The organism is Rhodoluna sp. (assembly GCF_036721215.1).
Lineage (GTDB): Bacteria > Actinomycetota > Actinomycetes > Actinomycetales > Microbacteriaceae > Rhodoluna.
Window position 1 is genome coordinate 115,048 of record NZ_DAIMLM010000002.1, and the last position, 57,671, is coordinate 172,718.

The 57,671-nt window shown below is 50.2% G+C and carries 54 protein-coding genes, 3 tRNA genes and 1 other RNA gene (2 of these 58 only partly in view); 43 read left to right on the forward strand and 15 right to left on the reverse strand.

Annotated features, from left to right (window positions below):
* The 3 genes in view from AC9UCN_RS03855 to holA are tightly spaced (at most 9 nt apart) and all read left to right on the forward strand, a layout consistent with a single transcriptional unit that may run on beyond the window.
* Positions 1 to 401 carry the 3' portion of a helix-hairpin-helix domain-containing protein gene (locus tag AC9UCN_RS03855; protein WP_509523895.1) on the forward strand. It extends 199 nt beyond the left edge of the window, so 401 of the gene's 600 nt are visible here — the last part of the coding sequence; the start codon falls outside the window, past its left edge; the stop codon is at positions 399 to 401.
* Complete coding sequence (locus tag AC9UCN_RS03860; RefSeq protein ID WP_509523897.1) at positions 398 to 2,683, forward strand: ComEC/Rec2 family competence protein; 2,286 nt, start codon at positions 398 to 400, stop codon at positions 2,681 to 2,683. The genes AC9UCN_RS03855 and AC9UCN_RS03860 overlap by 4 nt, the downstream gene beginning before the upstream one ends.
* A gap of 9 nt (positions 2,684 to 2,692) precedes the next feature.
* On the forward strand, positions 2,693 to 3,685 hold the full coding sequence (holA, locus tag AC9UCN_RS03865; RefSeq protein ID WP_509523900.1) for a DNA polymerase III subunit delta: 993 nt from the start codon (positions 2,693 to 2,695) through the stop codon (positions 3,683 to 3,685).
* 26 nt (positions 3,686 to 3,711) lie between these two features.
* Here the strand turns inward: holA and rpsT are convergent, their stop codons facing one another.
* Positions 3,712 to 3,975, reverse strand: coding sequence for a 30S ribosomal protein S20 (gene rpsT / locus AC9UCN_RS03870; protein ID WP_509523903.1), 264 nt, complete (start codon positions 3,973 to 3,975; stop codon positions 3,712 to 3,714).
* Positions 3,976 to 4,130: 155 nt separating this feature from the next.
* Here rpsT and lepA point away from each other — a divergent pair, with 155 nt between their 5' ends.
* The 23 genes from lepA to AC9UCN_RS03985 all read left to right on the forward strand — a co-directional run bounded on the left by lepA (position 4,131) and on the right by AC9UCN_RS03985 (position 26,708).
* A complete protein-coding gene (gene lepA, locus AC9UCN_RS03875; RefSeq protein ID WP_509523905.1) occupies positions 4,131 to 5,990 on the forward strand; it encodes a translation elongation factor 4 in 1,860 nt (619 codons plus the stop codon).
* Entirely contained in the window at positions 5,991 to 7,223 is a 1,233-nt protein-coding gene (gene hemW / locus AC9UCN_RS03880; RefSeq protein WP_509523908.1) for a radical SAM family heme chaperone HemW, read from the forward strand.
* Positions 7,224 to 7,294: 71 nt separating this feature from the next.
* A complete protein-coding gene (hrcA, locus tag AC9UCN_RS03885; RefSeq protein WP_509523911.1) occupies positions 7,295 to 8,317 on the forward strand; it encodes a heat-inducible transcriptional repressor HrcA in 1,023 nt (340 codons plus the stop codon).
* Positions 8,318 to 8,320: 3 nt separating this feature from the next.
* Positions 8,321 to 9,388, forward strand: a complete 1,068-nt coding sequence (gene dnaJ / locus AC9UCN_RS03890) for a molecular chaperone DnaJ (RefSeq protein ID WP_509523913.1) — start codon at positions 8,321 to 8,323, stop codon at positions 9,386 to 9,388.
* Complete coding sequence (locus AC9UCN_RS03895; protein ID WP_509523915.1) at positions 9,381 to 10,121, forward strand: 16S rRNA (uracil(1498)-N(3))-methyltransferase; 741 nt, start codon at positions 9,381 to 9,383, stop codon at positions 10,119 to 10,121. The genes dnaJ and AC9UCN_RS03895 overlap by 8 nt, the downstream gene beginning before the upstream one ends.
* A gap of 26 nt (positions 10,122 to 10,147) precedes the next feature.
* On the forward strand, positions 10,148 to 10,486 hold the full coding sequence (locus tag AC9UCN_RS03900) for an HIT domain-containing protein (protein WP_509523918.1): 339 nt from the start codon (positions 10,148 to 10,150) through the stop codon (positions 10,484 to 10,486).
* A complete protein-coding gene (locus AC9UCN_RS03905; protein WP_509523921.1) occupies positions 10,483 to 11,439 on the forward strand; it encodes a PhoH family protein in 957 nt (318 codons plus the stop codon). The genes AC9UCN_RS03900 and AC9UCN_RS03905 overlap by 4 nt, the downstream gene beginning before the upstream one ends.
* A complete protein-coding gene (gene ybeY, locus AC9UCN_RS03910; protein ID WP_509523923.1) occupies positions 11,440 to 11,913 on the forward strand; it encodes an rRNA maturation RNase YbeY in 474 nt (157 codons plus the stop codon).
* Entirely contained in the window at positions 11,900 to 12,718 is an 819-nt protein-coding gene (locus AC9UCN_RS03915; RefSeq protein WP_509523925.1) for a hemolysin family protein, read from the forward strand. Before ybeY ends, AC9UCN_RS03915 begins: the two co-directional genes overlap by 14 nt.
* Positions 12,711 to 13,604 carry a GTPase Era gene (gene era, locus AC9UCN_RS03920; protein ID WP_509523927.1) on the forward strand — a complete coding sequence of 298 codons (894 nt, stop codon included), beginning with the start codon at positions 12,711 to 12,713 and terminating at the stop codon, positions 13,602 to 13,604. Before AC9UCN_RS03915 ends, era begins: the two co-directional genes overlap by 8 nt.
* A 123-nt stretch (positions 13,605 to 13,727) precedes the next feature.
* Positions 13,728 to 15,464 (forward strand): 2-isopropylmalate synthase, encoded by a 1,737-nt coding sequence (gene leuA, locus AC9UCN_RS03925; protein WP_509523930.1) that lies wholly within the window; start codon positions 13,728 to 13,730, stop codon positions 15,462 to 15,464.
* A gap of 39 nt (positions 15,465 to 15,503) precedes the next feature.
* Positions 15,504 to 16,229 (forward strand): DNA repair protein RecO, encoded by a 726-nt coding sequence (recO, locus tag AC9UCN_RS03930; RefSeq protein ID WP_509523932.1) that lies wholly within the window; start codon positions 15,504 to 15,506, stop codon positions 16,227 to 16,229.
* Entirely contained in the window at positions 16,229 to 16,993 is a 765-nt protein-coding gene (locus tag AC9UCN_RS03935) for an isoprenyl transferase (RefSeq protein WP_509523934.1), read from the forward strand. The genes recO and AC9UCN_RS03935 overlap by 1 nt, the downstream gene beginning before the upstream one ends.
* 62 nt (positions 16,994 to 17,055) lie before the next feature.
* Positions 17,056 to 18,432, forward strand: coding sequence for a glycine--tRNA ligase (locus AC9UCN_RS03940; protein WP_509523936.1), 1,377 nt, complete (start codon positions 17,056 to 17,058; stop codon positions 18,430 to 18,432).
* A gap of 6 nt (positions 18,433 to 18,438) precedes the next feature.
* Positions 18,439 to 19,614 (forward strand): tRNA dihydrouridine synthase DusB, encoded by a 1,176-nt coding sequence (gene dusB / locus AC9UCN_RS03945; RefSeq protein ID WP_509523939.1) that lies wholly within the window; start codon positions 18,439 to 18,441, stop codon positions 19,612 to 19,614.
* Positions 19,615 to 20,871 (forward strand): deoxyguanosinetriphosphate triphosphohydrolase, encoded by a 1,257-nt coding sequence (locus AC9UCN_RS03950; RefSeq protein ID WP_509523942.1) that lies wholly within the window; start codon positions 19,615 to 19,617, stop codon positions 20,869 to 20,871.
* A gap of 9 nt (positions 20,872 to 20,880) precedes the next feature.
* Positions 20,881 to 22,731: a DNA primase gene (dnaG, locus tag AC9UCN_RS03955; RefSeq protein WP_509523944.1), complete on the forward strand. Its 1,851-nt coding sequence runs from the start codon at positions 20,881 to 20,883 to the stop codon at positions 22,729 to 22,731.
* Complete coding sequence (locus AC9UCN_RS03960) at positions 22,724 to 23,641, forward strand: D-isomer specific 2-hydroxyacid dehydrogenase family protein (RefSeq protein ID WP_509523946.1); 918 nt, start codon at positions 22,724 to 22,726, stop codon at positions 23,639 to 23,641. Before dnaG ends, AC9UCN_RS03960 begins: the two co-directional genes overlap by 8 nt.
* Positions 23,642 to 23,688: 47 nt before the next feature.
* A tRNA-Asn gene (locus AC9UCN_RS03965) sits at positions 23,689 to 23,764 on the forward strand.
* Positions 23,765 to 23,805: 41 nt separating this feature from the next.
* Complete coding sequence (locus AC9UCN_RS03970) at positions 23,806 to 25,065, forward strand: sensor histidine kinase (RefSeq protein WP_509523949.1); 1,260 nt, start codon at positions 23,806 to 23,808, stop codon at positions 25,063 to 25,065.
* An 11-nt stretch (positions 25,066 to 25,076) separates the two neighbouring features.
* Complete coding sequence (locus AC9UCN_RS03975; protein ID WP_509523952.1) at positions 25,077 to 25,739, forward strand: response regulator; 663 nt, start codon at positions 25,077 to 25,079, stop codon at positions 25,737 to 25,739.
* Entirely contained in the window at positions 25,729 to 26,406 is a 678-nt protein-coding gene (locus AC9UCN_RS03980) for an AzlC family ABC transporter permease (protein WP_509523954.1), read from the forward strand. Before AC9UCN_RS03975 ends, AC9UCN_RS03980 begins: the two co-directional genes overlap by 11 nt.
* Positions 26,403 to 26,708, forward strand: a complete 306-nt coding sequence (locus tag AC9UCN_RS03985; RefSeq protein ID WP_509523957.1) for an AzlD domain-containing protein — start codon at positions 26,403 to 26,405, stop codon at positions 26,706 to 26,708. The genes AC9UCN_RS03980 and AC9UCN_RS03985 overlap by 4 nt, the downstream gene beginning before the upstream one ends.
* Here the strand turns inward: AC9UCN_RS03985 and def are convergent.
* Entirely contained in the window at positions 26,705 to 27,268 is a 564-nt protein-coding gene (gene def / locus AC9UCN_RS03990) for a peptide deformylase (protein WP_509523960.1), read from the reverse strand. The two genes, AC9UCN_RS03985 and def, sit on opposite strands and share 4 nt — an antisense overlap.
* Positions 27,269 to 27,348: 80 nt before the next feature.
* Here def and AC9UCN_RS03995 point away from each other — a divergent pair, with 80 nt between their 5' ends.
* A complete protein-coding gene (locus AC9UCN_RS03995; protein WP_509523962.1) occupies positions 27,349 to 28,248 on the forward strand; it encodes a multidrug DMT transporter permease in 900 nt (299 codons plus the stop codon).
* Between the two features lie 39 nt (positions 28,249 to 28,287).
* Positions 28,288 to 29,769 (forward strand): glycosyltransferase, encoded by a 1,482-nt coding sequence (locus AC9UCN_RS04000; protein ID WP_509523965.1) that lies wholly within the window; start codon positions 28,288 to 28,290, stop codon positions 29,767 to 29,769.
* Positions 29,770 to 29,784: 15 nt separating this feature from the next.
* Here AC9UCN_RS04000 and AC9UCN_RS04005 read toward each other — a convergent pair whose 3' ends face one another.
* Complete coding sequence (locus AC9UCN_RS04005) at positions 29,785 to 30,603, reverse strand: UbiA family prenyltransferase (protein ID WP_509523968.1); 819 nt, start codon at positions 30,601 to 30,603, stop codon at positions 29,785 to 29,787.
* A gap of 174 nt (positions 30,604 to 30,777) precedes the next feature.
* Between AC9UCN_RS04005 and AC9UCN_RS04010 the strand changes: the two genes are divergently transcribed.
* From AC9UCN_RS04010 to AC9UCN_RS04025, 4 genes are all read left to right on the forward strand, one after another.
* Entirely contained in the window at positions 30,778 to 31,986 is a 1,209-nt protein-coding gene (locus tag AC9UCN_RS04010) for a MurT ligase domain-containing protein (RefSeq protein WP_509523971.1), read from the forward strand.
* On the forward strand, positions 31,983 to 32,558 hold the full coding sequence (locus AC9UCN_RS04015; RefSeq protein ID WP_509523974.1) for a hypothetical protein: 576 nt from the start codon (positions 31,983 to 31,985) through the stop codon (positions 32,556 to 32,558). Before AC9UCN_RS04010 ends, AC9UCN_RS04015 begins: the two co-directional genes overlap by 4 nt.
* A gap of 32 nt (positions 32,559 to 32,590) precedes the next feature.
* Positions 32,591 to 32,664, forward strand: a tRNA-Ile gene (locus tag AC9UCN_RS04020).
* Positions 32,665 to 32,810: 146 nt separating this feature from the next.
* Positions 32,811 to 34,325 carry a M23 family metallopeptidase gene (locus AC9UCN_RS04025; protein WP_509523977.1) on the forward strand — a complete coding sequence of 505 codons (1,515 nt, stop codon included), beginning with the start codon at positions 32,811 to 32,813 and terminating at the stop codon, positions 34,323 to 34,325.
* A gap of 254 nt (positions 34,326 to 34,579) precedes the next feature.
* On the opposite strand, the gene AC9UCN_RS04030 is transcribed toward AC9UCN_RS04025, so the two are convergent.
* Complete coding sequence (locus AC9UCN_RS04030) at positions 34,580 to 35,224, reverse strand: thymidine kinase (protein ID WP_509523980.1); 645 nt, start codon at positions 35,222 to 35,224, stop codon at positions 34,580 to 34,582.
* A 113-nt stretch (positions 35,225 to 35,337) separates the two neighbouring features.
* Between AC9UCN_RS04030 and AC9UCN_RS04035 the strand changes: the two genes are divergently transcribed.
* Positions 35,338 to 35,871 carry a DUF3145 family protein gene (locus AC9UCN_RS04035; protein WP_509523983.1) on the forward strand — a complete coding sequence of 178 codons (534 nt, stop codon included), beginning with the start codon at positions 35,338 to 35,340 and terminating at the stop codon, positions 35,869 to 35,871.
* On the opposite strand, the gene fabF is transcribed toward AC9UCN_RS04035, so the two are convergent.
* Genes fabF through aceE form a run of 6 tightly spaced genes read right to left on the reverse strand, consistent with a single transcriptional unit; the run spans position 35,785 to position 43,089 of the window.
* Complete coding sequence (fabF, locus tag AC9UCN_RS04040) at positions 35,785 to 37,023, reverse strand: beta-ketoacyl-ACP synthase II (protein ID WP_509523985.1); 1,239 nt, start codon at positions 37,021 to 37,023, stop codon at positions 35,785 to 35,787. The genes AC9UCN_RS04035 and fabF overlap by 87 nt on opposite strands.
* A gap of 5 nt (positions 37,024 to 37,028) precedes the next feature.
* A complete protein-coding gene (locus AC9UCN_RS04045) occupies positions 37,029 to 37,277 on the reverse strand; it encodes an acyl carrier protein (protein ID WP_509523987.1) in 249 nt (82 codons plus the stop codon).
* A 38-nt stretch (positions 37,278 to 37,315) separates the two neighbouring features.
* Positions 37,316 to 38,314, reverse strand: coding sequence for a beta-ketoacyl-ACP synthase III (locus AC9UCN_RS04050; protein ID WP_509523990.1), 999 nt, complete (start codon positions 38,312 to 38,314; stop codon positions 37,316 to 37,318).
* Positions 38,315 to 38,316: 2 nt separating this feature from the next.
* Positions 38,317 to 39,240, reverse strand: coding sequence for an ACP S-malonyltransferase (locus tag AC9UCN_RS04055; protein ID WP_509523993.1), 924 nt, complete (start codon positions 39,238 to 39,240; stop codon positions 38,317 to 38,319).
* Entirely contained in the window at positions 39,237 to 40,421 is a 1,185-nt protein-coding gene (locus AC9UCN_RS04060) for a PucR family transcriptional regulator (protein WP_509523995.1), read from the reverse strand. The genes AC9UCN_RS04055 and AC9UCN_RS04060 overlap by 4 nt, the downstream gene beginning before the upstream one ends.
* Positions 40,408 to 43,089, reverse strand: coding sequence for a pyruvate dehydrogenase (acetyl-transferring), homodimeric type (aceE, locus tag AC9UCN_RS04065; protein ID WP_509524548.1), 2,682 nt, complete (start codon positions 43,087 to 43,089; stop codon positions 40,408 to 40,410). Before aceE ends, AC9UCN_RS04060 begins: the two co-directional genes overlap by 14 nt.
* A 206-nt stretch (positions 43,090 to 43,295) precedes the next feature.
* On the opposite strand from aceE, the gene AC9UCN_RS04070 reads away from it, so the two are divergent.
* From AC9UCN_RS04070 to rnpB, 7 genes are all read left to right on the forward strand, one after another.
* Positions 43,296 to 43,754, forward strand: a complete 459-nt coding sequence (locus tag AC9UCN_RS04070; protein ID WP_509523997.1) for a peroxiredoxin — start codon at positions 43,296 to 43,298, stop codon at positions 43,752 to 43,754.
* Between the two features lie 35 nt (positions 43,755 to 43,789).
* A tRNA-Val gene (locus tag AC9UCN_RS04075) sits at positions 43,790 to 43,862 on the forward strand.
* A gap of 40 nt (positions 43,863 to 43,902) precedes the next feature.
* Positions 43,903 to 45,954, forward strand: a complete 2,052-nt coding sequence (locus AC9UCN_RS04080) for a cytosine permease (protein WP_509523999.1) — start codon at positions 43,903 to 43,905, stop codon at positions 45,952 to 45,954.
* A 4-nt stretch (positions 45,955 to 45,958) separates the two neighbouring features.
* Positions 45,959 to 46,777: a Nif3-like dinuclear metal center hexameric protein gene (locus tag AC9UCN_RS04085; protein ID WP_509524002.1), complete on the forward strand. Its 819-nt coding sequence runs from the start codon at positions 45,959 to 45,961 to the stop codon at positions 46,775 to 46,777.
* Positions 46,774 to 47,490 carry a zinc ribbon domain-containing protein gene (locus tag AC9UCN_RS04090; protein ID WP_509524005.1) on the forward strand — a complete coding sequence of 239 codons (717 nt, stop codon included), beginning with the start codon at positions 46,774 to 46,776 and terminating at the stop codon, positions 47,488 to 47,490. Before AC9UCN_RS04085 ends, AC9UCN_RS04090 begins: the two co-directional genes overlap by 4 nt.
* Complete coding sequence (locus AC9UCN_RS04095) at positions 47,454 to 48,611, forward strand: bifunctional RNase H/acid phosphatase (protein ID WP_509524007.1); 1,158 nt, start codon at positions 47,454 to 47,456, stop codon at positions 48,609 to 48,611. The genes AC9UCN_RS04090 and AC9UCN_RS04095 overlap by 37 nt, the downstream gene beginning before the upstream one ends.
* Before the next feature lie 26 nt (positions 48,612 to 48,637).
* Positions 48,638 to 48,986, forward strand: an RNA gene (gene rnpB, locus AC9UCN_RS04100) — RNase P RNA component class A.
* Between the two features lies 1 nt (position 48,987).
* Here the strand turns inward: rnpB and ppgK are convergent.
* The gene (ppgK, locus tag AC9UCN_RS04105; RefSeq protein ID WP_509524010.1) at positions 48,988 to 49,743 is read right to left on the reverse strand and encodes a polyphosphate--glucose phosphotransferase; all 756 of its coding nucleotides are present in this window, start codon (positions 49,741 to 49,743) and stop codon (positions 48,988 to 48,990) included.
* Between the two features lie 12 nt (positions 49,744 to 49,755).
* Positions 49,756 to 50,625, reverse strand: coding sequence for a type I methionyl aminopeptidase (map, locus tag AC9UCN_RS04110; RefSeq protein ID WP_509524012.1), 870 nt, complete (start codon positions 50,623 to 50,625; stop codon positions 49,756 to 49,758).
* A gap of 52 nt (positions 50,626 to 50,677) precedes the next feature.
* Here map and AC9UCN_RS04115 point away from each other — a divergent pair, with 52 nt between their 5' ends.
* On the forward strand, positions 50,678 to 50,857 hold the full coding sequence (locus tag AC9UCN_RS04115; protein WP_509524015.1) for an SPOR domain-containing protein: 180 nt from the start codon (positions 50,678 to 50,680) through the stop codon (positions 50,855 to 50,857).
* Here AC9UCN_RS04115 and panB read toward each other — a convergent pair.
* Together panB and AC9UCN_RS04125 are read right to left on the reverse strand one after the other, a co-directional pair.
* Positions 50,854 to 51,663 carry a 3-methyl-2-oxobutanoate hydroxymethyltransferase gene (panB, locus tag AC9UCN_RS04120; RefSeq protein ID WP_509524017.1) on the reverse strand — a complete coding sequence of 270 codons (810 nt, stop codon included), beginning with the start codon at positions 51,661 to 51,663 and terminating at the stop codon, positions 50,854 to 50,856. The genes AC9UCN_RS04115 and panB overlap by 4 nt on opposite strands.
* Before the next feature lie 8 nt (positions 51,664 to 51,671).
* On the reverse strand, positions 51,672 to 53,315 hold the full coding sequence (locus AC9UCN_RS04125) for an NAD+ synthase (RefSeq protein WP_509524020.1): 1,644 nt from the start codon (positions 53,313 to 53,315) through the stop codon (positions 51,672 to 51,674).
* Between the two features lie 38 nt (positions 53,316 to 53,353).
* Here AC9UCN_RS04125 and glnA (AC9UCN_RS04130) point away from each other — a divergent pair, with 38 nt between their 5' ends.
* Together glnA (AC9UCN_RS04130) and AC9UCN_RS04135 are read left to right on the forward strand one after the other, a co-directional pair.
* Positions 53,354 to 54,691, forward strand: a complete 1,338-nt coding sequence (glnA, locus tag AC9UCN_RS04130) for a type I glutamate--ammonia ligase (RefSeq protein WP_509524023.1) — start codon at positions 53,354 to 53,356, stop codon at positions 54,689 to 54,691.
* Between the two features lie 6 nt (positions 54,692 to 54,697).
* Positions 54,698 to 57,649 (forward strand): bifunctional [glutamine synthetase] adenylyltransferase/[glutamine synthetase]-adenylyl-L-tyrosine phosphorylase, encoded by a 2,952-nt coding sequence (locus tag AC9UCN_RS04135; RefSeq protein ID WP_509524025.1) that lies wholly within the window; start codon positions 54,698 to 54,700, stop codon positions 57,647 to 57,649.
* On the opposite strand, the gene glnA (AC9UCN_RS04140) is transcribed toward AC9UCN_RS04135, so the two are convergent.
* Positions 57,646 to 57,671, reverse strand: partial view of a type I glutamate--ammonia ligase gene (gene glnA / locus AC9UCN_RS04140; protein ID WP_509524027.1) — the final stretch only. Its footprint extends 1,399 nt past the window's final position; only the last 26 of its 1,425 coding nucleotides appear in the window; its start codon lies off the right edge, out of view — the gene reads right to left on this strand; its stop codon occupies positions 57,646 to 57,648. The two genes, AC9UCN_RS04135 and glnA (AC9UCN_RS04140), sit on opposite strands and share 4 nt — an antisense overlap.

Here is a 57,671-nt window from a genome sequence, read left to right on the forward strand (position 1 = left end):
ATGTTCATGTAGTTGGTGAAGTTGAATCGCCAGGGATGTATCAATTGCCAATTGGGGCAAGGCTTGTTGATGCTGTCTTTGCTGCCGGCGGACTAACTGAGGAAGCCGATAACTCTAGCGTCAACCTCGCCCGCGAGCTCACCGACGGTGAGCAGATCATTGTTTTTTCAACTTCCCAAGAAGGTCAAGCAGCCGGCACAACCGCATCTGGACTCGTTAGCTTGAATCGTGCCGGCGATAAAGAGCTTGAAGAGCTGCCAGGAATTGGGCCTGCGCTAGCGGGGCGAATCATTGCTTGGCGTGAAGCCAACGGGGGCTTCAAGTCGGTTCAGGACCTTCTCAAAGTAAGCGGCATTGGGGAGAGCCTGCTTTCTGGAGTAATTGATCTGGTAACCCTTTGACGCTCAGTGTCGCAGCGGTGGTGTTGTGGGGACTACTTGCGCTAGTTGCGACCGTAAACGAGATCCCTAGCTGGCTACTTCTTGCACTAGGCGGTGCTTTGTTTGCGATCACAATTTTTCTTCCAGATCGCAAAAGAGCCCTTGCCGCACTACTGGGAGCGGCGCTAGCTCTCTCAGGATTGTCATTTTGGCTTCAGTCGCAGATCAATAAACCAGATTGGTTACTTGATTACGCTTCTTCAAAAGCGAAAGCCGTGGTTGTGGTTGAAATTCTGAATCGGCCTAAAGCTATCTCCACTGATTTTGGCAACAACCCAATCTATGGAGTTGCGGTAAGACTGCAAGAGATAAACGACGAGTCAGTATCTGGCAGGGGATACCTGATCTACTCAGAAGCCAAGCTGGTTCGAGGCAACGTCATTGAGGTTGAGGCAAGCTTCGAAGAAGCCGGTAGAAATGCCAGGGACGCTTTCCTATTGAAACCCAAAGGTGAAATCACAATTGTTTCCGAACCTTTGGGCCAACTGGCATTTTTCAATGACTTACGAGCAAACTACGTAGCTCTGTTGTCAGGAGTCACACCCGATTCAAAAGTCTTGGTTGCAGGACTTGCCATGGGTGAAATCGCAGATCTAAGCCAAGAGCTTGAAGAGCAAATGCGCTCGGTTTCACTTACTCATCTTGTTGCAGTGTCAGGAGCAAACTGCGCGATTGTGGTGGGAATGGTTTATTTGATCTGCGTTCGACTACGTCTTGGAAGAACTGGAAGAACCGTGGTCTCGTTGACCTCACTGGTTGGTTACGTGCTGTTGGTTGGTCCTGACCCGAGTGTTCTTAGGGCAGCAGTTATGACAGCGAGCGTTATCGTCATGGTCGCTTTAGGGCGAAGAACCTGGGCACTAAATGCTCTAGCTATTGCAGCAATCATTCTTTTGATTGCGGATCCGTGGCTGGCGGTTGAATACGGATTTGGTTTGTCGGTGTTGGCAACGTCTGGAATCTTGCTACTTGCTCCAGCAATGACCGAAAAGCTAGCCACCAAGATGCCTCTACCCTTAGCTCTTGGTTTGTCAGTAACCATGTCTGCACAGCTTCTTTGCTTACCATTGCTGCTGCAATTGCAGCCTGGATTGCCAACCTATTCGGTTGTCGCAAACCTACTGGCAGGACCCATGGTGGCACCGGTCACGGTGCTAGGAATTTTGGCGGTAATTCTCACCCCCATAGCCCCATGGCTAGTTGGACCGATTACTTGGCTGGCATCCCTTGGCACATTTTTGATTGAGAGCGTTGCAATCTTTTTTGCTGAACTGCCTATTGTTTACTTTCCTTGGGTTACTGGATTATCCGCGACAATCTTGAGCGGTCTGTTGATCTTGATGGTTAGCGCATGGCTGCGCTCTAACCTTCCCAGGCTCAGGCAAGCCAGCGTTGCTGGTCTGGTGATTGTTGCGGTTTCAACTCTCTCGGTGCCAGCCGCATCAGAAATTCTGCCAGGGGGATGGCCACTTCGTGATTGGGAGGTAGTCGCCTGCGATGTTGGACAAGGAGACGCTCTTGTTATCAAATCCCTTGGTCGAGTTGCGGTAGTTGACGTTGGTAAAGATGAAGAGCTAACTGATAACTGCCTAACTGAGCTCGGAGTGAGAACGATTGACTTACTGGTGCTAACTCATTTTGATTTTGATCACGTTGGTGGACTAACTGGAGCTCTTGGAGGCAGAGTGGTCTCCCACGCAATTGTTTCTGGTTTTCCGGATGACCGACCAGCAACTAAAAGCTCTCTCGAGCAGCTCAAGGAGATTAGAGCCCAAGTAATAGTTGCCGAACCAACCATCAGCGGCTCCCTTGGAGAATTTGGCTGGAGAGTGCTAGCGCCAACCAAGACTGCATCGGAGGCTAAAGATTCTAACGACGCCTCGGTCACTATGGTTTTTCGTTCTTCCAGAATTGATCTTGTTCTTCTTGGTGACCTCGGTGCTGAGGGGCAGGAGCGGGTTTCAAGATCTGTAATGCAAGTTCTTGGAAGCTCTAACAAACCACTGATTCTTAAAGTTTCTCACCATGGATCAAATGATCAGTCTGCAAGCTTCCACGAGCAGTTGAAACCAGATCTTGCCCTGATTTCCGTTGGTGCGGAAAATGGCTATGGTCACCCCGGGAAACAAGCACTTCAGATTCTTGGCTCGGTTGGCGCTCAAGTTCTGCGCACGGACTTACTGGGTGCAATTGCTATTTCGAGTGCTGGTGGCGAGCTTCAGTGGTCCGCTACCGGTAGGTAGGCTAATTAGGTGGGCAAAGCAAAACAGGTTTCTTGGCGAGCTGCCAAGCCAGCGCCAATTGTCTTTGTCTCTGGCCCGGAAGAATACTTAGCCGATCGCGCCATTCGCGCTATTAGAGATCAACTCAGGAAAAAAGACACTGGATTAGAGGTTCATGAAATTGCTGCCTCTGATTATTCAACCGGGCAACTCGATGCGCTTGCTAGCCCATCGTTATTTATGGAGCCGAGGCTACTTATCATCAGCGGAGTCGAAAAATGCAGCGATGCACTAATTGATGATGGTTTGGCGCTACTTGATAACCCACATACCGAAACCACGGTTGTTTTGCGACATAACTCCTCGAGCGTTCGAGGCAAGAAACTAGTAGATGCCATACGACTAAGCGATGCCGCAATTGAAATAGCCTGCGCCAAGATCGACAAGGACAGCGATAAAGCTGCCTTTATTCAAGCCGAGTTTGCAGCCGCGGATAGGAAAATAACACCTGGAGCAGTCAGAGCTCTATCTGATGCATTTGCTGATGACCTTGCAGAGCTTGCCGCTGCTTGCATCCAGTTACTTTCTGACCAGAGTGAAAGTATCGACGAAGCTTCGGTTGATAAGTATTACGGGGGAAGAGTCGAAACCAACGCCTTCAAGGTAGCTGACGCTGCTCTGTCCGGAAAATCCGCTGAGGCGCTGGCACTTTTAAGGCACGTGATCGCAACCGGTGCTGATCCAGTTCCGGTGGTGGCTGCATTTGCGATGAAGGTTCGCCTGATGGCCAAGGTTTATGGCAATAAGTATGCGAGTGCTTCAACAGTTGGCGCACAACCCTGGCAAATCCAGCGAGCCCAAAAAGACTTAGCTGGCTGGAGCGAAGAGGGTTTAGCAGAGGCTGTGATGGCAGTTGCCACCGCCGATGCTGCGGTCAAAGGAATGGAGCGCGATAGTGTTTTTGCGCTTGAAAAGCTTGTGCTGCTGCTATCTAATAGAGGGCAAAAAAATACCGAGGTCTAATGACCTCGGTAAGTTTCTAAAGATCTTTACTTGAGTCCAGCTACCTTCTTGGCAAGAGCTGACTTACGGTTCGCAGCCTGGGACTTGTGAATAACGCCCTTGGATACTGCCTTGTCAAGCTTGCGGCTTGCTACCTTTAGGGCTGCTGCTGCAGTTGCCTTGTCACCGGAAACGGTGGCTTCGCGGGCTGCGCGAACAACAGTCTTTAGCTCACTCTTTACAGCGCGGTTGCGCTCAGTGGCCTTGATGTTCGTGCCAATACGCTTGACCTGAGATTTGATATTTGCCATTTATTTTTCTTTCGTTTTGGGGAAACCCAACTCCGTCAAGCTTACTAGCTGGTTCCCGCCTAGGGCAACCAGCATTGGGGTAGTAGCAAGCTAGTTGGCTAGCGTTATGGGACAATGGAGGCTAGCTTTCACCCCCATAGTTTTAGGAAATTGCCTTGTCGCCACGCGCCAAATCTCAGCTGCAGCCGTCCAAGACGGCTCCGGGGCAAATTCGAAACTTCTGCATCATTGCCCACATCGACCACGGTAAGTCCACCTTGGCTGACCGCATGCTTCAGCTAACCGGGGTAGTGGATGATCGGTCTATGCGGGCCCAGTACTTAGACCGGATGGACATTGAGCGTGAACGAGGCATCACAATTAAATCCCAAGCAGTTCGTATGCCTTGGGAAGTCAACGGTGAAGTTTTTGCCTTAAACATGATCGACACCCCAGGCCACGTGGACTTCACCTATGAGGTTTCAAGATCTCTAGCTGCTTGCGAGGGAGCGGTGTTGCTAGTTGATGCCGCTCAAGGTATCGAAGCCCAGACTCTTGCAAACCTATACCTCGCCATGGAAAATGAGCTGACGATCATTCCTGTTCTAAACAAGATTGATCTTCCAGCAGCACAGCCTGACAAATACGCCGAAGAGCTAGCGAGCCTTATTGGAGGAGACCCGGCAGATTGCCTGCGAGTATCGGGTAAGACCGGCGCTGGAGTTTCTGAGCTTTTGGACAAGATCATCGCCACGGTTCCCGCTCCGGTTGGAGACGCCAACGCTCCTGCCAGAGCTATGATTTTTGACTCGGTTTATGACAGCTACCGCGGAGTGGTGACATACATCCGAATGATTGATGGATCTTTATCACCGAGGGAAAAGATTCAGATGATGTCTACTCGTGCCGTACACGAGTTACTAGAAATTGGAGTGAGCTCACCTGAGCCAGAACCAACTCAGGGGTTGGGCGTTGGTGAAGTTGGCTATTTGATTACCGGCGTAAAAGATGTTCGGCAATCCAAGGTTGGTGACACCGTAACAACAGTTTCAAAGCCAGCCACCCAAGCGCTAACCGGTTACTCAGAGCCACTTCCGATGGTTTTCTCTGGTGTGTACCCAATTGATGGCTCGGACTATCCAGATCTTCGAGAGGCCCTTGATCGACTAAAGCTTTCCGACGCTGCTTTGGTTTATGAACCCGAAACTTCCGTTGCCCTAGGCTTTGGTTTCCGCTGTGGCTTTTTGGGGCTGCTGCACCTAGAAATCGTTACCGAGCGACTGCAGCGCGAGTTTGGTTTGGAGCTAATTGCAACGGCCCCTTCGGTTGTCTATGAAGTAACACTTGATGATGGCAAGGAAGTGACTGTCACTAACCCCAGCGAATTTCCTACCGGCAAAATCAAAAAGGTTTTGGAGCCAATGGTCAAGGCCACTGTTTTGGCGCCCAAGGATTATGTCGGAACCATCATGGAGCTTTGCCAGACTCGTCGCGGCGTCATGATTGACATGCAATATCTTGGCGAGGATCGGGTGCAACTTCGTTACACCCTTCCACTTGCCGAGATTGTTTTCGACTTTTTTGATCAGCTAAAGAGCAAGACCCAAGGTTACGGATCTTTGGACTACGAAGAAGTCGGTTTAGCTGAGGGTGATCTGGTGAAAGTTGATCTGCTATTACAAGGAGAGCAAGTTGACGCGTTTAGCGCCATTGTTCACAAAGACAAGGCCTACGCTTACGGTGTGATGATTACCGGAAAGCTTCGTGAACTAATTCCAAGGCAGCAATTTGAAGTTCCGATTCAAGCTGCAATCGGAGCAAGAATTATCGCCCGTGAATCAATTCGTGCTGTTCGAAAAGACGTGCTTGCTAAGTGCTACGGAGGAGACATTTCTCGTAAGCGCAAGCTACTGGAGAAGCAAAAAGAAGGTAAGAAGCGCATGAAGATGGTTGGGCGAGTGGAAGTGCCGCAGGAAGCCTTCATTGCCGCACTTTCTTCAGATGGCGAAAAAAAGGGCGAAAAGAAGGCTAAGTAATTGGCAGCCCCTCTTCCACTTGGCGATAAGCCTCCAGAAAACGGTTTGTTTTCACCGGCTGAGATCGTTGGCTCGGAATCCAGGTCTTTTCATGCCTACGTGCACATTCCCTTTTGCACGGTGAAGTGCGGCTACTGCGATTTCAATACCTATACCTCAAGTGAACTTGGAACCCTAAAGCAGAGTGATTTTGCTGCAACATTAATTCAAGAGATCATCCTTTCTGCAAAGATTTTGAAGCAATCAAGTATTGCTCAAAGAAAACTGAAGACAGTCTTTTTTGGTGGCGGGACTCCATCGCTTTTGCCAGCAGCTGATCTAATTGCCATTCTGGATTGTCTGGAAGCCGAGTTTGGTTTTCAGCAAGATGCAGAGATCACCTTTGAGGCCAATCCTGACTCGGTAACAAAGGATGGCCTTTCTGCATTGAGAGCTGCTGGGTTCAACAGAATTTCGATTGGAATGCAGTCGGCTGTTCCAGAGGTACTGAAAACCCTAGAGCGAACCCACGATCCAGAAAACGTTTCTATCGCTCTCGGAATTGCTAAGGCCCTTGGCTTTAGAACTTCTCTGGATCTAATCTTTGGAGCCCCAGGCGAGACACTGCAGCAGTGGGAGCAAACCATTCGTCAGGTTATTAACTTAGACCCAGGACACCTTTCGGCGTATTCGTTGATCGTTGAACCTGGAACAAAGCTCGCCAGGCAGATTAGTTCGGGGGAGCTAGCTCAAGTGGATGAGGACTTGCAGGCAGATAAGTACGAGCTTGCGGACAAGCTACTTTCCGAAGCCGGTTACAACTGGTACGAGATAAGTAACTGGTCCAAAACTCCAGAACTCAATTCCAATCACAACCTGGCTTACTGGAGCGGGCAAGACTGGTGGGGCTATGGTCCAGGGGCTCACTCGCATCTTGGTTCGGTGCGTTGGTGGAATCACAAGCATCCGCTTAGCTATGCGAACCTACTTGAGAAAAACGTTTCGCCAGCCGCCGGCAGGGAGCAGCTCGATCGTGAAACTTCGGCCCTTGAACGCATTTTGCTTGAATCCAGAACTTCAGAAGGCATGTCAATTGACCAGATCAAGAAGCTACAGCCAGGTAGCGAAGTAGCAATTTCGCAACTGATTGCTGATGGCTTGATTGAGGGCCCACAGGCAATTGCGGGGAAGCTACTTTTGACCCTGAAGGGACGCTTGCTTGCCGACGCAGTTGTTCGAGCACTATCCAGCTGACACTTATTTACCTGTAGCGGGTAATATTGGCACTCATAAGCAATGAGTGCTAACTAGGTAGGTGATTGAGCTTGATTTCGGAAAGACCCCTCGAGGTTCTAAAAGCAATCGTGCAAGATTACATCCAGAGCAATGAGCCAGTTGGCTCCAAGTCTTTAGTTGAGCGCCACTCCTTCGGAGTTTCCGCGGCCACCATTCGAAACGACATGGCGATTCTGGAAGAAGAAGAATTAATTGCCGCCCCTCACACTTCCAGCGGTCGAGTCCCAACAGATAAGGGGTATCGCTTATTTGTTGATCGTCTAAACGAAGTCAAGCCAATTAGCAATGCTGAGCGCGCTGCAATTGAAGGCTTCATGTCAAAAAGCTCAGACCTTGACGAAACTCTTAGCCAAACAGCACGCTTACTTTCCCAGCTAACCAATGAAATTGCTCTGGTGCAGTATCCAAGCCTTGGCAAAGCGTCGGTTAGACACATTGAGCTAATCGCCATTGATGATAAGCGTCTTTTATTGATGCTCATTACCGACTCTGGTCGGATTCAGCAGCACGTGATGGAAGTAGCCTCAGGCTACGAAGCATCAGCGGTTGAAAAGCTTCGCAACTTTCTGAATGACAAGGTTGCCGGTAAGCCGCTTTCTCAAGTGAACAAGACACTTCGTGCATCTAAAGATGAGATCACTGGGCCACTACAAGCACTTGCTAGCACTGTGATTCCAGAGGTTGCATTACTAGTTGACGCCAATAGCCAAGAAAAGATTCTGCTTGCCGGAACCTCCAACCTCGCAAAGCGCCAGGGGGAGTTTCCAGGAAGCATCTCACCGGTACTTGAAGCCATTGAAGAGCAGGTAGTTTTACTCAAGTTGATTTCCGAGATGCAGGCCGATCAACACGGCATCTCATTACGAATTGGTAGAGAGAACACCGTTGATGCACTTTCAAATACCTCAGTCTTAGTTTCTGGATACGAAAACCAGGGAAGCGAAGTTGCGAAGGTTGGGGTAATTGGTCCAACCAGAATGGATTACTCATCCAACATCGGTGCTGTTCGAGCGGTTGCCAGGTACCTCACGCAATCTCTTGGAGGACTCTAACTCTTGGCTGATCATTACGAGATACTTGGCGTTTCCAGGAGCGCTTCTTCAGAGGAAATCAAAAAAGCATATCGAAAGTTAGCTCGTGAGCTACACCCAGATGTAAACGACTCGGACGATGCTCAAGAGCGCTTTAAGTTGGTAACTCACGCCTTCGAAGTGTTAGGTGATGACCATGCAAGGCGTCGATACGACTCTGGTGGTGACTCTCAGAGCTTTGGCTTTGGTGATATCTTTGAGACTTTCTTTGGCGGTGGCCAGCGCGGACCTCGCTCTAGAGCTGAACGAGGTCAAGATGCCCTGCTTCGAGTTGAGCTAAGTTTCGAAGAAGCAATCTTTGGAGTTGAGAAATCAATTCCGGTTGACACGGCTGTTTTATGCGATACCTGTAATGGCAGTTGTGCCAAGCCTGGCACCAGCCCGAGAGTTTGTGACATCTGCCACGGAAGTGGTCAGGTGCAAACTCAAGTTCGTTCACTGCTTGGTGCCATGGTTACAACTAGCCCATGCGGCTCTTGTCGCGGATACGGTCACGTAATCCCGGAGCCTTGTTTAGATTGTCGTGGCCAGGGAAGAGTGCGGGCAAGAAGAGACATCGAACTGAAAATCCCTGCTGGCGTGGAAGATGGGATTAGGTTGCAGCTATCTGGCTCCGGTGAAGTTGGATTTGGTGGCGGCCCAAGCGGGGATCTCTATGTTGATGTTTCTATTGCCCCGCATCAGATATTCGGTAGATCCGGTGATGAGCTTACTTGCGAGCTAGAGCTACCACTTCATGAGGCAGCTCTTGGAACGTTGGTAAAGATAAAGACTTTTGATGGGGAACTTGAATTACAAATTCCAGCCGGTTCGCAAACCGGTGACACCGTAAGCGTAAAGGGAAAAGGTTTTGGCAGGCTTCGCCAATCTGGCAGAGGTGACTTGGTTGTCACTCTCTCGGTAAAGATTCCAACCAAGTTGGACTCAAAGCAAAAGGAACTATTTCGAACTCTTGCCGGCTTGCGTAAAGCTGATACCGCCGGCCTTGTCCCGAGAAAGTCAGGCGCGTTCCAGGGAAGACGCCGTGGTTGAGCCACTTTTTATTTCACCCATTCCCTCTGATACAAAAGCTGGCTCCAAAATCAAAATTGCTGGCGCCGAAGCAAAACATGCAATATCGGTTCGCAGACTACAAACTGGCGAGGCAATAGCCGTATCTGATGGTCAGGGCCAAAAGGTTCGCGGCAAGGTCAGTCAACTGTCCAAGGAATTTCTAGAGCTGGATGTTGAATCACTGGAAACAATTGACAGGCCAAAGCCGCAACTAGTTCTTGTTCAGGCCTTAGCCAAGGGAGATCGCGATGAAATGGCGGTGCAGGCCTGCACCGAGCTTGGCATTCAAACTGTGATTCCCTGGCAGAGCGAAAGATCAGTTTCTATCTGGAAACCCGAAAAACAAGACAAGCACCGACTTCGCTGGCAAACCATCGCAACCGAGGCTGCCAAGCAATCGCTTAGACCCTTTGTGCCTGAGGTCGAGAAGGTTTTGGGAACCAGTGAGCTGGTAGATCGCCTGAAGAGTTTCGATCTGACGCTTGTATTGGACCCAACCTCAACCACCTCCCTGACGAGTGTGCCAATCGTGGGACAGCAGTCGATAGCCATCGTTGTCGGCCCAGAGGGTGGAATTAGCCCGCAAGAACTTGAACAGTTTCGCTCCGCTGAACTGAGCCTGGTTGGTCTTGGAAGCGGCATTTTGAGAACATCCACAGCTGGTGTGGCGGTAGTTTCCTACCTTCAGGCAACCCTTGGAAATTGGAGCTAGGGCTAGCTAAAACTAGACTGAACTACATGACGGAAGCTAACTGCATCTTTTGCAAAATTGTCTCAGGCGATATTGCCTCGGACAAAATTGCAGAAACTGCGAACACCTTGGCATTTAGGGACATTGCTCCGCTATCAAAGGTCCACCTTTTAGTGATTCCCAAAAAGCATTACAAGAATGTTGTTGAGCTTTCGGAAGCATCTCCTGCGGTACTGGGTGAGCTAATGTCGCAGGCAACCTCACTGGCTCAAGAACACACCAATGGCTCTTTCAAGCTACAGTTCAATACCGGCAGCGAAGCTGGACAGACCATTTTTCACGCCCACGCTCACGTTTTATCAGACAACTCAAAGGACGGCTCTTGACATCATCCGAATCTAAAGATTCAAAAACTGTCGTAATTGAAATTTCCGGTGTTGACCCCATATTCGTATTTGGGCCTGAAGACAAACTACTTAGAACCATCGAGGAAAGCTTCCCAGATGTTCGCTTTACAGCGCGCGGCAATGAGATTGAAATTTCTGGACCTAGTTCATCTGTTGCTCTAGCCGAGCAGCGCTTGAGGCAGATTATCTCTGCCGTTTCTTCAGGTAGGGAAGTTACCCCAGCCGATCTGAGAAGAACCGAGCCTGATCTTCTCTCACAAAGCATTCTTAGTTCCAGAGGTAAGTCGATCAGACCAAAAACCGCTGGTCAAAAAGAGTATGTCGAGTCAATCGATAAAAACACCATTGTTTTTGGGATTGGTCCTGCTGGAACCGGAAAGACCTACCTAGCTATGGCAAAGGCCGTGCAGGCTCTGCAGCGCAAGGAAGTTTCCAGAATCATCTTGACCAGGCCAGCAGTTGAAGCCGGAGAGCGCCTTGGCTTTCTTCCGGGAACTCTGAGCGAGAAAATCGATCCTTACCTAAGACCATTATTTGATGCCCTGCACGAGATGCTGGATCCTGATGCAGTGCCAAGGATGATTGCCACCGGAACCATTGAAGTCGCGCCGCTTGCCTACATGCGAGGCCGGACGCTGAATGACTCGTTCATTATCTTGGACGAGGCTCAAAACACCACGGCAGAGCAGATGAAGATGTTTCTAACTCGCCTGGGATTCAATTCGAAGATGGTTGTTACAGGAGACATCACTCAAGTTGACCTGCAAGGCGGAGTATCTGGGCTACGAGTTGCCTCGAGAGTTCTTGCCAACGTTGAAGATGTTTACTTCTCCCAGATGAGCTCCGCAGATGTCATTAGACATCCGCTTGTTGGAAAGATCGTGGATGCCTATGATCGAGCTGACGCCGCCAATCCCAAAAAGGCTAAGTAGTTGAGTATTGAAATAAGTAACGAAACCGAATTTGCTGTTGATGAAGTTCGGGTTCTTAGACTTGCCGAGTTTGCCCTGGATCGAATGAAAATTGATCCAGCGGCTGAGCTAGCAATTATCTTTGTCGACGAACCGGCTATGGAGCAATTGCATTTGCAGTGGATGGATGAGCCAGGGCCAACTGATGTCCTTAGTTTTCCGATGGATGAGCTTCGCCCAGGAACTGAGTCAGAGCCAACGCCTGCTGGCTTACTTGGAGACATTGTTATTTGCCCAACCGTTGCTCAAAAGCAAGCGCTAACAGCTGGCCATGAAACCATCAACGAGATTCTTCTTTTGACCACCCATGGATTGCTGCACCTGTTGGGCTTTGATCACGCGGAACCAGAAGAAGAACTTGAGATGTTTGGCATTCAGAAGTCAATTTTGAAGGCCTACTACGAAAGCGAGAGCAGTCAACTTGTCGGAGAGTAACAGGTTCGCCTTTATCGGCAAAGTATTTGCAAGAAAGCAGGTGGACTCCACCGAGGCTGAGGAGTATGAGCAAGACCTAATTGAATCAGTCGAGGACTTTTCAGAGACCATTACCCGCGAGGTAATGATTCCAAGAATTGACATCGCAACAATCACTGCCGAATCCAATCTAGATAGTGCGATGACCATGTTTTTATACAGCGGCTATTCTCGCCTACCGGTTACTGGCAAGAACACAGATGACATCGTGGGGATCTTGTACCTAAAGGATGTAGCGAAGATTCTTCACGAAACCCCAAAGCTCATGTTTGAAAAAACCGCGGAGGACCTTGCCAGGTCAGCAATATTCGTACCGGAGTCCAAGCCACTTAAGGACCTTTTGCAGGACATGCAAAAAAGCTTCACCCACATAGCCATAGTGATCGATGAGTACGGCGGGGTAGCGGGACTTGTGACCATGGAAGACGTTATTGAAGAGCTAGTTGGTGACATCGCGGATGAGTACGACAAAGAGGTCCCTGATGTAGAGAAGCTAGCAGTGGACCTTTATCGCGTAAATGCTCGTTTTTCTCTTTTTGAACTAGGAGAACTACTAGAAATCGAGCTAGAAGACGATGACGTTGATTCCGTTGGTGGTTGGCTAACCAAGAGCCTGGGTGCTCTTCCAAAACTTGGTGATCAGATTGTGATCAACAACCTAGAACTTACTGCCGATAGAGTTGAGGGCCGGGCCAAGAGGCTTGTAACCGTCTTAGTTCGAGTACTTGCTGAAAAGGAACCTGAGGAACAGTCAACTGATGAGTAGTGAATTTCGCGCTGGGTTTGTGACCTTCGTTGGTCGACCCAATGTCGGAAAATCAACTCTCACAAACGCCCTGGTCGGCGAAAAGATAGCTATCACGAGTGACAAACCGCAAACCACAAGAAAAGCCATTCGGGGCATTGCCCATCTCGATTCCGGTCAACTAATCATTGTTGACACCCCTGGTCTTCATCGCCCAAGGACATTACTTGGTGAAAGACTCAACGACCTAGTCGCCTCAACTCTTGGCGAGGTGGACGTAATAGGAATGTGTTTCCCAGCTGGTGACAAAATCGGCCCTGGGGATAAGTTCATCAACGAACAGCTAAGTAGCTTTCCAAAGGCCAAGTGCGTCGCGATTGTCACCAAGAGCGAGACAGTGTCTAGAGAAGAACTAGCGAATCAACTGCTCGAGGTTTCTAAACTTCGCGACTGGAGCGAAATCATCCCAGTATCTGCCCTAGCTGGTTCCCAGCTAGATGAGTTAGCTCAATTACTTGTTGGCATGATGCCACTATCTGAAGAGCTTTACCCTAAAGAGACAATCACTGACGAATCGATTGAGTCCCGAATCTGTGAACTGATTCGAGAAGCATCCCTGGAAGGGGTTCGTCACGAGCTTCCGCACTCACTAGCGGTAACCATGGACGAGATGAAAAAACGAGAGAACTCTGAGCTAACCGATATTCACGCCAACATATTTGTGGAGCGCGATAGTCAAAAAGGCATTGTTTTAGGCAAGGGCGGTTCGCGCCTAAAAGACGTGGGGACCAGAGCCCGCAAGGAGATAGAAGCTCTTATCGGAGGACCAGTGTTTCTAAGCCTCAGGGTGAAGATTGCTCACGAGTGGCAGCGAGATCCAAAGCAGCTAGGAAAACTGGGCTTTTAAGTGTTAGCCTTTTTTGGTGTTCTCTGAGCTACTACTTAGTGGCCGCGGCGAGGCCTAACCACCGGCCTTCCTCGTCGCGGGGCTTTGTTATAGCCGACTCAGACCATCTTTAGGAGAACACAATTGCAAAACAACCAAAAACCTTCTTCGATGCCGGTGCATCGATATAAGCCTTTTCACGAGCAAATAAAATTTGAGCTCCCGGATCGCACCTGGCCAACCAAGCGCATAGAAAAAACCCCGCGCTGGTGTGCGGTGGATCTTCGCGACGGTAATCAGGCCCTGATTGATCCAATGTCGCCAGAGCGCAAACTAAAGATGTTTCAGCTTCTGGTTCGCATGGGATACAAAGAGATTGAAGTTGGCTTTCCTTCGGCTAGCCAGACCGACTTTGACTTTGTTCGAGTGCTAATCAACGACTCTCACATCCCAGATGATGTCACGATTCAGGTTTTGACTCAGGCCAGGGATCACCTAATTGAACGCACTTATGAGTCGCTTGTTGGAGCCAAGAATGTAATTGTGCACTTCTATAACTCGACTTCTGTGCTGCAGCGAAAAGTTGTTTTCAACCAGGACAAAGACGGCATCAAGAAAATTGCCTTGGACGCGGCTAAGAAGTGCAAATCACTAGAGCACATGCTTCCAGGAACCAATGTCTATTACGAGTACTCACCAGAAAGCTATACCGGTACCGAATTGGAGTACGCACTCGAGGTTTGCAACGCGGTAATTGAGGAGATTGCTCCAACTCCAGATCGGAAGATGGTAATCAATCTTCCAGCGACCGTTGAGATGACCACCCCAAATGTTTACGCGGATTCAATCGAATGGATGAGCAGAAGGCTTACTAACCGCGAGAGCGTTATTTTGTCGCTGCACCCGCACAACGACCGCGGAACCGCTATTGCAGCTGCCGAACTTGGCTATATGGCCGGGGCCGACCGCATCGAGGGCTGCCTATTTGGAAACGGTGAGCGAACCGGAAACGTTGACCTGGTGACTCTTGGATTGAACTTGTTCTCGCAGGGAATTGATCCGCAGATTGATTTTGGCGACATCGACGAGATCAAGCGCACCGTTGAGTACTGTAACCAGCTTCCGGTTGCGGAGCGATCTCCCTACGGTGGTGACCTGGTTTACACAGCATTTTCTGGCTCGCATCAAGACGCCATCAAAAAAGGCTTTGAGGCCATGCAGAAAACCGCTACCGAAGCAGGAAAAGATATATCTGAGCTTGAGTGGGCAGTGCCATATCTTCCAATTGATCCGATGGATGTTGGAAGAAGCTACGAGGCGGTTATTCGCGTTAACTCTCAGTCCGGTAAGGGCGGCGTTGCCTACCTATTGAAATCTGACCACTCACTGGATCTTCCGAGAAAGCTCCAGATCGAGTTCTCCAGGGTGGTGCAGGGTCTCACCGATAGCGAAGGTGGCGAAGTAAGCTCCGAGAAACTTTGGGAGATCTTCCAAGACGAGTACCTTCCTGCGCCAATTGAAAAGTCCGAGCTTAAGTGGGGCCGCTTTGAACTAAAGCGCATGAAGACCGAAAGCGAAATGGATGGCGAGCTAAAACTTCAGATAGTGCTGCGCGATGGTGACAAAGAAGTTCAGGCCTCTGGAACCGGAAATGGTCCAATCTCTGCTTTCTTGTCGATCCTTGGTGCGCAGGGTGTGGAGACTAGATTGCTTGACTACATTGAGCACACCATGAGCGCTGGCGGAGACGCCCAGGCCGCTTCGTATATTGAGCTTGATGTGGCGGGAAAGACCCTTTGGGGAGTGGGAATCGATTCTGACATCGCGACTTCTTCGCTCAAAGCGGTTATTTCGGGAGTAAATCGCGCCATACGTGCCTGACAGATGCTCTAGGTCGCATGCTCGTAAGATACTGGTCTAGTGCCCGTTTATCGCGATGAAGCCGTTGTGCTTCGAACTCACAAGCTAGGCGAAGCTGACCGCATCGTCACTTTGTTATCGCGCTACCGCGGCCAAATCAGAGCCGTTGCTAAAGGTGTTCGCAGAACCGCCTCCAAGTTTGGTTCCAGACTTGAGCCATTTATGGTTGTTGATGCACAGTTTTATGAGGGCAAGAATTTAGACATCGTGAACCAGGTTGAAACTATCGGCTCTTACGGCGGATCAATAATTGACGACTACGGTGCATTTACCGCAGCCAATGCAATGGTTGAAGCAGCCGAGCGATTGACCATGGAAGAGTCTTCACCGCAGCAGTATCTTTTGTTGGTCGGAGCACTTCGCTCGCTTGCAACCAAAGAGCATGACTCATCGCTGATTTTGGATTCTTACCTGTTGCGCGCATTGGCTATTGCCGGTTGGGCTCCAAGCTTTGATGACTGCGCACGCTGTGACGCCAAGGGCCCACACACCTCTTTTGTTATGCAGTTAGGTTCTGTGGTCTGTCCAGAATGCAAGCCAATCGGGGCGATTTCATTATCAGTCGAGACAACAGCCCTGCTTGGCGCCTTGCTATCTGGCGATTGGGAACTAGCAGAAGATTCCGCACCAGGCGCCAGAGCAAACGCATCGGGTATCGTAGCTGCGTATAGTCAGTGGCATATTGAGCGCGGTCTTAAATCAATGCCCCACGTCGAAAGAGCATGATGGAGTTTCAGCCAGTAACAAAAAAGGGCATCAAGGTCCCTAAGTTTTCTCAGGTTCCAAAGCACATCGCAATAGTGATGGATGGAAATGGCCGCTGGGCAAATAAGCGAGGACTTCCAAGAGTCGAAGGTCACAAAGCCGGTGAGGCAGCACTTCTTGACGTGGTAGCAGGAGCCATCGAAGCTGGTGTTTCGGAGCTATCTGTTTTTGCGTTTTCCACTGAGAACTGGAAACGATCCCCTGAAGAAGTGCGCTTTCTAATGGGGTTCAACAAAGAGGTACTTAGAGATCGTCGGGACCAGCTAAATAACTGGGGCGTAAAGGTTCGCTGGGTTGGCAGAAGACCAAAGCTTTGGGCCAGCGTTATTGATGAGCTAGAAGAAGCTCAGAGGATGACCAAGAAGAACAAGGTTCTTACTTTGACGATGTGCGTGAACTACGGTTCACGCATTGAGATCGTGGACACCGTAAACGAGATCACTCAGTTGGTTGCTAAAAAGAAACTCAAGGCCGGATCTATCACCGAGAGAAGTTTTGGCAAACTGCTATCAACGAACCCGCTAAAAGATGTTGACCTATTTGTTCGATCCTCAGGAGAGAAGCGCATGTCAAACTTCTTGCTCTGGCAAAGTGCCTACGCCGAGCTGGTATTTAGTGAAGTGCTCTGGCCAGATTTCGACCGCCAGGAGCTCTGGCGGGCAATTGAGCAGTACTCGACAAGGCAGCGCCGCTTTGGGGCTGCAGTCGATAACCCTAAGGGCTAACTAGCCAACTAAACTGGGGTTCAGCCTTAGTTCAGGCTTTATCTATCTATTTGGAGTACAAATTGGCCACCACCAATCGTCTAGATTCGGCAATTGCCCTCGCTAAGCGCAGAGGCTTTGTCTTTCCAGCCGGAGAAATCTATGGCGGTACCCGTTCAGCTTGGGATTATGGACCACTTGGAGTTGAACTCAAAGAAAACATCAAGCGTCAGTGGTGGCGCTCTGTTGTCAACAGCCGTGAGGACGTAGTTGGCCTAGATTCCTCTGTAATCTTGCCAAGAAAAGTATGGGAAGCTTCCGGACACGTAAAAGAGTTTGTTGATCCACTTATTGAGTGCACCAGCTGCAACAAAAGATTCCGCCAGGATCACCTCGAGGAAGCTTTTGAAGAGAAAAAGGGCCGCGCTCCAGAGTCAATGAAGGACATCGCTTGCCCTAACTGTGGCACAAGGGATGCCTGGACTGAACCCAAGCAGTTCAATGGTCTACTAAAGACCCACCTGGGACCTGTGGAAGATGAATCTGGAATGCATTACCTAAGGCCAGAAACCGCTCAGGGAATCTTCGTAAATTTTGCCAACGTCCTAGGAGCGGCTCGAATGAAGCCGCCATTTGGAATTGGTCAAATTGGAAAGAGCTTCCGTAACGAGATCACCCCTGGAAACTTTATCTTTAGAACTCGCGAATTTGAGCAAATGGAGATGGAATTCTTCGTTCAACCGGGAACCGACGAAACCTGGCATGAGTACTGGATTCAAGAACGCTTCAACTGGTATGTAAATCTTGGAATTAATGCTGAAAACTTAAGGTTGTTCGAGCACCCCAAGGAAAAACTTTCTCACTATTCTAAGCGCACAGTAGATATCGAATACCGCTTTGGTTTTCCTGGAAGCGAATTTGGTGAACTCGAGGGAGTTGCTAACCGGACTGACTTTGACCTAGCAACTCACGCAAGAGAATCAGGTGTTGACCTTAGCTACTTCGATCAGAGCATCAATGAGCGCTGGACGCCTTATGTTATTGAGCCAGCGGCGGGTCTGACTAGATCTCTCATGGCCTTCTTGGTCGACGCCTACGCTGAGGACGAAGCGCCAAACACTAAAGGTGGCGTGGATGTAAGAACCGTGCTGCGCTTGGACTACAGATTGGCACCGGTGAAGGCAGCCGTGCTTCCACTTTCTCGCAATGAAGATCTTTCACCGGTTGCAAGGAAACTCGCCAACGATCTGCGTGAGAGCTGGAACATTGACTTTGACGATTCCGGCGCAATCGGACGACGTTACCGCAGGCAAGATGAAATTGGAACTCCTTTTTGCATCACTGTTGATTTTGACTCTTTGCAGGATCAGGCGGTCACCGTTCGCGAGCGAGACAGCATGGAGCAGCAGCGAGTTTCTTTAGACAAGCTAAAGGGTTACCTGGCCGAGAAGTTGGTCTAATCATTCATGCAGTCACAAACTAAACCGGCTCTAAGCTATGGCAACATAGCGATCGATGTGCCGGTAGTACTTGCTCCAATGGCTGGCATCACAAACACCGCCTATCGAAGACTCTGCCAAGGCTTTGGCGGAGGCCTATACGTGTCGGAAATGGTTACCTCGAGAGCTCTTGTAGAGAGAACTGAAGAGTCCATGAGACTTATTGGTCACCACGAGAGCGAAAAGGTTCGCTCTGTTCAGCTATATGGAGTTGATCCAAAAACCATCGCAGATGCAGTCACCATGCTGGTCTCTGAAGATCGCGCCGACCACATCGATCTAAACTTTGGCTGCCCAGTTCCAAAAGTCACTCGGAAAGGTGGCGGAGCAGCTCTTCCTTGGAAGCAAGATCTTTTCCAAGCGATTGTTCAAAATGCAGTTAAGGCTGCCGGGGAAATTCCTGTGACGGTCAAAATGCGCAAGGGCATCGACGCTGACCATCTGACTTTCTTGGAGTCCGGAAAAGCCGCAAGGGATGCCGGGGTAGCGGCTGTTGCCCTGCACGGTCGAACCGCCGCTGATTACTACTCTGGCAAAGCCGACTGGGACGCGATTGCGGAACTTAGAGCGGCATTACCCGATGTTCAAGTTCTTGGAAACGGAGACATCTGGTCTGCACAGGATGCCGTAAACATGATGAAGCAAACCGGTGTTGATGGCGTGGTTGTTGGTAGAGGATGCCTCGGCAGGCCCTGGCTTTTTGCAGATTTAGAAAACGCCTTCCGCGCTTATCTTGAAAACCCAAATGCCAACATCAATTACTCGCAGGTCCAACCAAACTTGGGCGAGGTTGCAGACGCCTTCAAGAAGCATGCGGAACTTCTTGTCGAGTTCTTCGGTGATGAATTGCGTGCCTGCAGGGATATCAGAAAGCACGTTGCTTGGTACTTCAAGGGTTACCCGGTTGGCGGTTCCTTACGCGCGGCTCTTGCAAGTGTTGAAACCCTGACCCACATGGATGAACTTCTTGGAACGTTGGATCGCAGCATGCCATACCCAGGAGACGAAGCCGAGGGCCCAAGAGGAAGAGCCGGGGGAATGAAGAGCTGCGCTTTGCCAGAGCACTGGTTGGGTTCCAGGGAGCTTGGCGATTCCGCGAGAGCGTCGCTTTTGGAAGCTGAACTTAGTGTTTCGGGTGGCTAAATGATTAGCCGAGGTTATCAAGACTCAGATCAAGAAAGATTTGTTCCAGAAGATCGCTCGGGCTCAATCAAGCGGGGCGAATTTGCAAGAGATCGAGCTAGAGTTTTGCACTCTTCGGCTCTTCGAAGGCTCGGTGCTAAGACTCAGGTGCTGTCGCCTTCAAATGGTGATTTCGCCAGAACCAGGCTTACCCACTCACTTGAGGTTGCTCAAGTCGGTCGCGAGATGGCACAAGAACTCGGTATTGACCCAGATGTAGTTGATACCGCTTGCTTAGCTCACGATTTGGGGCACCCTCCCTTTGGTCACAATGGCGAAGCAGCACTAAACGAGTGGTCCCAAGAATTCGGTGGATTCGAGGGCAATGCCCAAACGCTGAGACTTCTTTCTCGAATCGAACCAAAAGTATTTGATGGAAACGGAAAAAGCCGCGGTCTAAACCTCACTCGCGCAGTGTTGGATGCATCGTGTAAGTACCCGTGGTCTAGAGAATCAGGCAAGGCAGAATCTGGTGGAGACTACTCAGTGAAGTTTGGTTACTACCAGGACGACAAAGAAGTTTTCGAATTCCTACGAGCTGGTGCAACACCAATGCGTAAGTGCATTGAAGCCGAGGTCATGGATTTTGCGGATGATGTTGCCTATTCAGTCCACGACTTTGAGGATGCCATTGTTTCGGGATACGTGAATCTGGCAGAGATCAACTCGGCAGCTTCTCATGCGGGATTGCTACAAAAGATCTCAGAGTGGGACGGGTCAGAGATGACTATTTCAGATTTCGAACAAGCGCTTGCTAGGTTGCGTTCAAATAGTTATTGGCTCTCAAGTCACAGTGGCCAAATGACAGATCAGGCAACCCTTAAGAACCTAACTAGCGCTCTGATTGGCTCATTCGTTAGAAGAACCACAGACCAAACAGAATCAGCAAATGCTTCCGAGCATTTAGTTAGGTACCAAGGAGCCCTGGTGGTTCCATCAGAAGTTAGGGCTGAGATAGCGGTTCTAAAAGGAATAGTGTCTGCCTATTTGATGTCGGATGAGAAAAGGCAGCCCTACTACCAATGGCAAAGGGCGATTCTTTCAGAGCTCGCAGATGCGCTGCTGGCAGCCAACGGCAAGCACCTAGATACTTACTGCGCTAGTGCCTGGCAGGATGCGACCACGCAGGAGCAAAAACACCGTGTGATTGTTGACCAAGTAGCGTCACTTACTGACGTATCTGCTCTTAGCCTGCACCACGAACTAGTGACTAAATAGGATTATCAAGTGGCCGGAAAAATAAGCGCGAGAGACATCGAGGAAGTAAAAGCTCGAGTAAACATCGCCGACGTAATCGGCGGATACGTTGCTCTAAAGCCAGCCAGTGCGGGAAGCCTGAAGGGTCTCTGCCCGTTTCATCAGGAGAAGTCACCGTCATTTAACGTCAGACCCCTGCAGGGCTTCTATCACTGCTTTGGTTGTGGGGCAGGCGGCGATGTGTACAAGTTTTTGCAGGAGATGGAATCACTTAGCTTCTATGAGGCAGTTGAGAACCTTGCACAAAAAGCCAGCTACACCCTTACCTACGAAGCTGGCTCAAACGCCCCAGACCAGGGACAAAAAGCAAGAATCTATGAAGCAAATCTTGCTGCTTCCAAATACTTTGCCGAGCAACTAGGAACAGATGCGGCAACTACCGGCCGAGACTTCTTGAAATCGCGTGGCTTTGATAAATCAGCTGCCGAAACTTTTGGAGTGGGTTTTGCTCCTAAAGGCTGGAACAACCTCGTGGATCACCTCAAGACTTTGGGTTTCACTGAAGACGAACTGGTACTTGCCTCGTTGGCCTCCAGGGGAGAGCGCGGTCTTTACGACAAATTCCGCGGAAGGCTAATTTGGCCAATTAGAGACACTTCTAATCAGGTGATTGGTTTTGGAGCAAGAAAACTATTTGATGATGACCAGGGGCCTAAGTATCTAAACACTTCAGAGACTCCGGTGTATCACAAGTCAGCTGTGCTGTATGGAATTGATCTAGCAAAGAAGGAAATCTCTAAGTCGCAAAAGGTAGTAGTAGTCGAGGGATACACCGACGTGATGGCTTGTCACCTAGCTGGAGTCACCACCGCGGTTGCAACCTGTGGAACAGCATTCGGAGATGAGCACATTCGAATCCTAAATCGAATGCTTTCGGCAAATGTCGATAATCCAGCAGAAGTGATTTTCACTTTTGACCCAGACGAAGCTGGTCAAAAAGCAGCTATGCGCGCCTTCGCTGATGCCGACAAGTTCCACGCCAACAGCTTCATAGCGGTTGGACCAGATGGGCTTGACCCATCGGATCTGAGGGTGCAAAAAGGCGATGAAGCCGTGCAGCTGATGATTGAAAGCAAAAAACCCATCTATGAGTTTGCCATCAAGCAGAAGCTAAAAAACTTTGAGCTATCCAGCGTTGAAGGTCGAGTTGGTGCCGCCAGGGCAGCCGCCGGCGTCATTGCAACCATTAGGGACTCGGCCATGCGATCTGTTTACCTTCGAGAAGTTGCGAACTGGGTGAATCTTGATGTTTCAGAAGTTAGCGCCTTGGTAGAGCGTGCCATCAAGGACAAAGTTGTAGCGGCTGTGGCACCAATGAGGCAAGACGTTTCTGCAGAACCTGCTGCGCAGTCTTTTGAGGAGCCAGATCTTCGAGACCCAACTATTCGATTCGAGCGACAGTTGCTTGAGGTCCTAATTCAGCACCCGGCAGAGATTGAAGAAGATAAATTTCTAGAACTAGTTTCGGGAGATTTCCTAGCCAAGGTTCACTCCTTACTTGCCTCAGCTCTTTTGACCAATGCTGCACACCGCAAAGACTCATCCTGGTTGGTCAAGCTCGCAGAGGCTCTTGACCCAGCGCTACATCAGATTCTTCGGGCGATGGCCGCAACATCTTTACCGGCGAGTACCGAAGAAGAGCTCAAGCGCTATATCGATGGCGTTGCGGTTAGTGGCTTTATAAACTTACTCACCAGACAGAAGCTTTCTTTGCAGGCTGTTCTTCGTCAAACCGAACCATCGGATTCAGCCAAAATTTCTGAAATTCAAAAAGAGCTAATGGATATCGAACAACGCAGACGGGCACTTCAAGGTGGCTAACAATTTTGTTGCAATCGAGCCAAAAAGCTTTCCGGAATACGAAAAAGCTTTAGAACTAGGCGGTGCGAAGCTCTCGCCCATGGGGCCAGATGTTCGTGGGCTGATCTGGACGGATTACTCTTCCCCGGCAGCACTGGGTGAATTAATCGATTACAACACGCAGTTGGAATGGGTGCAGTTACCATTTGCCGGAGTTGACGCATTCGCTAAGCAATTAGACAAGAAGGTTTTGTTCACTAGCGCTAAGGGTGCCTATAGAGAGCCAGTAGCTGAGCATGCCCTAATGCTCGCTTTGGCTCTTGGTCGAAAGCTTCCGACGCGCATCAAGGCTTCCAGTTGGGGCAAACGTGAAGCCTTTAGTTTCTATGATTCAAAAGTTTTACTCATTGGTGCTGGTGGAATATCAGAGGAGCTTGTAAAGCTTCTTGCGCCATTTAGGGCAGAAATTACTGTTGTGAGAAACAACGCCGAACTACCTTTCCCAGGAGCCAAAAAAGTAGCGGGGCTGGAAAAACTAGATGGCTTGATTCCAGAAGCTGACCTTGTGATAGTGACCTGCGCATTGACAGAGCAAACTCGCGGACTAATCAACTACCAACGGCTGTCGCTTTTCAAGCCGACTGCCTATCTTGTAAATGTAGCCAGAGGGCCAATTGTGGTGAGCGACGATCTAATTCGAGCCTTAGATGATGGTCTGCTAGCCGGGGCTGGGTTGGACGTAACCGACCCGGAACCGCTTCCAGATGGGCACGGCTTTTTTGGCCGTGACGACCTGATTCTGACGCCTCATACCGCCGACACCAAGGAAATAGTCACCAGGCTATTTGCCACCCGCATTGAGCAGAACGTGAAGGCTTTTTTGGGTAACGGTGCTTGGGTGGGCGAGGTTAGCCCATCCTTGGGCTACTGATATAGCAGGGCCGCCATTTTTGGTAGTGTTGGAGGCTGCGCAAGCATTCCTCGGTAGCTCAATTGGCAGAGCAATCGGCTGTTAACCGATAGGTTCTTGGTTCGAGTCCAAGCCGGGGAGCCAGAGAATCCGGCCCACATCAAAGCAACCCTCAGGAGATATGTGTGATTCGCTGGATACTAGACACCAAATGGGTTCCAGAGATTGCTCTTTTTCTTACCCTTTTGGCTGTTTTCGGCGGAATCAACGCCGCTACTAGCGGCCTTAGCTACTTTCTCCTGTCCATCCCGTTCGCACTAGCTTCGCTGTTTGTCAGAAAACATAGCTACCTCACGGCCGCAATGCTCTTGGTCGGAGCCGCACTACACATTGGCTTCTCCGCGGTGCCATCCTTTGGGAACTTAGTTCTTGCAGTCGTAGCTTTTGTTTCCGGCGTGTTCACGGCTAATCCTTGGCGTGTAATCAACATTCTGGGCGTCAGCGCTACTTCGTTCGTGATAATTGCAAGCGCTTCCTATAACCCAAATCTTTCACTGCCTAACTTGGGGGTAATCGAATTTACTGACACCGGAAGACTGGCATTGTTCATCACCGGAACTATCTTGGCGGGTAGCCTAATCGGCCTTGCCGCAGTTGGCGGTCGGCTCGTGCGTGAGCAATATCTTCAACGGCAATTCCAAGGCAACCGCAAATACTCAAACTCCCAGCAAGATGAAATCTCGCTGGAACTTGCGGAGCAGGCCAAGCGCTTCGAAATGGCTGGGGACATGAACGAAAGTGCTGTGCAGCATGTTTCTTCGGTGATAACTAACGCTGAGGCTGGCTTATACACGGCCAAGCTAGATCCTGATGCGGGTTTGCGTGCCTTGGACAAAGTACTGCTGAGCGCAAAGGCGGCGCACGCCGAGCTTAGAAGGCTTTACGAGACCATCAATCGTGGAACAATCATCTCCACCGCGCCTCCAACCCTAGAAAGCATTTCGGCTCTTGAGTTAAATATGCGCGAGGCCGGATACAACATGGCAATTACCTACTCGGGCTCGCGGGTTGCATTAGATAGCTCAATGGAGCTAGCAATTTACCGGGTAGTTTTTGAGGCAATCAAGAATGTTCGCCAACATAACCCCAAGGGCACAACCGTGACCGTAGAGCTAACCTGGTTTGAAACCAGCCTTCAGGTAATCATTCGAGACAACGGTGTTGAGGTAGTTAGAAAAAGCGCTGTTGGCCCCAATGGCTTACCTGCTCCCTATGACGCCAACGATGACATCGATAACCTCCTCGAAAAAGTCATCGGACCCGGAATCACAGCTATGCGTGAGCGTGTAGAAAGCTTCGGTGGATCCCTTGAGGCTCAACGGGTAGTCGGGGTTGGATTTACCGTTTCGGCTCTTTTCCCGATTATTCGACCCAAGCAAGACTGATCAGAATCTGAATGAGCCAACCCCTTCGAATTGCCCTGATTGATTGGAACACGAGTGTTCGATCCGCCAGGAGGGCAATTCTTGATGCCACAGCTAACATCACCGTGGTCTTCGAATCCGATGGCAGCAAAGATCAGCTAGACCAGCTACCTGATTTATTGGTGGATGTCGTACTTATCGATCAACAACTAGATAGCAAAACTGGGATCGACGCCTTCTCGACTCTTAGGCAGAGCTATGAAGAACTGTCCGAGGTTCCCAAGGCAGTTCTCACCACGGTCTATGACATTGCAACCCTCCGTGTCCTAGCTCTCGGAGCTGGAATGCACGATGTGGTGAGTATCGATAGCGGACCTGACGGTCTAATTAATGCCATTAGATCAGCAGCTTCAGCTGAACCCGTTATTGACCTGGCAGAACTTGCGAAGTTACTCACCGAAACTCCTCCAGTATCCAAGAACAATTTCGAATTGAGTCAAGCAGTAATTGCACTACCAGTTAGAAAAAAGGGCCTGATTGAAAAACTTGCTGAGGAGTGGCCAAAGATAAAGGCCGGGTCCAAGCCGAAGCTAACTCTTGAGCAATACCAACCACTTGCTCTTTCGCTAGGCTGTCTTAGCGCAAGCGAGCTGATTATCAAGCTCATGCAGAATGGGGTGTTAGATGCCAAGTGAAGCGCAAAGCGTTAGGGCAATCTCATTCGGGGTAGGTTTTGCAACCGGTCTTTACGGAATTTCTTTTGGAGCGCTATCGGTTGCGGCCGGCTTAGATTTTTGGCAGACCATGGCGCTAAGCCTTTTGATGTTTAGCGGCGGTAGCCAGTTTGCTTTTGTTGGAGTTATCGCAACCGGAGCCGGAGTTGTTCCTGCTATTTTGTCAGCCTGGCTACTGGGTGTTCGTAACGGCTTCTATGCAATTAGATTAGCCCCAGTCTTGTCACTCTCTGGAATCCTGAAGCCTGTGGGAGCTCAACTAACAATTGATGAATCAAATGCCGTTTCGCATTCCCAAGAGCCTGATCTTCCAAAACAGCGCCAGGGTTTTTGGCTGACCGGAATATTCGTTTTCCTATTCTGGAACCTCGCAACAGCAGCCGGAGCGTTGCTTGGTTCTGCCATCGGTAACCCGGCTGACTGGGGTTTAGACGCAGCCGCTGGAGCTGCTTTTCTTGGATTAATTTGGCCAAGGCTAAAAGAGTCCAAGCTATTGCTACTAGCTGTGGTTTCAGCGTTTAGTGCTGTTTTTCTTTCTGCATTTCTTCCAGCCGGTATTCCAGTGCTTCTGACCGCAGGCGTTGCTGTTATCTTCTGGATAATCGAGCTCTTAGGAAAATCAAAATGACGCTCTGGGTAGGTGTTTTGCTGGCAAGTGCACTGGTGTACTCCTGGAAGCTACTAGGGCTTCTGATCCCGGAGCGCTTCGTTCGGAATCCAAGCATTCGCTCGCTGGCGGCGCTACTCACAGTCACCATGCTCGCAGGCCTAGTTGGAATTCAAACTTTTGTCTCTGCCGAGGGGATCACTTTAGACGCCAGGGCAGCTGCCTTGGCAGTTGCAGCAGTTCTTTTCTACTTGAGAGTGCCTTTTATTTTTGTTGTGATCGCAGCAGCTGCAGTTGCCAGCTTGCTCAGGATGTGGCTTTAGTCCTCGAGGTGATCCGTTCCTGGTAACCAGGACTGGTCAGGTCTATTCCAACCAAGCTCAGCCATAACTTCGAATGCTTCCTTTTTGGCATCTTCTGGCAGCTTGTCGACATAAATGATTCCTTCAAGATGATCAAACTCATGCTGGAAGATCCTTGCGAACCAGCCCTCGGCTTCGATTCTTATCGGCTTTTGCTCTAGATCAACGCCTTCGATTACTGCCCAGTCCGCTCGCTGCAGTGAGAATCTTTCCCCGGGTACTGAAAGACAGCCTTCGCTGTGCAGTTCTTCATCGGGTTCTTCTTCTGAAACCGGCCCGATAGTTATAGTCGGATTAATCACTACCCCTCTTCGAGGGTTGTCATCATCATCGGGATAGTCATAGACAAACACTTGCAGCGCCACTCCCACCTGAGGGGCCGCTAGGCCAACCCCCGGAGCGTTCTGCATAGTTTCGAACATGTCGCGAACTAGATCGGATAATTCCTGATCAAATGCTGTGACCTGCTGGGCTCTCTGGTGCAGCACCTGGTCCCCGTAGATGCGTATTGGCCTGATCATGGCTCAAATCTAGCCGTTAGTTTTGGCTAATCAGCTCAATTCAGGGCTAGGCTCGAATTTGGGAAATTTTAGGAATACTTGTGGGACCAGAACTTCGATTATTGGCAATTGTTCTTGCCGTATTGGCAGCAGTTGCTCTAGCTTTTGGTGCGCAGTTTCAAAACCAGGCGGTTTCAACTAGTAGAGAAAAACACATCCAGCCCAAAGTTTCACTTTCGATTAGAGAGCTAATCAATCTGCTGATAAAACCTCGCTGGGTTTCTGGAACTAGTTTGATGTTTTTGGCCATGCTGTTACAGCTTGGAGCGCTTTCGCTAGCACCACTTATTGTGGTTCAGCCCATCGGAGCTATTGCTCTAGTTATCACCTCACTACTTAACGCGCGCTATACCAAGACCAAACTAAATCGAGCCACCATGTTGGCGATTGGACTAAGCACTTTTGGCGTGGGAGGCTTTGTAATTACTGCTTCTCAGGTGGCGGCCCAAGTTGAACTGACTGATGAGAACCTGCTTCGAGTACTGCTGCTGTTTGTAATCATCTTGGTCTTATTTGCGGCGCTTTTTTTCATCTTCGGCAAAAAAGCCCAAGCGCTAACTTACATTCTTGGTGCCGGAGTGCTTTACGGATTTGTGGTAACCCTTGCGAAGGTAACAATCCAGCGCCTGTATCAGATGGACTACGACATCCTGACCCTAATTGCAGTGGTGAGCATGGTAGGCGCCGTGTTACTTGGAGGATGGTTCGTTCAGAATGCGTATGCCTCTGGGCCGCCAGATTTGGTTATCGCAGGATTGACGGTTATCGATCCGATAGTGGCAATTGCAATCGCTATAGGCATCCTGGGCGAGGCACAGGAGGCCACACTGGGCTCGGGATCTCTATTCTCAGCCTTTGGGCTACTGGCAATCTGCGGAGTGTATTTGTTGTCAAAGGTTCACCCGGAACTAAGAAAACGACCCAAGGCTTCCGTCAAGTAAACTTGTAATCACACCCCAACATTCAATCTCAGGGATGAAATGACTGAAGCAGTAAAAGCTAGTAGGCGCATGCGCGTGGTCATTGGCTGCGACACCTTCCCGCCAGACATAAATGGGGCTTCCAGGTTCGCTGAGCGGTTAGCTGCTGGTTTAGTTCGGGCTGGGCACGAAGTGCACGTTATTGCACCTTCCTATAGCAAAAGATATGGCACCTTCACAGAAGTTCATGACTCCAGCTCTATGACCGTTCACCGGCTCAAAAGCCACCGGGTGGTGCAACACAAGACCCTGCGATACGTCTGGCCATTCACCCTAAAGGCCAAGACCGATCGAATTTTGAAAGATCTCAAGCCAGATGCGGTCCATATCAACTCTCACATGATTGTTGGCAGGTATCTAATTAGATCCGCAAGGCAGCAGGGCATACGCGTTATTGCCACGAACCACATCATGCCTGAGAACCTAATCAAGTATTCGCTTGTTATTCCACGCTGGGCAGAAAAGGTCGCCATGAGCCTTGCGTGGAAAGACACGGGTCGAATCCTTAAAAAAGCTGACTTAGTAACAACCCCAACTAGAAAAGCCGCCAACCTTCTCGAAAACGCTGCTGGACTTACCGGAGTGCTGGCCGTTTCTTGCGGCATCGAGGCTTCTAATTTTGCTAACAACAGCCCAACAACAAACACAGAGCCAAGAATTCTCTTTTTAGGACGGCTTGATTACGAGAAACACATCCACAACCTGATTAAAGCTGTAGCGCTATTGCCGAAATCCCTGAAGGTGAAACTTGAAATTGTTGGTGACGGGGGAGAGCGCGAGTATCTGGAGAATCTTGCCAAGGACTTAGGCCTAAAAAACAACGTCGAATTCCGCGGTCACATCTCTGACGAAGAGTTGCCAAAGGTATACGAAAGAGCAACAGTGTTTGCTATGCCATCAATTGCAGAGCTTCAATCAATTGCCACCATGGAGGCCATGGCCTCAGGTCGTCCTGTTGTGGCCGCTGACGCCATGGCACTGCCTCATTTGGTGCACGATGGCGACAACGGCTACCTGTTTCCCCCAGATGACGTCAAGGCGTTTGCAGACCGCCTTCTAAAGGTGCTTACCGCTGATCAGAATGAGCTAGATCGCCTCTCGGAGAACTCACTGCACTTGATTCAGTCCCACGATATTGATCGCACCATAAGAATCTTTGAGGGTCTTTATAGCGGTGAAACACAGGAAGAGAACGAGACAGCCGACAACCTTGCTACCTACTCACTGCCTATCGGAAGCCTCAGCAAAACCATTAGTAGATCTATTGCCTTAGCCAGAAGGCGCTCAGCCAAGCTTCGCGAGCAAGCGGAGCTCACACGCAAGGAATTAGTCGCCAGAGCCGAAGACGCCAGGGATGAAGTAATTGAGCGCCTAGAAGAAGTTCGTGACGATGTGGCCTTCGCCGCCAAGAAGCTAGAGATTCGAGTGCGCAAGGGCGTCAAGAAAGCCGCTGAGAGACTCAGAAGAGAAGAACTTCCTTAGACAATCTGCGTCTAGCTAGAAACCCTGCATCAACATGACAACGTTTACTAGCGATGCCAGTAGCAGAAGATGAAACACCAGCTTGGGAGGATTTGGTCTTAGAGCCAGAACGCTTGCAAGTAGCGACAAAACTACAGTCAACCCCAGCCCTCCAATAGAAACTAAAGGATCCAACTTGCTGCCTTGGGTCACCAGAATTAGAGAAGCGGAACTAGCGCTTACCGCAATTACCAGAGCTGATGCTTTCTGACCGAGAATGTGCGGAAGGGCTCTAACTCCAGTTTGCTTATCCGCTAGAAGATCCGGAAGTGTGTTGGCGAAGTGAGCAGCTACCCCAAAGAGCCCTGCAACAATCATCACCCAAACCGGAGGCAGCGCTGGATCAGGGCTAGAGAGCGTGACAAAAGCTGGCAGGATTCCAAAACCGAGAATATACGGAACAACAGAAAAGCCATTAGCTTTTAGCCCAAGGTTGTATGCCCAGCCGATTGCCAGCATAAGAAGCATCCATAAAAAGGCTGCAGTGCCTAGTGCCAAGGTGAGAGCAAGGGCAATTACTGCTGCACCAAGGGATGCTGTCCTAACTGAAGCCAGTGAAACCATTCCCTGAGCTAACGGTTTGTCGATTCTCTGTACCGCTTTATCTCTTCCCGCATCTAACCAGTCGTTCGAAAGACCAACCGAGAACTGCTGAGTCAAGACTGCTAAACCAACTAGCAATAGCTTTTCTGGTGGCAATCCCACTCCAATTCCAAACAGAACCGCGAAGCTTGACACAGACAACGAGGGGAGGGGATGAGTGGCTCTGAAAAGAGCCAAAGCTTTTAGCCACATGAAATTACCTCTTGACTGCCTTTTCTAAGTGTAAGTATTTAGCGGGCATGGCTTACACCTCAGACTTTATTGCTTGTAGCACTAGCATCACAGTCATTTCTTGGGTTCGTCGGTAAAGTAGTGGGGTGATTCGATTTCAGAAGCCGCAATTAGTCCCTAAGGCATGGAAATTCATTGATTAGCATCCTGGCTGTTGCAGTTGGCAGAATCGTTAGATTCATCATCCGTATCTTTCGACGTGGTGGAGGTTCCGCGTTCCCCGGAACAGTTGCTAGCTCAATAGCTCCAAACTTGCTAAGTGATGCAATTCGCTCTGCAAGAAAAGGTTTAGTTGTAGTTTCCGGAAGCTCTGGCAAGAGCTCAACAACTCAAGTACTTGTAGCGCTTCTAAGAGCTCATGGATATAAGGTCTTCACCAACCCATCGACGGCAAACATCAAACAAGGCCTCTACGCGGCAATACTTCAGTTTGGTGATTATCGAGGTCACATTGACGCGGATTTTGTAGTCATGGAATGGGATGAGGGTCACGGCGCAGCCCTAGTTGAATCGCTTCACCCACGCCTTGCTGTGCTCACCAATGTCTATTCAGACCAGCTTGATCGGTTCGTTGACCCAGAACTAGTAGTTGAGAAGCTGAAAAAGATCTATGACCACTCAGATCATGCCGTGATAAACGTGGATGACAAGAACCTAACGCAATTTGCAGATTCGGGAAAAATCACCGGCTTTGGATTATCGCCCTCCATTCAACCTCGCCCAAGCTACGCCATTAACTTTGGGCCAGAGCCTACATTTGAGCCCTCAGTTGAAGTCTCGAAGCTTGGGGAAAAATCTCTTCAGGTAAGAGTCCCCGGACGCCTTCTTAGCTTCGAGACAAAAGCTGACGCTCCCCACCAAGCTCTCAACCTGGCAGCTTCTATTGCTGCTGTTTCCGAATTGATTGAGCCAGATTGGAATTTAATCGAAAAGACAATTTCAAATTTGCCCCCGGTATTTGCTAGAGATGAAATCGCGTCAGTTCGTGGCAAAGACGTGAGGTTTTTGCTCTGCCTGAATCCAACAAGCTTTACTCACAGTCTCAGTGAGATTTCTGATCAGACCAGCCCGTTGATGATTATGGCTGGCGGAGACATCAGCGATCCAAGCTGGCTATGGACAGTGGATTTTTCAAAGCTAAAGCACGTGGACGTAGTTGGTGGCAAAAACGCTTACGACTTAGCACTGAGGCTTATGTATCAAGACGTTCAGGTGGACAGGATTATTCTTGAGGCCGATAAAGCAGCAGATGCATTTCTGGAGCTTTCAGGACCGAGCCCGACAGTGCTATTCACAGCGGATGCGATGCGACGCACCAGAAGATACTTGGGGTTGGCAAAATGATCAAATTAGCGGCCTTTATGCCAACCTATTTCAACAACAACGGCGATCAAGGAAACATTGAGGTCCTTGCGAAGCAGCTCGAGTGGCGCGGTGTCCAATGCTCTGTGACTTCTACTGAACTCCAAGACTCGGACTTTTTACTTGTTGGCGATGGCTCGAGAGCAGTTATGCGTGAGTTCAAATCAGAACTTGCTGCAATTACAGATTTGGTAGCCGAGCGCCTAAGAATCGGAAAGGCAACACTGCTGGTTGGGTCCGCCCACGAGTTCTTCTGCTCGCGGTTGCCTGGGCTTCCAGAACTACAGGAGGCGCCAAGGGTAAGCGAGCATCGTGAGGTAAGTTCCGGGGATCTGAGAGTTTTTGGATACAGAAACAACGAAATCGATAACGACTTATTCATAGAACAAGCGTTCATCTCGACCTCGCTGTTTGGCCCAATCCTTGCCAAGAACGAGAATCTTTTGAACATTGTTCTCAGATCAATGGGAGTAACTAGTGAGCTTCCCGCTGTGTTTCAGTCACGGCTAGCTCCTGTGTTGCAGGGCGTTCGATCAAAGGCCTTAGGAAGCTAACGGTGTTTATCGTCTAGTCTTAGTAATTGCGAGGGGAGTTAGCTCAGCTGGTTAGAGCAGCGGACTCATAATCCGTCGGTCACGGGTTCAAGTCCCGTACTCCCCACCTAGAAAACCCTTTAGAGTCAACAGTTCTAGAGGGCTTTTCTTTGATCAAAGGGATAGATGTTCAAAGACTCTGGTGAGACCCGCCCGTGCCCCTAGGCATAAAACTCATAGACAGTCGCATGACGCTGCGCTAAAGTTTTGGTCGTGACCAATTCAATTCGTATCCAATCAGGATTGCTCTTGATCCTCCTGATGTTGACTACTGCGTGTGGTAGCGGGAGCGACGAATCCAGTCAGAAGATCGTCGCTGGTTCAAGTTGTGAGAATCTCGGTGAGCAGACGGAAGCCGACGGAGACCTGCTTGAGTGCACCGCCACCGACAATGGTTCGTTTTGGATTGCCAAGGGGCCAGTCGGGGGATCCGGTTCCACCGCGACGCTCGGCGCTTCGTGTGACGCCAACTCGGAACTTACTTGGACCGTGATTGGAGTCGTCATCTGTGACGGTGGCAGGTACCGATTCGCAGTGCCCGATGACTTTCCGCCCACACCGTCGGGGGGCTACACGAGTCGTCCGGATTGGTACCCCACTTTGACCCAAATCCTGGGTGCCGGACGACCAGAACCAGCGTGTGCGGCGGCAACGGTGAAGTTCACACACCCGGTGGTTCCACTCGATCAGCTCACCACCACAATTCCTTACGGTGCGATGCTCGGAGATCACATTACGCCAATCGACCACGCCTACCTGGGAATCAAGTCCCTCGAAAAACCCAAGACGCAACGGACTGAGGATGACTACATCGACGTAACCGCTCCGGCTGACGGCATCATCACCGAGCTGAGTTCACTCGGCGCGCCGTGGACGAACCGGGTCACCATCGATCATGGTTGCGGTGTGTACACGGTGTACATGGTGCTGAACCGCCCCGCTGGTGTTCTCGCCAATGACTACGAAGAGATGACCGCCAAGGGCGGCTACTTACAGTTGTCGGTTCCGATTAAGGCCGGCGACATGTTCGGCCAGCAGCGTGACAACGCCCTCGACTTTAATGTGTTTGATGGCAGTCAGTGGCTAAGCGGATTCGCCTCACCGGCGTCGTACCTCACCGGCGACACTTGGAAGCCTTACACCGCTGACTACCTCCCATTTTTCTCCGGCGAAATCCGCACAGCGATGGAGAGTTCACTCCAGCGAACCTCGGCCCCACGAGTAGGGAAGATTGATCATGACGTGATTGGCACTGCTGCCGGCAACTGGTTTCTTGTTGGGACCTTCGGTTACGGAGGAAAGTCAGTGGATCTTTACCGCAATGCGACTGCACCGATTCCCGGTGGCACCGTGGAAGGAAAGAACTCGTATGCATGGAGTCATCTGTCAATTTCACCGCATGAGGTGGACACTGAGCAGTGGGTGTTCTCAATTGGCTGGTTTACCGATCCCAAGGGTGACTTCCCCCAGATGCTGCTCGACATTCCGGCAGGCAAGCCTGCGCCCACACAGCTGACCTCGGCAGATGGTCCAGTCGTTTATGACCTCTACCAACTCAGCTACGCCTACACGAGGTCATCAGGATCAGAGGCATCGGCCCCAGTTGGCTACAAACTCCAACGCGGGCAATCCAAGGGTCGAGTGATCCTGCAAGTCAACGCTGACGGCACCCTCTCCCTAGAAATGGGCACCGAGTTCACGTCAGCAAAACGCACATACCGTCGATGACTCATTGGTACCCCAGGCAAGTTTTGTCCCCCTCTACGTGACCCAAGAGGATTTTGAGGACTACGCTGAGAAAGCTGGAGGTTTTGTAAGGTTTGCAGACTTACTTAAGGATTCGAAGCCCGAGTTCAGCAAGGGTTGACCCCGCTTAACAGGACCCAATGGTAATCAATAGCCACAAAAACTACCAAAGCATTTTTCGATAGTACTTGGGCACTTGGCTAGACCCTATATTTCTATTAGGTGTGGAAACGTTCTCATAATCCGTCGGTCACGGGTTCAAGTCCCGTACTCCCCACCAATGCGGCGTTGCCCTTTTCTCGAAAGTAACAAGATGCGCAAAGCGACTCATAGGTTACTTCTTCACCATCTATTGCCACCTGGTCACCGTCGAAGATGAAGCTGTCATTAATCTTTCTTGCGTTGAACATAGCTTTCTTGCCGCAGCGACATATTGTTTTTAGCTCTTCGAGGCTGTGTGCAATCTCGAGTAGTCGAAGTGATCCAGGGAAGCCGTTGGTGAGAAAATCGGTCCGGATGCCATAAGCCAGTACCGGCACATCATCCAAAACTGCAATCTCTAGAGCCTGATCAACTTGCGCACGGGTCAGAAACTGGGACTCATCCAGTAGCAGGCAGGCAACTCTCTTGCCGGTCTTTTCGCGATGTAGGGTAGAGCGCTTTTGAAATTCTTTTCTAAGATTTAGATCTGGGGTAACCAGAAAATCAACCATTCGGTCAACTCCAAGCCTGGACAAGATCGCCATGTCTCCCTTGGTGTCTACCGCTGGCTTGGCAAGCAATACCGCTTGGCCACGCTCTTCGTAGTTATAGGCGGCCTGCAATAGGGCAGTTGACTTACCTGAGTTCATCGCACCGTGACGGAAATATAGCTTGCTCATACTGTTGCAATTTTAGCTGCTTGTTTTGACTTGTTCCGCAGCTAGCTCTAGCCTTGGAGAACCACCAAATAAAGGTCGTAGGGGAAGACGTACCTAGGTTTGGAGGTGAAAGTATGTCTAAAGGGCTCGTGTTTATTCACCAAGCGCCCAGTGCTTTGCTTGCCCACATCGAGTGGACCATCTCGGGGGTCTGCGGAGCTCCTATAACGATCAGCTGGCACGCGTTGCCTGCCCCAGGCAAGGGCTATCGCGCTCTTGCGCTTTGGGAAGCCCCAGCAGGTGCTGGGGCGATTCTTGCCACCTCGTTTATGAATCTCAAGCAAATCTCCTTTGAGGTGATTCAGCAGGACTCTCCGGATGTTGCCGGATACCGCTGGAGCTACACACCAACTCTTGGCATGTTCTCATCCGCTACTGATGAGGCGGGAAATATCCTGGTCAGCGAAAATCAGTTGCGATTTATTGTTGATAGCTGTGGGTCGAATGGGCTCAAGCTACAGGCAGAGCTTCGAAAAGTCTTAGGTCAAGCTTTTGATGACGAACTTGAAAGCTACCGAGAGCTATTCGACGGATCGGAAAGCAACAACAGCGTTGTGACCTCCGAAACCGAACGAGTTAGTTATAGCCAGAATGTTAGACCCCTCTAGCTTTCTTGGTGACACAACAACATCCAGTTTGATTTCAGGATCTTGATTCTCAAGATTGATTGTTGGTGGCGCAGTTTTTTCGTGCAGCGCTAGAACTGTGAAAATTGCTTCAATAGCTCCGGCTCCACCAAGCAGGTGACCAGTGGAGGCCTTGGTTGCCGATACCGGGATGCCAGCTAACTTCTCGCCAAAGACTCTCTTTAGTGCTTGATACTCTGCGATGTCACCCACCGGTGTGCTGGTGGCGTGAGCGTTGATGTGAGCAACATCATTTATTGAGCTGCCAGATTGTTCCAGGGCGCCAAGCATAGCTCTAGCGGCCGCAGTTCCTTCGGGATCAGGAGCAGTGATGTGATGAGCATCTGAAGTCACGGCTGCTCCAACGACCTCGGCATAAATCTTTGCCCCGCGAGCCTTGGCATGCTCTTCCCTTTCCAAAATCAGTGTTCCAGCACCCTCGCCCATCACGAAACCATCGCGAGCGGTGTCATAAGGCCTAGAAGCTCGTGCAGGGTCATCGTTTCGTTTAGATAGCGCGTGCATGGCAGCAAAGGATGCAATTGGAAGCGGGTGGATAGCAGCTTCGGCACCACCGGCGACAATAATGTCTGCTTCACCGTTTCGAATTCTGTTGAACGCGTTAGCGATGGCCTCGGTTCCAGATGCACATGCCGAAACAGCTGTTCTAACTCCAGCTCTGGCGTGCAATTCCATTCCAATGGCAGCAGCTGGACCGTTGGCCATCAGCATCGGCACGGTCATTGGTAGCACTCGCCTTGGCCCACGCTCTTTGAGAGTGTCGTAAGCATCCAGCAGGGTCCAGATTCCTCCGATACCGGTTGCGTATTCGACCGCTAGGCGTTCAGGAGCAACTTCGGGGGAGCCGGCATCAAGCCAAGCCTCACGAGCTGAGACCAGCGCAAGCTGGCTCGATGGATCTAATCTCTTGGCTTCCTGGGGAGTGAGCATTTCTTTGGCTGGAACCTTGGCTTGGCCCGCGAAGGTGACAGGAAGCTCATACTGGGCTACCCAGTCTTGCGTAAGGGTTGTGATGCCAGATTCGCCCGCGAGCAATGCCTGCCAGGTTGACTTGCTGTCGCCACCAAGTGGCGTAGTTGCGCCAATGCCAGTGACAACAACTTTTTGGACCAAGGTTTTTAGCCTTGCGCCTTTGTGATGTAGTTCACAGCGTCACCGACGGTAAGAAGGTTTTTTACCTCGTCGTCTGGAATCTTTACATCAAACTTGTCTTCGGCGTTGACGACGATGGTCATCATAGAGATTGAGTCAATGTCTAGATCGTCAGTGAATGACTTGTCTAGCTGTACAGCATCGTTAGCGATACCGGTTTCGTCGTTTACGATCTCTGCTAGTCCGCTAAGTACTTCTGCTGCAGAAAGTGCCATTTTTTGTCTCCTAGTTGTTTGATTGACCGATTGTAAGTTTAGGGCACAACCACTACTTGAGCCCCGTAGGCTAAACCAGCCCCGAAGCCTATTTGTAGCGCTAGATCACCAGATTTAATGCGACCTTCGGCCAGAAGGGCGTGCATGGCCAGTGGGATGCTGGCAGCCGAGGTGTTGCCTGTTGTAATGATGTCTCTGGCTACAACCACCGATTCAGGAAGAGCCAATTGCTTTGCCATTTCGTCAATGATGCGCTCGTTGGCCTGGTGGGTAACCAGCGTAGCTAACTCTTCTGGTTTAACTCCTGCAACCTCAAGAGCTTGCTTGGCCACTTTTACCATTTCCCAAACTGCCCAACGGAAAACACTTTGACCTTCTTGAACAAGGGTTGGCCAACTTCCGGTGCCATCGCGGAAATCAAGTAGAGACCCTGTCATTCCAACTGCTTCCCACTTGGATCCATCGGAACCCCAAACACTTTTTGAAATACCTGGTGAATCGGAGGGCCCAACAATGGCAGCCCCTGCCCCATCTCCTAGCAAGAACGAAATTGATCTGTCGGTGGGATCGATGTAATCAGAGAGCTTCTCGCCACCAACAACAAGAACATACTTCGCAGTTCCTGATCTAACCAGTGAATCTGCTTGAGCGATGCCGTAGCAGTAACCAGCACAAGCAGCCGAGATGTCAAAGGCAGGAGCTGGGTTCGCACCGACGAGCTCTGCCAGCAGTGATGCGGCTGAGGGGGTCTGATATGGATGAGTGATGGTGGAGAATATCACAGCTTCGATCTCGGCTGGCTTGATGCCTGCTTTCTGAATAGCCTCGTTGCTTGCTTCAACGGCCATGTCCATTAGGGACCTATCCTTGCTGGCTCGCATTCTGGTCACGATGCCGGTGCGCTGTCTAATCCACTCATCGGATGAGTTGATCGGTCCGGCGACGTCATCGTTGGTGACCGTTAGGTCTCCTCGAGATGCCCCGAGAGAGTAAATCTTGGAGAAAGCAATTGTTTCGGCCTGGTTTAGCTTCGCCATTTCTAAACCTGCCCTCTAACAAATGCGGTGGCCTTTTCAAGATCTTCTGGAGACTTTAGGGCCAAGGTGGCGACTCCCGGCATTGCTCGCTTCGCTATTCCAGTTAGGGTACCGCCTGGCAAAAGCTCGATAACAGCGCTCACGCCATCGGACACCATCGAATCCATGGTCAAATCCCATCGAACTGGGTTAGAAACCTGATTGATTAGTAGCTCCAAAAACTTATCACCGCTGTCAACTCTTGCTCCATCGCTATTGGACCAAAGTAGCAGTTTGGGATTTTCAGTTTTGATAGAACTCTCCAAAGAACCAAGCTCAACTTTGGCAGTTTCCATAAAAGATGTGTGAAAAGCACCTGCTACTGCCAAACCCACTACCCGGGTTCCTTGCGGAGGAGAGTCAATAAGCTCTTGAATTTTCGCAGAAGAACCCGCAGCAACTATTTGTCCTTTGCCGTTGTAGTTTGCCGCAAAGAGCCCCATGTTAGATAAATAATCTAAAACTAGTTCTTGTTCGCCGCCAACTACCGCCGCCATTGAGCTTGCTTCAAGAGTCGCCGCCTGAGCCATTTGCTCACCTCTTGCTTTAACGAACTTGAGCGCAGCTTCTGTGTCCAATACTCCAGCAATGTTTGCTGCCGCTATTTCACCTACCGAGTGACCTGCGACACCTGCAAACAAAGACTCGTCTTTTAGCGCCTGAACTAATTCCGCGTGACTAGCCATCGAAGCAGCAACAATAAGCGGCTGGGCAATTTTGGTGTCCTTGATTGTCTCAGCGTCAGCTTCGGTTCCGAAGTGAATCAAATCCACCCCCAGAATTGCAGAGTACTTTTCGATTTCTTGCTTGAATGATTCAAGTTCTAACCATGGAGTCAGAAAGCCTGGCGTTTGGGCCCCTTGACCGGGGCACGTAAGAGCAATCAAGATTCCCTCGATCTCATGGTTGGCTCAGGCTCGTTCATTTTGCCAAGCAGGGTTGCCACCTGCAAAACAAAGGACTCTCTGGCGCCGGTAGCATCCCAGCCGATCAATTCGGAGATTTTCTTTAGGCGATAGCGAACGGTGTTGCTGTGAACAAACATTTCTCTTGCAGTTAGCTCCAAAGAGCGACCGGTTTCTAGGTAAGTCACGAGGGTATCGAGCAAGTCAGGAGAGTTTTTTCTAAGCGGTTGGTAGATCTTGTTTATCAGCGTGGTCTTTGCCAACATGTCGCCAGCTAGTGCTCGCTCAGCCAATAGATCATCTGCTGAGGTAGGCCTTGGTGCCTTGTTCCAAGCTCCAACTACGGAGAAGCCAGAAAGAGCCGACCGAGCTGACTTGTGGGCATCGGTTATCGAGGGAACCTCGGAGCCAACCACAATTGGCCCTTCGGTGAAACTATTCGATAGTCCACTGCAAAGCGCAAAGAGCTTAGGAGTTTTTGCAGGGTCCAGATTCTCTTCCGGTACCTGACCCACCACAACAATTAGTCGATCACCGTGAATGCCAACCAGAACGTCCGCGCCACTTCTTCTTGCTTCTCTTCGTAAATTGTCAACATCGGTGCTCTGATCCGAGCCACCAATCATTACCGCGACCGCACCACGTGCTCTCCAGCCGAGCGCGGAAACTCTAGAAGAAAGCTCTTCTTCATTTTCACCACTGAGAATACTGTCCACCACCAGAGCTTCTAACCTGGCATCCCAAAGACCCCGGGCTTCCGCTGCCTTGGCATAAACATCAGCCGCACTAAAAGCGATTTCTCTGGAATACAACAGCACAGCCTCGCGAAGCTCACTGTGCTCTTGGACCACTCGGTCCTCAACAACTTGAACTACCACGCGAATAAGTTGCAAAGTTTCTTGCAAAGATATCGAGCGAAGAAGTTCTCTTGGTGCAGTCGAGAAAACATCGGCAGCAACCCATGGCTGCGAGGTTGGATCTTCGTACCAGGCAAGAAAAGAGGTGATACCAGCTTGGGCGACAAGTCCAACGGCAGATCTTCTGGCAGCTGGCATCTTGGAATACCAGGGGAGGGTCTTATCAAGGCGAGCTAATGTGGTGGTTGCTAATTCTCCAGCGATGGATTGCAACCACTCAAGGGTTTCGTCCTTAGGCTTCGCCACCGGCGGTTCCGCTTGTTCCTGCGTTTACGTTGTGTAGTTGGTAGCGATCAATAGCCAGTTGCAACACTGAATGATCTAGCTCGCCGCGAGCCACAAGTTGTTGCAATGAACGCACCACAATCGATGGTCCATCGATCTTGAATTCACGTCTTGCCGCTGGCCTGGTGTCTGAGAAACCAAAACCATCTGCACCCAAAGTGGCATAGTCACCTGGAACCCAAGCGCGGATCTGGTCCGGAACCGCGTGCATGTAATCGCTCACTCCAATAAATGGCCCAGGGGCGTTTTGAAGCTTCTTGGTTATGTAGGCAGGCTCCACTTCATTGTTTGGGTAGAGGAACCTCTCCCGATCTTTGTTCAGCCCGTCACGTCGAAGCTCGGTCCAGCTAGTTACCGACCAGATGTCAGCCGAAACTCCCCAGTCCTTGGCTAGAAGATCTTGTGCCTCGTAGGCCCATTGCAGAGCCACTCCAGAAGCCAGAATCTGAACCTTGCGTCCTGGAACTTGGTTCTCGCTGACGCGGTGAATACCGCGCAGGATTCCTTCCACGTCCACGTTTTCTGGTTCTGCTGGCTGAACGTAAGGTTCGTTATAGACAGTTAGGTAGTAAATGACGTTTGGATCTTTATGGGTTTCGCCATACATGCGCTCAAGTCCTGCCTGCATGATGTGACCAATTTCATATCCGTAAGCCGGGTCGTAGCTAATAACTGCGGTGTTAGTTGATGCCAATAGTGGCGAGTGACCATCGGCGTGCTGCAAACCCTCACCGGTTAGAGTGGTGCGACCTGCGGTCGCGCCAATCATAAATCCTCGAGTCATTTGATCAGTAGCTGCCCAAATAGCATCGGCGGTGCGCTGGAATCCAAACATCGAGTAGAAAACGTAAATTGGAATCATTGGCTGACCTTGAGTGGCATAACTGGAGCCAACTGCGGTAAACGCGGCTATTGACCCAGCCTCGTTAATTCCGGTGTGCAGAATCTGGCCGGTTTCTGACTCTTTGTAGTTCAGCAGTAGATCGCGGTCAACAGATAGGTAGTGGTGTCCGGCTGGGTTGTAAATCTTTGCGGTTGGGAAGAATGCATCCATTCCAAATGTTCTTGCCTCGTCAGGAATGATCGGAACAATTCTTGGACCAAGTTCTGAAGATCGCAGAAGATCCTTTAGTAATCTAACGAAAGCCATGGTGGTGGCAACCTCTTGGGTTCCAGAGCCAGCCTTTGCGATGTCATAAGTTTTGTTTTCTGGAAGAGCAAAGCTCACATACTTGCTTCTTCGTTCTGGCAGGTAGCCACCTAATTCTCGACGGCGCTCGTGCATGTATTGAATCTCTGGCGTTGAGTCAGCTGGCTTGTAATACGGAGGCTGATATGGATCGCGTTCTAGCTCAGCGTCGGAGATTGGAATATGAGTTTCGTCACGGAACTGTTTTAGATCGGCCAGGGTTAGTTTTTTCATCTGGTGAGTTGCGTTTCGACCTTCGAAGGTCTTGCCTAGGGTGTAACCCTTGATGGTTTTGGCAATGATCACTGTAGGTTGACCCTTGTGCTCGGTTGCGGACTTATAGGCAGCGTAGATCTTCTTGTAGTCGTGACCACCGCGTCTTAGTCCCCAGAGCTGGTCATCGGTCATGGACTCGACCATCTTGGCGGTTCTTGGGTCGCGGCCAAAGAAGTTCTCTCTTACGAAAGCCCCTGATTCGGTTTTGTAGGTTTGGTAGTCACCATCGGGAGTTCTGTTCATTAAATCTACAAGTGCACCTTCAGTGTCAGCACTTAGCAGAGGATCCCACTCCCGACCCCAGATGACCTTTATCACGTTCCAGCCGGCGCCTCTAAAGAACGACTCCAGCTCCTGAATGATCTTGCCGTTACCCCTAACTGGGCCATCAAGGCGCTGTAGGTTGGCGTTTACAACAAAAGTTAGGTTATCTAGACCGTCATTGGCGGCAAGTTGCAGCGCTCCGCGGCTTTCAACCTCGTCAAGTTCACCATCTCCGAGGAAGGCCCAAACGTGCTGAGCTGAAGTGTCGCGGAAGTTTCGGTTATGCAGGTAACGATTGAACTGTGCCTGGTAAATCGCATTTATCGGACCCAGTCCCATAGAAACGGTTGGGAACTGCCAAAAATCCGGCATAAGTCTTGGGTGCGGGTAAGAAGACAAACCTCCGCCCGGGTGAGATTTTTCCTGGCGGAAACCATTTAGCTGGTTTTCGGAAAGCCGGCCTTCCAAAAATGCCCTTGCATAGGGACCGGGCGAGGCGTGACCTTGAATGAATATCTGATCTCCACCGGATGGGTGATCTTGACCTTTGAAGAAGTGGTTGAAACCAACTTCATATAAAGAAGCAGAGCTAGCAAAAGTTGAGATATGTCCACCAACCGCGATTCCTGGGCGCTGAGCTCGGTGAACCAGCATCGCAGCGTTCCAACGCATCCACGATCGGTAAGTTCTTTCGATTTTTTCATCGCCTGGGAAAGCTGGTTCGTCTTCTGGAGAAATCGTGTTTATGTAATCGGTGGTTGGAACCAGCGGAACATTTAGCTGAAGTTCGTGTGAGCGTCTCAGTAGGTTGAGCATCAACTCTCTGGCGCGACCGCGACCACGAGTTGCTGAGGCCTGAGAAAGTGATTCGAGCCACTCGGAGGTTTCCTGAGGATCCATGTCTGGATTGGAAACGGCGTAGGCATCATTGTTGTTAATGGACAATGAAATCCTTTCTAAAAAGAGTCTTCGCTAATGTTTTTTGACAGCGAACCATTTAGGGCTCCGGATAGGGCCAATAAGAAGTTTACCTATTCAAGATGGGGTTATTTGAACCCAATAAGAGGGCCTACTATGGAACAAAGTATTTAAACCAAGGAGATGAAATGGCTGCAGAAGTAGGCGAAAAGGCCCCAGATTTTGAGCTAAACAACCAGCACGGGGAGCTTGTGAAGCTTTCCTCCTATATCGGCAAAAAGCCAGTGGTGCTGGTTTTCTACCCACTCTCGTTCTCGGGCACCTGCACCGGAGAGCTTTGCGAGCTTAGAGACAACATTTCTATCTTTGAGTCAGCGGACACTGAGCTTTTGGCTATTTCTGTGGACTCAAAGTACACCCAGAAGATCTTTGCTGACCAGGAGGGTTACAAGTTTCAGGTGTTAGCCGACTTCTGGCCACACGGCGGCGTTGCCAAGCAATACGGGGTCTTCATGGAAGAAGCCGGAATTGCCAAGCGCGGCACCTTCTTGATTGATAAAGAAGGCGTGATTCAGGCAAAGTTTGTCAACGGCCCTGGCGAAGCTAGGGACCTAGGAAGCTACAAAGAGGCTCTAGCGGCTTTGTAGTAGAGTTTTGTAGTTGCCTTATGGCGCATGTTTGAGGGCCTTTAGCTCAGTTGGTAGAGCGCCACGTTTACACCGTGGATGTCATCGGTTCGAGCCCGGTAGGGCCCACAGATAGCGACCAAGGATAGCCCGGCGTTAGGATTTGGTCATGGAATCTCCAACACCCCCAACTCCTCGTTCCATGTCAGATGACGAACTAAATGCCGAGGTCATGAGATTACAGTCTCAACCAGATGGCCTAATGGCTGCCATGGCTCTTATCGAAGCCCAAAACCTATTAAGGCAGCAAGATTCCTTCGCTTACTCGCAGTGGCAACTGCAAGAGCAAATGAAAGCTGCCTCTGCTCCTGCCGAGGTTCGTGAGCCAGAGCCTAAAGCCGCAGAACCGGATCCAATTATTGTCCCCGCCCCTGCACCGGTAGTTGCTCCAGCACCAGTTTTGCCACCTGCTGCTCCTGTTCCGGCGGTAGCGCAAGAAACAAGCGTCGATGAAATCGTTGCAGCTCTAAATAGTAACTATGTCGGGGCGCAAAACAACAATCAAAATACTGAAGAAGAGACGGTCGCCTCCTTGTCGCCACCGGTACCAGCCTTGGCACCTGAAAGCAAGAAAATCAGTTTTGATCAGCTTATTTCTGGCGAAGAAGAATCAGTTAACGATCCGTTGCCTATTCCCGCAGAAACTTCTGATCAAACAGAGCTAGCTGAGGATGAAGACGAAGCTCAGGCTATTGGGGTAACTAGAACTAAAACCTCCGCTGCACTGAGTTGGTCATGGATCTCGATAGCTTCTTCACCTTTGGTTTTGGTCCTGGCTGCGTTCCTTAAGGAATCTGGTGCGTCTTTGACTCAGTCACTTGTTGTGATTTCGGGACTCATTGTTACAACAGCTGTGTTAGCTGGCATTGGATCGGTTGCCGCTAAGCGCGGCTCAAGTCCAATAGGAGTGGTATCCAGAGCTGCGTTTGGGGTTTGGGGTAACGTTTTGCCGGCATTTGCAATGCTGCTTGTGAAGATTTTTTGGTCGATTGCACTATTGATTTTTGCGGCCAGAATTTTGTCTCCGCTTTTGGCTAGTCAGCCATGGTTTGCAGTTATTAGTTCTCAGTTTGTATTCCCGGCAGAATTCACGGCCCTGATGCTAACCACAATTCCGATGGTCATGATTTCTGCTTTGGTTGCCGGATTTGGCGGCATCGCCATGCTTCGGTCTCAGCAATTAGTCGGAGCCTTCTCGCTACTTGGAATTTTGGGCGTTGGCTTCTTCGTCTTCTCCACTAACTCGATTCTTGATCTGCGACAGGGTGAGCTACTTGCAGCGCCGGCGCTTATCGACCTAGCAATCTTCAGCTTTATGCTTTTTGGCTTCACTGTCTTCTCGCAAAGCGGTGACTTCGCAAGAAAGCTTCCGGTTCAAACCCCTGGAGCAAAGGTTTTCTTCCTTTCTTTTGTGTCCACTCTGTTTATTCCTCTTGCTGTTGGAGTAATGGGAGTTCTTTGGATATTCATGGCCGAGGACACCTTTGGACTGCTACTAACCGATCAATTGATTCCAACTATTGCCGCAGCGGCTCCAATCTGGGTCTTCATTGGATTTGTAGTTGCGGTAGGACTTTCGGCTCTTCAGCTATTGGCAAACTCGATCTACTCCCTAGCGGGTTCTTTAGCCTCAGTTGGGGTAAAACTTCCTGGGGCAGTTTCTGTATTGCTACTTTCCATTGTTTTGCTGGCCGGAACATTGGTTTCTAGCATGCTGCTCGCAACATCTTCCGTGCTGGCGATGCTAATTGAATTGCTAGTGCTTGTCTCAGTGGTTGCCGCCTCGTATAGCGGAATTGTGGTGGCCGATGCCCTAATACGCTCACGCGATTACCACGAGGTTTCGCTCACCCGAGACTATGGTTTCTACGGTCGATTCAACTTCGCTAACTTAATCGGATTTATCCTGTCTGTGGCGCTTGGTTTTGGATACCTGAATGGAACCGGATTACTTTCATCCTGGACCGGTTACCTGGGTGATTTCACACCAGCAATTTTCGATGTCGCAGGTTCCAACATCGGTATTGCAATGGCCTTTGGTCTTGCTGTCTTGTTTCCGGTTTTGTTTGGAATTCCAAGGATCAAGAAACAAGAAGTTAAGCTAGTGGAGTTGGATGAGCGCCGAGAGGAACTCAAGGAATACCTAGACACGGCTAACTAGACGTATGGCAGTCAAGTTATCAAAGCTCCTATCGGTATTCGAGTCTTCCTGGCCACAATCCGGTGCTGATGATTGGGACCAAGTCGGACTTGCCTGTGGCTCAGCGAATCAAGAGGTGGAGAGGGTCCTACTGTGCGTGGACCCAACACTTGCTGTTTTGCAAGAAGCTAAAGCCAATAATTGCCAGTTAGTTATTTCCCACCACCCTCTTCTTCTTGAAGGCGTCCACACCGTGGCTGAAGGGGAACTAAAAGGCGACATTCTTTCTTTTGCAATTACCAATTCAATTGCTCTTTTCTCTGCACACACCAATGCCGATATTGTGCCTGGGGGAGTGTCCGATGTCTTGGCCAACAAGATCGGCATCCAAAACAGCGTTCCGCTTGTTGGCACTACAGGCGACTCCGGCCACGGCAGAATCGGAAACCTAGATCAACCAATAACAGTGCGTGAACTAGCTCAAAAAATCAACGAGATTTTACCTTCTACCTACGCACCAATTCGAGTTGCTGGAAATGCAACAGCGAAAGTTTCAAAAGTTGCCGTAGTGGGAGGTTCTGGGGCAAGTTTTCTCCCGTCTGCAATCAGCGCGGGTGCAGAGTGCTTTGTAACAAGCGATCTGAAGCATCACGTGAGCCTAGACGCTGTTACCGACCAAGCTCAGAGCATTAGCCTTATCGACATCTCTCACTTCGCAGCGGAAAGTCTCTGGCTCGCTCCGGCTGCAGCCCAACTTGCAAAGCAGGTGCCGGATGTTGAGTTTTTGGTTAGTGAAGAAAACACCGACCCATGGTCGCTAACGATTCTAGGAAAGTTATCATGATCGCGAGTTTGACCGATCAAAAGCAGCTATTGGCTATCGCATCACACGATGTCGAGCTGGCGAGAATTTCAAATTCGAAAAAGCAAGCCCAGGCCGAGTCTGAGCTTGAGGCGGCTACTGTTGAAACCTTGCGGCTATCAGATTTGCTGATTGACGCTAGGAATGCGGTAGGTGAACTTGAGATGGAACTAAGTAGAGCTGAGGCTGATCTTGAGCTAGTCGCCAATCGAATTTCAAAAGATAACAAGCAGCTTTCATCAACAAGTTCGGCCAAAGACGCTCAGGGAATAGAGCATGAGCTTGTCACATTAGGCACCAGAAAAAGTGAACTCGAGGATGCTCAGCTGCAGATAATGGAGCTTTTGGAGGCCGCCCAGCTAGTTAATGAAAACCTAAAGCAAGAAAAGCAAGCGGCTGATGCAACCCTGGCTGCTTTGCAGGAGAGAATTTCCACGGAGCTGGCTGGTCTTGGAGCGCAGGCCGAGAAAATTCAGGCCGAGCGTAAGAACATCCTTAGCGCAATTGATCAAGAGCTTGCGGCCGTCTACGAGCGAAAATACAGCCGCGGGGTGGCGGTTGGAAGATTGACGGGCAGAGATTGTGGAGCCTGCAGACTCTCCATAACGGCAACAAGCTTTGAGGAGCTCATGGCCCTGCCTCAAGAAGAACTAGCCGAATGCCCAAACTGCCAAGCCTTCCTGGTGCGCTCATGAAGCTAATTATTGAAGCCGACGGTGGTTCAAGGGGAAATCCTGGATTGAGCGGTGCCGGAGCGGTCGTTATCGACGCGGCTACCGGAAAAATTCTCCGAGAGATATCCGAAGCGGTAGGAATTGCAACCAATAACGTTGCTGAATATTCAGCGGTTATCTTTGCCCTGGAGGCAGCGTTCGAGATAGACCCCGCTGCAGAGATTGTGGTTCGAATGGACTCCAAGCTTGTTGTTGAGCAGATGAGTGGTCGCTGGAAGATAAAGCACCCCGCCATGCTCTCGCTAGGAGCAAGAGTTCAACAGCTGATTTCGGGCAAGAATGTCGAGTTCGTGTGGATTCCCAGAGAGCAAAATGTATTGGCCGACGCGCTAGCCAACAAGGCTATGGATGGTGAACCAGCCCCAACTGCTGCCGCAGGCGAGTTCAATCATGTTGCTCCCTCGTCTATTCGTGCTCCACAATCTTCTGTAGCAGAAGCCACAACTTTGATCATGGTCAGACACGGTAGGACTGCACTCACCGAAACAAGGAAAATCTCCGGAGGAGACGGTGAGAACCCAGATCTTTCCGAGCTTGGCAACAAAGACGCTGCCGAGGTTGCAATTGAGCTTGCCAGAGTCGGAAGCTCAGGAGCATTTAGCTTCCTAGCCAAGCCAGTTGTGGTCATCCATTCCCCCGTTAAACGTGCAGCCCAAACCGCTAGCAAGATTGCTCAGAAGCTAGACGCTGAACTAGTTGAGCTGGCTGATCTCAGAGAAATTGGATTTGGCGACTGGGATGGTCTAACCAACGAGGAGTTATTCGTTGGCCACGAGACGCAGTATCATGCTTGGCGAGGTTCCTACGATGTTGCTCCACCGAACGGAGAATCACTCAAGGACTTTGATGTTCGGGTCAATCGAAGCCTAGATTTCATACTTGATAAATTCGCCGGTAAGACCGTGGTTGTGGTGGCTCACGTGATGCCAATTAGGGGACTGCTGCGAATTGCAAACGACGCCTCGGTTGCTGGGTATTGGCGGGTAGATCTTGGCCCTGCATCGATTTCGATTGCACGTTTCTGGGGCCGCGAGGGCGCCGAGATAGTCTGCGTGAATTCAACTTCGCATTTATCTTCTTGACCACGCTGGCTAGACTTGACTGTGGATGGGTCGGCAAGACGGTCGCGGCAGTTTACTGACGAGGAACGTCCGGGCTCCAAAGAGCAAAATGGTGGGTAACGCCCACCCGGGGTAACCCGAGAGATAGTGCAACAGAAAGCAAACCGCCGAGCAATCGGTAAGGGTGAAACGGTGGTGTAAGAGACCACCAGCGATTCAAGTGATTGAGTCGGCTAGGTAAACCTCATTTGGAGCAAGACCAAACAGTGAACGCTTGAGGGCTGCTCGCCCAAGTTCACGGGTAGGTCGCTTGAGACGTTGGGCAACTAACGTCCTAGATAGATGACCGTCACTTTGCAAAAAGGACAAAACCCGGCGTAATAGCCGGCCCATCCACTTAATCCTTGCTGAGATGCTTCGCCGCAAAGTACGCGGCGCCAATGATTCCCGCGTTGTTTTTAGAACTGGCAGCCACAATCTCAACGTCGGATTCGATCAAGTGCAGAAAACTCTCGTGTTCTTTAGAAACTCCACCGCCGATGATAATCAAGTCGGGGTAGAACAAGCGGTTCAGCTGGTCAAAGTACTTTGAAAGAACTTTAGCCCACTGCTCAAAGCTGAGATTGTCTCTTGCTTTCGCAGAATACGCAGCCTTGGTCTCGTAATCGACCCCGTCGATTTCGATGTGACCGAGCTCGGTGTTGGGGATCAACTTACCGTTCATAAAAAGTGCGGTACCGATGCCAGTTCCTAACGTACACATCAGCACAAGCCCCTTACGATCTTGGCCAGCGCCGAATTTGATCTCGGCTACACCTGCGGCATCAGCATCGTTCAGCATCACAATCTCGGTGCCAAGCGCCTTTGAAAAAAGCTTGCCGGCCTGAAGCCCAATCCACTCGTTTGATACGTTGGCGGCCGAAAGAGTGACACCGTTTTTTACAGGCGCGGGAAAGCAGATTCCAATTGGAGTATTTTTCGGCGCATCTATCTGCTTCACGAGCTTGATCACAAGCTCGACAACACTTGCGGGCTTCCCTCCATCTGGAGTGTCAAAGCGGAATCTTTCTGTTACTAACTCACCTTTTTTGAGATTTACTAACGCACCTTTGATACCGGTTCCACCGATATCTATGCCGATTGCGTTTTTCATAACTTTCTCATTTTAGGGCAGAGTCAGAATCTGAGCTCCAGATTCGGTTACAACCAGAGTGTGTTCAAACTGTGCGGTGATTGATTTGTCCTTGGTGGCAACAGTCCAGCCATCGGGCCACATGTCCCATTCGTGTGTGCCGAGGGTCAACATGGGCTCAATGGTAAACACCATCCCAACTTCCATGGTGTTCGAATATAGCGGCGCGGCATCGTAGTGAGGGATAACTAGTCCGGAATGGAAAGCTTCACCGATTCCGTGACCGGTAAAGTCCCGAACGACTCCGTAGCCAAATCGCTTGGCGTAGGACTCTATTGTTCGGCCAATTACGTTGATTGGACGCCCTGGCATAACAGATGCGATTGCACGCTCGAGTGACTCTTTGGTTCGGTCAACGAGCAAGGACACTTCTTCGGAAACATTGCCAACTTTGAAAGTCTGATTGCTGTCTCCGTGGAAGCCATCAAGATAGGCGGTGACGTCGATGTTGACGATGTCTCCGTCTTGGATCTCCAGATCATCAGGAATTCCGTGACAAATAATCTCGTTTACCGAAGTGCAACAGGATTTAGGAAATCCGCGATATCCCAATGTTGATGGGTAGGCGCCATTCGAGATCAAAAAATCGTGCACGATAACATCGAGCTCGTTTGTGCTGATGCCGACCTTGATGTTGCTTCCAGCTAATTCAAGAGCCTGTGCGGCCAGCTTTCCAGCCGTGCGGATTTTTTCTATTTGGTCTGCTGTTTTAACATGACCGCCAGTCCACTCTGTGGGGGCCTTCCTGCCCACATATTCTGGTTTGACTATGTTGCTTGGCACCGCGAGGGCTTTTGACACCACTCCAGGCGTTAGTGAACCAGATACGTTATCGCGAGGCATCTATCCAGTCTATTCAACGCTCCCCACTAGGCTCACTTGATAGGAGGGCAAAATGTCTGAGGCTGCAAAGTATTGGTTCAACACAAAAACCAAACAAGTTGAGTTCGGGCTCAAAAGTTCTTCTCTTGATCGAATCGGACCTTTTGAGACCGAAAAAGAGGCAGCAAACGCCGAGGAGATTGTAAGATCACGTGCCACGCAATGGCTCGAGGAAGAAAAGCTCGAGGACTAGCTATCGAAAGAGTGTTCCTTGCCAGGAAACTCACCAGAGATAACTTCAGCTCGATAGTTACTCGCCGCTTTGGCAAGATCACCTCTTAGGTCTGTGTACTGCTTAACGAATTTCCTGGTACCGCTAGAAAGACCAGCAAAATCCTGCCACACCAGTATCTGGCCATCGGTTCCGTTCCCAGCCCCGATACCAATAGTTGGAACCGATAACTTCTGGCTTAGCTCTCTAGCCAACTCAGCTGGAACCATTTCAAGAACAATCGCGAAAACTCCAGCTTCCTGCAGTGCTATCGCATCCTTCTCGAGGGCGGCCGCTTGTTCGCCTCTGCCTTGAACTTTGAAACCACCAAGAGCGTGAACCGACTGCGGGGTAAAGCCGAGATGGCCCATGACTGGAATACCTGCCGCAACAATTGCTTTTACCTGCGGGGCGCGATCTAATCCACCCTCAAGCTTTACCGCTTCTGCGCCAGATCGCTTCATCATCAAAATTGCATTTTCTAATGCCTGGGTTGGCGACACCTCATAAGAGCCAAATGGCATATCAATTACCACGAGGGCTCGCTCAACCGCAGAGCTAACACCTTTTCCAAAGCTGATCATCTCGTCAACGGTTACCTCGAGAGTGCTGTCGTGGCCCAAAACAGTGTTGCCGGCCGAGTCTCCGATCAGGATCACTTCAATTCCAGCTTGATCAAAGATTTCAGCGGTGGTCGCGTCGTAGCTGGTGAGGCAAGAAAACTTTGTTCCGGAAGCCTTTAGATCAGCTAGCGAACTAGTCCGCACTTTCTTGATTTCGCTTGCCAAGACAACTCCTACTTAGACCAACGGGTGATTGGAAGTCTGCGTTCTCGCCCAAAGGCAAGTTTAGTAATTCTTGGACCTATCGCACTCTGTCTTCTCTTCCATTCAGAGATGCTTACTAGGCGAATAACCGACTCAACGGTTGTGGCATCTAAACCTTGAGCAATAATCTCCGATTCAGACATTCTCTGTTCGATGTGTAGCTCAAGGATTCGATCCAGAACCGCATAATCAGGCAGCGAGTCTTGATCTAGCTGATCTGGTCGTAATTCAGCCGAAGGTGGCTTGCTAATTGAAGCTTCGGGAATTGGGGGAGTATTGCCCTGTTTGGTAGCTAATTCATTGCGGTATCTGGCAAGGTCCCAAACCAGGGTTTTTTCAACATCCTTTATCGGCGCGTATCCACCAGCGGCATCGCCATAAATTGTGGAGTAACCAACCGCTAGCTCTGTCTTGTTGCCAGTTGAAAGAAGCAAGTGCCCATCGGTGTTTGATTTGGCCATGAGAACTACTGCTCGGATTCTTGCCTGCAGATTCTCAGCAGCAAGTCCTTGAAGCTCAAGCTTTTCCACAAACTGTTCCACATAGGGCTCAATTAGCTCAGTTGAATAAACAAGCCCGGTGTTGTTTGCTAGCAACGCCGCATCAGATAGCGAGTGATCCGAGGAGTATTTGCTCGGTAGTGATACCCCAAAGACATTCTTGGCACCGATGGCGTCTACTGCAATGCTTGCGCAAACAGCTGAGTCAATTCCACCCGAAAGACCTAGCACTACTGACTTGAATCTGTTCTTTTGGACATAATCGCGCACGCCAAGAACCAACGCATTCCAGACCTGCGCTAAATCGGTTTGGGTTTTGGTTGATTCAGTAACTGGCTTGATTGAGTTCTTGGATTCAATTTCGACAATCAATAGATCAGTATCAAATTGCTTAGCACGGGCAATTTCTTTTCCGGCAGCATCAATTAGGAAGCTATTGCCATCAAAGACCAAATCGTCCTGACCTCCAACTAGGTTGACGTAAGCAACAGCAGTTGATTGCTTGGAGGCTAGCTCCGAAACTAACTCAAGCCTGGTATCGGTCTTGGAGCGTTCAAAAGGGGAGCCATTAAGTACCAGGGTTAGATCAACATTGTGGCTTGCAATCTGCGAAACCGGTCCACCACTTTGCCAAATGTCTTCGCAAATTACTGTTGCAAAACGTAGTCCATCAATTTCAAAGGTCAGTAGCTCATCGCCTGAAACGAAGACTCGATACTCATCAAACACGGAGTAGTTCGGAAGGTGGTGCTTGGCGTAGCTTGCCTGAACTTTGCCATCAAAAATTAAGCTGGCACAGTTTTGTCCGATAGCCCAAGAGGTGGGGCTTTTCGCAAATGCTGGATGGCCAACGACCACTCGAATGTGACCTTGGCCGCGCTTGGCTAGTTCCTTTGCGAGGGCTTCCAGGGCCTTACCCGAGTCGTTCAGGAAGTCTTTGCTTAGGGCTAAATCTTCAATGGGGTAGCCAGTTAGTGCGAGCTCTGGAAATAGCACCAAGTTCGAACCCAAGTTTTGGGCTTGCTGAACTTTTTCTAGAATCTGCCTGCTATTTCCCGCAAGGTCACCCACAGTCGGGTTTATCTGGGCCATGGCTAGGCGAAGATCGGACATAAGTATTAGCCTAGTAGCAGGCAAGGAAGAGGTTTTTCATGGATAAGCAGCGCGATTTTGTGCTCAGAACAATCGAAGAGCGAGGCGTTAAGTTCGTTCGACTTTGGTTCACCGATGTTGCTGGAACTCTCAAAATGGTTGCCGTCGCTCCTGCCGAAGTTGAAGGGGCGTTTGCCGAAGGCTTAGGTTTTGATGGCTCTGCAATCGAAGGACTCTCACGAGCATATGAGGCCGATATGTTGGCGGCTCCAGATCCATCGACTTTTCAGATTCTTCCATGGCGAGGAGACGTAGACCCAACCGCAAGAATGTTTTGCGACATTATGACTCCAGATGGCCAGCCCGCTGCTGCCGACCCAAGAAACGTTTTGCGCAGGGCTTTAGCTAAAGCCAGCGACCTTGGCTTCTCTTTTTACATTCACCCCGAGATTGAGTTCTATCTTCTAAAGTCATCTCAGATTGGTCCGGAAGGCCCAATTCCGGTCGATAACGCAGGTTACTTCGATAACGTTCCAGGTGGCACAGCACACAACTTCCGCAGAAGAGCCGTTACCATGCTCGAGCAGCTGGGTATCTCTGTTGAGTTCAGCCACCACGAAGGTGGTCCTGGTCAAAATGAAATCGATCTCCGTTACGCCGATGCACTAACCATGGCAGATAACATCATGACCTTTAGAACCGTCATCAAGGAAGTTGCCATTGAGCAGGGCGTATACGCCACCTTTATGCCAAAACCTTTCACTGAGCATCCAGGCTCTGGAATGCACACCCACATGTCGCTATTTGAAGGTGACACCAACGCGTTCTTCGACGCCAGCGGCCAGTATCGGTTATCTAAAGTCGGTCGTCAGTTCATGGCTGGATTATTGCGCCACGCTCCTGAGATCACCGCTGTTACCAATCAGTATGTGAACTCATATAAGCGCCTTTGGGGCGGCGGAGAAGCGCCAAGCTTTGTTTGCTGGGGACACAACAACCGCTCAGCTTTGATTCGTGTTCCGCTATACAAGCCAGACAAGGGTCAGTCCTCTCGCATTGAGTATCGAGCCATCGACTCGGCTGCAAACCCGTACCTTGCCTACGCTCTGCTGCTTGCAGCAGGACTCAAAGGTATTGAGAACGAGTATGAACTGCCCGCGGAGACCGAAGACAACGTTTGGAACCTAACCGATTCGGAGCGTCGGGCTATGGGAATCGAACCCCTGCCACAATCTCTGGATCACGCCATTCGAAAGTTTGAAGAATCGGAACTTGCAGCAGAAACTCTCGGTGAGCAAGTATTTAGCCACATGCTCGCTAACAAGAGAGCGGAGTGGGCTGCTTATAGAACCCAAGTCACCCCATTTGAACTAAAGCGGAATCTAGAAACTCTTTAGTAGCTAATGGCCCGAGAGCGCAGCACCGGATTATCTGAGCTTGCCGGCTCTGGCTTTATCGAACTAGACCAAGCTCAGCAGAAGCTCGCCAATCTATCTGCGCAGTTAAGTCTTAGCGAATCAAAGCTTCTTGATCCAATTGGAAACACTCAAGATCCCGACCAGTGCCTCGAGCTCCTTGTTCGTCTAACCCGGGACAACAACCCAAAGATTAAATCAATCGCAGTGAATCAGGCAGCGTTTGGGCGGCTGTGTAAAGTACTTGGTGCATCAGTTGGGCTTTATGAATTCCTTGATCGAGAGCCAGCAGCACTTGAATTGTTTTTGCAAGAGCCAGCATTACCAAGCGCGGAATCATCTCTAATAGCGCTTACTAAGGCTGCCATAGGTGTTTCACCGATAAGGATTGCCTATCGGCAGCAGCTTCTAAAAATCGCAATCTTCGATGTTTGCTCGCAAGATCCAGCAGGCCAAATCGGACCCGTGTCTAAAGCACTGGCAGATTTGGCAGCAGCAGCAATTGAAGCAGGACTCACTCTTGCCAAGGCAGAACTTTCTGACGAGGCAAACCAAGTTCATTTCCCTAAACAGGATGTTTCCAACACCCGCATTGCGGTAATTGGCATGGGTAAGTGTGGGGCACGGGAATTGAACTACATATCGGACGTTGATGTCATTTATGTTGCCGAACCTGCCTCCAGCGAAATTGAAACCGATAGGGCGCTTGAGATTGCGACCAAGGTTTGCTCTCGGATGATGCGAATTATGGACGAGTCAGATTTGGAACCAGCGCTCTGGCAAGTTGATGCCAACTTGCGACCCGAGGGTAAAGCTGGCGCTTTAGTTAGATCTCTTGATTCCCACAAAACCTACTACGAGAGATGGGCTGAGAGCTGGGAGTTTCAGGCTCTCTTGAAGGCAAGGCCAATTGCCGGCGACACCGAGCTTGGTGAGAAATACTTGGGAGTTACCCAACCCATGGTTTGGGAATCTACCGCCCGCGATAACTTTGTTGAATCCGTTCAGCGCATGAGGCAACTAGTTACGGACAACATTCCAATAAGCGAAGTGGACGCTCAGATCAAGCTTGGCCCAGGAGGCCTAAGGGACATCGAGTTCACGGTTCAACTGCTGCAGTTAGTTCACGGAAGAACCGATAGCTCACTTCGGGAAAGGGGCACCCTAGGAGCCATTGACGCCTTGGCAACTGGTGGATACATCGCCAGAGATGACGGGAAGCGATTTAGTGATCACTATCGCTTCTTAAGACTTCTCGAGCACCGGATTCAACTAAGTCAGCTAAGGCGCACCCACCTGATGCCAGCCGATGAGCTTGCAAGAAGAGCAATCGCCAGGTCACTTTCCTTGGAGCTAAGCGCCACGAATCTAATTGAAAGATGGGAATCGGTAAAGCTCGAAGTTCGTGATTTGCACCAGCAGCTTTTCTATAGGCCGCTGCTGAGCGCGGTATCGGGTCTTAGTCAAGAAGATCTTGAGCTAACCAGCGCCCAAGCACAAGATCGACTCGGCGCAATTGGTTTTCAAGATTCCCGCAGTGCTTTGGCGCACATCACTGCCTTGACTTCTGGTTTGTCCAGGAGAGCAGCGATTCAAAGACAACTCTTGCCTGTGTTGCTGCAGTGGTTTGCCGAGGGCACTGACCCAGATGCTGCACTTTTGGCTTTTCGAAGATTGAGTGAGGATCTGGGGGATTCTCACTGGTACCTTCGGATGCTGCGTGACTCATCAGGAGCTGCCAAGCGCATGACGCAGGTGTTTTCAACAAGTCGTCTAGCAACATCGCTGTTTGAACGAATGCCAGAAGCGGCAGCCTGGTTTGAACGCGAAGAAGAGCTTCTGCCACAAAAATTGGATCAACTACTTGGTCAATTTCAGGCAATCATTTCCCGTCATGAAGACCCGGATTTAGCCGCAGCCAGCATCAAAGCTATTCGTAGAAAAGAGACCCTCCGGGTTGCAATCGGATTCGTTATCGGTTCACTTGATCTTGATGCCTCTTCGAAAGGCCTATCTGATATAACCGAGGCGTATCTATTGAGCATGCAAGAACTTGCTGCCGGCTCGATGCGTGCAAAACTTGGGAACCTAAGCCAAGAGCTTGCAATAGTTGCCATGGGCCGGTTCGGGGGAGCAGAGCTTGGGTTTGGTTCGGACGCCGATGTGATGTTCGTATACAAACCAACAGTTGCCGACGTCAACCTTGCGCAGTCAGAGGCCCAAGAGCTGGTTTCTGAGATTCGAAGACTTTGCTCAGATCAGATTCTTGAGTTTGAGCTAGATCTGGATCTTCGGCCAGAAGGTAAAAACGGACCCATTGTCAGGTCGATTGATTCCTACGCCAGTTACTATCAGCGTTGGGCGGGGACCTGGGAGTCTCAGGCACTGCTCCGAGCACGGGTAATTTCAGGACAGGAATCAGTAAAGGACGAGTTTGTTTCGCTGATTGATCGCCATCGCTATCCAGAACAAATGGAAGAAGCTGCGGTAATTGAAATAAGAAGAATCAAGGCCAGAGTCGAAGTTGAACGGCTACCACTTGGTGCTGACCCGATGAGGCATTTAAAGCTGGGAAGAGGCTCCATTAGCGATGTCGAGTGGTTGGTTCAGCTACTTCAACTAAAGCACGGACACTCCAACCCAAGTCTGCAGACGCCCCATACCTTGCAAGCTCTTGATCAGCTCGAGAAAGCCGGAATCGTTCAATCATCCGATGCAATTGTGCTCAAGCAGGCTTGGCAGCTATCTTCGGCGATTCGCTCCGCAGTTATGCTGGCGCAGAACAAACGAACCGATGTTTTACCGATCGATCGTCAGCAACTTGAATCTGTTGCCAGATTACTTGAGTACCCTCGTGGCGGAGCTGCTGCACTGGAGCAGGATTACCTGGCCACTACGCGACGAGCCAGAGCCGTGTTTGAGAAACTGTTCTACGACTAAACGCCGTAGTAAAGCTCAAACT

What these genes read in the sequence shown, in the direction of transcription:
- rpsT (WP_509523903.1), bottom strand. Translation starts at nt 3,975, where the DNA reads ATGGCAAATATCAAATCTCAGGTCAAGCGTATTGGCACGAACATCAAG.
- AC9UCN_RS03900 (WP_509523918.1), top strand. Translation starts at nt 10,148, where the DNA reads ATGACGGAAGCTAACTGCATCTTTTGCAAAATTGTCTCAGGCGATATT.
- era (WP_509523927.1), top strand. Translation starts at nt 12,711, where the DNA reads ATGAGTAGTGAATTTCGCGCTGGGTTTGTGACCTTCGTTGGTCGACCC.
- AC9UCN_RS03935 (WP_509523934.1), top strand. Translation starts at nt 16,229, where the DNA reads ATGGAGTTTCAGCCAGTAACAAAAAAGGGCATCAAGGTCCCTAAGTTT.
- dusB (WP_509523939.1), top strand. Translation starts at nt 18,439, where the DNA reads ATGCAGTCACAAACTAAACCGGCTCTAAGCTATGGCAACATAGCGATC.
- AC9UCN_RS03950 (WP_509523942.1), top strand. Translation starts at nt 19,615, where the DNA reads ATGATTAGCCGAGGTTATCAAGACTCAGATCAAGAAAGATTTGTTCCA.
- AC9UCN_RS03975 (WP_509523952.1), top strand. Translation starts at nt 25,077, where the DNA reads ATGAGCCAACCCCTTCGAATTGCCCTGATTGATTGGAACACGAGTGTT.
- AC9UCN_RS03980 (WP_509523954.1), top strand. Translation starts at nt 25,729, where the DNA reads ATGCCAAGTGAAGCGCAAAGCGTTAGGGCAATCTCATTCGGGGTAGGT.
- AC9UCN_RS03985 (WP_509523957.1), top strand. Translation starts at nt 26,403, where the DNA reads ATGACGCTCTGGGTAGGTGTTTTGCTGGCAAGTGCACTGGTGTACTCC.
- def (WP_509523960.1), bottom strand. Translation starts at nt 27,268, where the DNA reads ATGATCAGGCCAATACGCATCTACGGGGACCAGGTGCTGCACCAGAGA.
- AC9UCN_RS04000 (WP_509523965.1), top strand. Translation starts at nt 28,288, where the DNA reads ATGACTGAAGCAGTAAAAGCTAGTAGGCGCATGCGCGTGGTCATTGGC.
- AC9UCN_RS04005 (WP_509523968.1), bottom strand. Translation starts at nt 30,603, where the DNA reads ATGTGGCTAAAAGCTTTGGCTCTTTTCAGAGCCACTCATCCCCTCCCC.
- AC9UCN_RS04015 (WP_509523974.1), top strand. Translation starts at nt 31,983, where the DNA reads ATGATCAAATTAGCGGCCTTTATGCCAACCTATTTCAACAACAACGGC.
- AC9UCN_RS04030 (WP_509523980.1), bottom strand. Translation starts at nt 35,224, where the DNA reads ATGAGCAAGCTATATTTCCGTCACGGTGCGATGAACTCAGGTAAGTCA.
- AC9UCN_RS04035 (WP_509523983.1), top strand. Translation starts at nt 35,338, where the DNA reads ATGTCTAAAGGGCTCGTGTTTATTCACCAAGCGCCCAGTGCTTTGCTT.
- AC9UCN_RS04045 (WP_509523987.1), bottom strand. Translation starts at nt 37,277, where the DNA reads ATGGCACTTTCTGCAGCAGAAGTACTTAGCGGACTAGCAGAGATCGTA.
- AC9UCN_RS04050 (WP_509523990.1), bottom strand. Translation starts at nt 38,314, where the DNA reads ATGGCGAAGCTAAACCAGGCCGAAACAATTGCTTTCTCCAAGATTTAC.
- aceE (WP_509524548.1), bottom strand. Translation starts at nt 43,089, where the DNA reads ATGGATCCTCAGGAAACCTCCGAGTGGCTCGAATCACTTTCTCAGGCC.
- AC9UCN_RS04070 (WP_509523997.1), top strand. Translation starts at nt 43,296, where the DNA reads ATGGCTGCAGAAGTAGGCGAAAAGGCCCCAGATTTTGAGCTAAACAAC.
- AC9UCN_RS04080 (WP_509523999.1), top strand. Translation starts at nt 43,903, where the DNA reads ATGGAATCTCCAACACCCCCAACTCCTCGTTCCATGTCAGATGACGAA.
- AC9UCN_RS04085 (WP_509524002.1), top strand. Translation starts at nt 45,959, where the DNA reads ATGGCAGTCAAGTTATCAAAGCTCCTATCGGTATTCGAGTCTTCCTGG.
- AC9UCN_RS04090 (WP_509524005.1), top strand. Translation starts at nt 46,774, where the DNA reads ATGATCGCGAGTTTGACCGATCAAAAGCAGCTATTGGCTATCGCATCA.
- AC9UCN_RS04095 (WP_509524007.1), top strand. Translation starts at nt 47,454, where the DNA reads ATGCCCAAACTGCCAAGCCTTCCTGGTGCGCTCATGAAGCTAATTATT.
- ppgK (WP_509524010.1), bottom strand. Translation starts at nt 49,743, where the DNA reads ATGAAAAACGCAATCGGCATAGATATCGGTGGAACCGGTATCAAAGGT.
- map (WP_509524012.1), bottom strand. Translation starts at nt 50,625, where the DNA reads ATGCCTCGCGATAACGTATCTGGTTCACTAACGCCTGGAGTGGTGTCA.
- AC9UCN_RS04115 (WP_509524015.1), top strand. Translation starts at nt 50,678, where the DNA reads ATGTCTGAGGCTGCAAAGTATTGGTTCAACACAAAAACCAAACAAGTT.
- AC9UCN_RS04125 (WP_509524020.1), bottom strand. Translation starts at nt 53,315, where the DNA reads ATGTCCGATCTTCGCCTAGCCATGGCCCAGATAAACCCGACTGTGGGT.
- glnA (WP_509524023.1), top strand. Translation starts at nt 53,354, where the DNA reads ATGGATAAGCAGCGCGATTTTGTGCTCAGAACAATCGAAGAGCGAGGC.
- AC9UCN_RS04135 (WP_509524025.1), top strand. Translation starts at nt 54,698, where the DNA reads ATGGCCCGAGAGCGCAGCACCGGATTATCTGAGCTTGCCGGCTCTGGC.